Source organism: Pseudomonas frederiksbergensis (genome assembly GCF_000802155.2).
GTDB classification, from domain to species: domain Bacteria; phylum Pseudomonadota; class Gammaproteobacteria; order Pseudomonadales; family Pseudomonadaceae; genus Aquipseudomonas; species Aquipseudomonas frederiksbergensis_A.
Genome location: NZ_JQGJ02000020.1, coordinates 56,619 through 100,217 on the forward strand (window position 1 = coordinate 56,619; position 43,599 = coordinate 100,217).

Annotated in this window: 25 protein-coding genes and 2 pseudogenes (1 of these 27 cut by a window edge); 9 read left to right on the plus strand and 18 right to left on the minus strand. The window is 62.6% G+C overall.

Translation table 11 applies throughout. The features are described 5' to 3' along the window. The 13 genes from JZ00_RS25175 to JZ00_RS25235 all read right to left on the minus strand — a co-directional run. On the minus strand, nucleotides 1–2,144 hold the 5' portion of the coding sequence (locus JZ00_RS25175; protein WP_039593964.1) for a TonB-dependent siderophore receptor. 295 nt of this gene lie to the left of the window's left edge; only the first 2,144 of its 2,439 coding nucleotides appear in the window; the start codon lies at nucleotides 2,142–2,144; its stop codon lies off the left edge, out of view. Between the two features lie 98 nt (nucleotides 2,145–2,242). Then, a complete protein-coding gene (locus JZ00_RS25180; RefSeq protein ID WP_039593965.1) occupies nucleotides 2,243–3,214 on the minus strand; it encodes a FecR family protein in 972 nt (323 codons plus the stop codon). A 38-nt stretch (nucleotides 3,215–3,252) separates the two neighbouring features. Next, nucleotides 3,253–3,753 (minus strand): sigma-70 family RNA polymerase sigma factor, encoded by a 501-nt coding sequence (locus tag JZ00_RS25185; protein WP_039593966.1) that lies wholly within the window; start codon nucleotides 3,751–3,753, stop codon nucleotides 3,253–3,255. 122 nt (nucleotides 3,754–3,875) lie between these two features. Continuing rightward, complete coding sequence (locus JZ00_RS25190) at nucleotides 3,876–5,051, minus strand: baeRF3 domain-containing protein (RefSeq protein WP_039593967.1); 1,176 nt, start codon at nucleotides 5,049–5,051, stop codon at nucleotides 3,876–3,878. 11 nt (nucleotides 5,052–5,062) lie between these two features. Beyond that, nucleotides 5,063–5,485, minus strand: a complete 423-nt coding sequence (locus JZ00_RS25195; RefSeq protein WP_039593968.1) for an HPF/RaiA family ribosome-associated protein — start codon at nucleotides 5,483–5,485, stop codon at nucleotides 5,063–5,065. Nucleotides 5,486–5,701: 216 nt separating this feature from the next. Further along, on the minus strand, nucleotides 5,702–6,142 hold the full coding sequence (locus JZ00_RS25200; RefSeq protein ID WP_039593969.1) for a carboxymuconolactone decarboxylase family protein: 441 nt from the start codon (nucleotides 6,140–6,142) through the stop codon (nucleotides 5,702–5,704). A 120-nt stretch (nucleotides 6,143–6,262) separates the two neighbouring features. Continuing rightward, the gene (locus JZ00_RS25205; protein ID WP_039593970.1) at nucleotides 6,263–7,705 is read right to left on the minus strand and encodes a mechanosensitive ion channel family protein; all 1,443 of its coding nucleotides are present in this window, start codon (nucleotides 7,703–7,705) and stop codon (nucleotides 6,263–6,265) included. A gap of 104 nt (nucleotides 7,706–7,809) precedes the next feature. Next, nucleotides 7,810–8,676 carry a pirin family protein gene (locus JZ00_RS25210; protein ID WP_039593971.1) on the minus strand — a complete coding sequence of 289 codons (867 nt, stop codon included), beginning with the start codon at nucleotides 8,674–8,676 and terminating at the stop codon, nucleotides 7,810–7,812. A gap of 144 nt (nucleotides 8,677–8,820) precedes the next feature. Further along, nucleotides 8,821–9,435 carry a response regulator transcription factor gene (locus JZ00_RS25215; protein ID WP_039593993.1) on the minus strand — a complete coding sequence of 205 codons (615 nt, stop codon included), beginning with the start codon at nucleotides 9,433–9,435 and terminating at the stop codon, nucleotides 8,821–8,823. Nucleotides 9,436–9,547: 112 nt separating this feature from the next. Beyond that, on the minus strand, nucleotides 9,548–9,970 hold the full coding sequence (locus JZ00_RS25220) for an ANTAR domain-containing protein (protein ID WP_039593972.1): 423 nt from the start codon (nucleotides 9,968–9,970) through the stop codon (nucleotides 9,548–9,550). Between the two features lie 152 nt (nucleotides 9,971–10,122). Further along, the gene (locus JZ00_RS25225; protein WP_039593973.1) at nucleotides 10,123–13,383 is read right to left on the minus strand and encodes a transporter substrate-binding domain-containing protein; all 3,261 of its coding nucleotides are present in this window, start codon (nucleotides 13,381–13,383) and stop codon (nucleotides 10,123–10,125) included. Between the two features lie 187 nt (nucleotides 13,384–13,570). Continuing rightward, nucleotides 13,571–14,905, minus strand: a complete 1,335-nt coding sequence (locus tag JZ00_RS25230) for a lysine N(6)-hydroxylase/L-ornithine N(5)-oxygenase family protein (RefSeq protein ID WP_039593974.1) — start codon at nucleotides 14,903–14,905, stop codon at nucleotides 13,571–13,573. 143 nt (nucleotides 14,906–15,048) lie between these two features. Further along, nucleotides 15,049–15,531 (minus strand): sigma-70 family RNA polymerase sigma factor, encoded by a 483-nt coding sequence (locus tag JZ00_RS25235; RefSeq protein WP_039593975.1) that lies wholly within the window; start codon nucleotides 15,529–15,531, stop codon nucleotides 15,049–15,051. A gap of 318 nt (nucleotides 15,532–15,849) precedes the next feature. Here JZ00_RS25235 and JZ00_RS25240 point away from each other — a divergent pair, with 318 nt between their 5' ends. The 4 genes and pseudogenes from JZ00_RS25240 to JZ00_RS25255 all read left to right on the plus strand — a co-directional run bounded on the left by JZ00_RS25240 (nucleotide 15,850) and on the right by JZ00_RS25255 (nucleotide 21,183). Then, nucleotides 15,850–16,998 (plus strand): efflux RND transporter periplasmic adaptor subunit, encoded by a 1,149-nt coding sequence (locus JZ00_RS25240; protein ID WP_039593976.1) that lies wholly within the window; start codon nucleotides 15,850–15,852, stop codon nucleotides 16,996–16,998. Continuing rightward, a complete protein-coding gene (locus JZ00_RS25245; RefSeq protein ID WP_039593977.1) occupies nucleotides 16,999–18,960 on the plus strand; it encodes a MacB family efflux pump subunit in 1,962 nt (653 codons plus the stop codon). A gap of 10 nt (nucleotides 18,961–18,970) precedes the next feature. Continuing rightward, nucleotides 18,971–20,365 carry an efflux transporter outer membrane subunit gene (locus JZ00_RS25250; protein ID WP_039593978.1) on the plus strand — a complete coding sequence of 465 codons (1,395 nt, stop codon included), beginning with the start codon at nucleotides 18,971–18,973 and terminating at the stop codon, nucleotides 20,363–20,365. Between the two features lie 492 nt (nucleotides 20,366–20,857). Continuing rightward, a pseudogene (locus JZ00_RS25255) lies at nucleotides 20,858–21,183 on the plus strand (DUF6124 family protein). 106 nt (nucleotides 21,184–21,289) lie between these two features. Here the strand turns inward: JZ00_RS25255 and pvdP are convergent. Next, nucleotides 21,290–22,906 (minus strand): pyoverdine maturation tyrosinase PvdP, encoded by a 1,617-nt coding sequence (gene pvdP / locus JZ00_RS25260; RefSeq protein ID WP_039593979.1) that lies wholly within the window; start codon nucleotides 22,904–22,906, stop codon nucleotides 21,290–21,292. Between the two features lie 187 nt (nucleotides 22,907–23,093). Here pvdP and pvdM point away from each other — a divergent pair, with 187 nt between their 5' ends. From pvdM to JZ00_RS25285, 5 genes are all read left to right on the plus strand, one after another. Continuing rightward, nucleotides 23,094–24,464 (plus strand): pyoverdine-tailoring dipeptidase-like protein PvdM, encoded by a 1,371-nt coding sequence (gene pvdM, locus JZ00_RS25265; protein ID WP_039593980.1) that lies wholly within the window; start codon nucleotides 23,094–23,096, stop codon nucleotides 24,462–24,464. Beyond that, a complete protein-coding gene (gene pvdN / locus JZ00_RS25270; protein WP_039593981.1) occupies nucleotides 24,461–25,741 on the plus strand; it encodes a pyoverdine-tailoring periplasmic protein PvdN in 1,281 nt (426 codons plus the stop codon). Before pvdM ends, pvdN begins: the two co-directional genes overlap by 4 nt. Before the next feature lie 20 nt (nucleotides 25,742–25,761). Continuing rightward, nucleotides 25,762–26,637 (plus strand): dihydropyoverdine dehydrogenase, encoded by an 876-nt coding sequence (gene pvdO, locus JZ00_RS25275; protein WP_039593982.1) that lies wholly within the window; start codon nucleotides 25,762–25,764, stop codon nucleotides 26,635–26,637. Nucleotides 26,638–26,814: 177 nt separating this feature from the next. Continuing rightward, nucleotides 26,815–28,473, plus strand: coding sequence for a cyclic peptide export ABC transporter (locus JZ00_RS25280; RefSeq protein WP_039593983.1), 1,659 nt, complete (start codon nucleotides 26,815–26,817; stop codon nucleotides 28,471–28,473). A gap of 38 nt (nucleotides 28,474–28,511) precedes the next feature. Beyond that, a complete protein-coding gene (locus tag JZ00_RS25285) occupies nucleotides 28,512–32,642 on the plus strand; it encodes a non-ribosomal peptide synthetase (protein ID WP_039593984.1) in 4,131 nt (1,376 codons plus the stop codon). A 32-nt stretch (nucleotides 32,643–32,674) separates the two neighbouring features. Here JZ00_RS25285 and JZ00_RS25290 read toward each other — a convergent pair whose 3' ends face one another. From JZ00_RS25290 to JZ00_RS25310, 4 genes and pseudogenes are all read right to left on the minus strand, one after another. Further along, nucleotides 32,675–32,935, minus strand: a complete 261-nt coding sequence (locus JZ00_RS25290; RefSeq protein WP_039593985.1) for a DUF6124 family protein — start codon at nucleotides 32,933–32,935, stop codon at nucleotides 32,675–32,677. A 533-nt stretch (nucleotides 32,936–33,468) separates the two neighbouring features. Beyond that, the gene (locus JZ00_RS25300) at nucleotides 33,469–35,931 is read right to left on the minus strand and encodes a TonB-dependent siderophore receptor (RefSeq protein ID WP_039593987.1); all 2,463 of its coding nucleotides are present in this window, start codon (nucleotides 35,929–35,931) and stop codon (nucleotides 33,469–33,471) included. A 294-nt stretch (nucleotides 35,932–36,225) separates the two neighbouring features. Beyond that, a pseudogene (locus JZ00_RS25305) lies at nucleotides 36,226–39,429 on the minus strand (non-ribosomal peptide synthetase). Then, nucleotides 39,426–43,599: non-ribosomal peptide synthetase (locus tag JZ00_RS25310; RefSeq protein WP_039593988.1), on the minus strand; the 4,174-nt coding region annotated here is incomplete at its 5' end. The gene JZ00_RS25310 and the pseudogene JZ00_RS25305, both read right to left, overlap by 4 nt.

Below are 43,599 nucleotides of genomic sequence, written 5' to 3' on the forward strand. Positions count from 1 at the left end.
AAACCGTCAAGATTGTAGGTCCAGCGATCGACCTCGTAGCGCAGGCCCACGTTGACCACCTGACGGGAATAGAACGGAAGGTCACGGCCCTTGAAGCTTGGGATATCCCCTTCATAAGTCGCGCGGGTGTAGGTGAAACCTGCATTGGCGGTCAGGCCTTCGAGGCGCGGATCGAGCGCGGCCATGTCGTAGTGCGCCGAGGCCTCCAGCCCCTGGTGCTTGGTCGCGCCCATGTTGGTCCAGCCGACATCGTTGCTGATGTACTGCAACTCGTCGTCGAAGTCGATGTAGAACAGCGTCACTTCGCCGCCCCACACGTCATCGTTGTAGCGCGTACCGATCTCGTAGGTCTTGGCCTTTTCCGGGCTCAGGCCATTGGCGGTGTTGTTGCCAGAGCCGCCCTGGCCCAGTTGGAAATATTGCAGGCTGCCGAACGAGGTCTCGTAGTTGGCGAACAGCTTCCAGGCGTCGGACAGGTGATACATCACACTCAGGGCTGGCAGCGGTTCGTTGCTGTCGATGCTACGACGCTTTTCCTGCACGGGACGGCCGGCGGTGTCGAGTACCGGGCGGTCGTGCCATTGTGTGCTGATGCTTTCGAAGCGAATGCCTGGGGTGATGGTCCATTTGCCCACATCGATCTTGTCATCGATGTACACCGCGTGGGCTTCGGTGCCACCGGTCCGGTCCTGGTAAACGTGACCGTCGGAACCCGGACGCACCACCGGTTCGTTATTGCGCAGTGCCAGGCGGCTGGCCTCTTCGTGCATGCCTTCCTTGAGGTATCGATAACCGACGCTGGCTTCCTGGGTGGTGGATCCCAGGTCGAACACGTGGGATACCCGAGGCTCGATGCCAAAGGTGTAATAGGTGCGCGGATAGGACACGAGGTTGCGCTGGTCCCGGGACGCGATGGTGCTGCCACGGTAGCTGTCGGAGTAATAGGTCAGCACTTCCGCTTGGGTGCGATCGCTGATTTCACGGATCCACTTGAACGACACATCCTTGCGCCGACCACTGAAATTGTCCCAGTCGCGGTCGGACTGGTACGGGTCCGCGTCGTACTGGGCCTGGGTCAAGCCGCCAGGCATGTCGGCCTTGGCGTCGTAGTAATGGAAATTCAGCGAAAAGTCATCGACCTCGGTCGGAGCCCAATGGGTCTTGAGAATGACGTCGTCGATGTCGTTGTCGTTATTGCTTTTGCGATAACCGTTGCCGTTGACGCCGGAGTACAACAGCGCCACGCCCAGGCCGTTGTCAGCGGTGCCGCCGAGGAACGCCGTGTCGATGTGCTTCCAGCCGCCGCGTTGGGAAGTCTCCAGGGTGCTGCCGATTTCCCCGGTGGCTTGTTCCGGAATGGCGCGGGTGACGAAGTTGATCACCCCGCCGACGTTCTGCGGCCCGTAGCGCACCGACCCGGCACCGCGCACGACGTCGATGCTGTCCAGGTTGCCCGAGGAAATCGGCGCCATGGACAATTGCGGTTGGCCGTACGGCGCAAATGCCGCGGGTACGCCGTCGATCAATACCGTGGAGCGTGGCGACAGGCGCGAGGTGAGGCCGCGCACCCCGACGTTCAGCGAAATGTCGCTGCCGCCCGTGCCGTTGGCGTCCTGCACTTGCACACCGGGCACGCGACGCAGCACATCGCCGACGTTCATGGCGCCCTGCTCGACCATCGCTTCGCGGCGGATCACGGTCCGTGCGCCGGCGTGGTTCTGCACCACTTCGGCATTGGCATCGCCGAGCCAGTCACCGACCACCTGGATGTCGGTGGTGCCCAGTTCCAGCGGGCCGCCGGCGGACGCCGATGGGGCCGGCAGGACGGTTACCGAGTCGTCATCGATCTGGTATTGCAGACCGCTGCCCTGCAGCAACTGACCCAGGGCCGCCTCCGGGGACAAGTGGCCTTCCACCGCCGGGGCTTGCTTGCCGGCGACCAGGTCCGCGCTGAAGAACACCTGCAGTGAGGTCTGCTGGCCAAGCTGGCTCAGCGCCTGGCCCAACGGTTGCGCCTGGATATGAATGGCCGTGGCGACCTGGTCGGCGAAGGCCTGGGGCAACCCGGCGCTGACAGCCAGGGTCAGGGCCAGCGGCAGCCAGCGTGGGGAAAGGCATCTGTTGTTTTTGGCGGGAGTTTTCACGTCGAACCTTGTCCTGTCGAATCGCAAGAATACGCGTCTGTTAATGCAAACCAGTTGCAGTTGGACAAGAAGACGAAGAACTCGAAAAAAACCTGAATCTATTTCGAAATTATTTCCTGACTGCCGTCGTCCAGGGTGCGCACGGCCACCGGCAGGATATTCGGCAGCGCCTTGAGCAACGCCTCGGGATTGTCCGAGCGGAACACGCTGGTGAGGCGCAAGTTGCCCACCGCGGCATTGGCGACCCGCAGCGGTTTGTCGCGATAACGGGACACTTGCTCAGCGACGTCGCTCAACGGCGCGTTATTGAACACCAGCTTGCCGTTGCGCCAGGCAGTGAGCTCATCGGCATTGATCGCGTAGGGCGCGGCGACCTTGCCCTGGGCATCGATCCGCGTACCGAGGCCAGCGGTGAGGTTGATGGGGAAGTCGCGTCCTTGGACCTTGACGCTGCCCTCCTCCACCGCCACCCGCGTACTGTCGGCATCGCGGCGCACATCGAAGCGCGTCCCGGTCACCGTCACCTGGCCGTTGCCCGCATCGACGGTGAACGGACGACCGGCATCATGCTCGACCCGGAACAACGCTTCGCCCTCGACCAGCTCCACCCGGCGTTTGCGATGCTCGAAAACGACGCGCACATGGCTTCGGCTATTGAGGTCGACCAGCGAGCCGTCCGGCAGGGCCACGTGCCGGCGTTCACCGAGGACCGTGGCGAATTCGCCGCGGTAGTCACTCGAAGCGCCCAAGCCACTGAACAGTCCCAGCCCGACAGCCACCGCCAGCAACCCCGCGGCCACTGCGTAACGCAGCAGCGGTCGGCGTTTCGCACGCTCGGCGGGTCGCTCGCACAATGCTTGCAGGCGCTCCCTGGGCAACAGATCCGTTGCGCTCCAGATGCCTTGCAGCAATTGGATCTCGTCGCGATGGTTGGCGTGCTCGTCCAGCCAGGCCTCGAAACGCTGGCGCTCCTCGACGCTCATGACCGGGTTTTGCAAACGCACGAACCATTGCGCCGCCTCGTCGCGAACCCTGCTCTGCCCGCACGGGCATTCACGGCTATCCATCATGGAAGGGTCCTGTGGCTCAGGTGGAAGAGGACGACGGGTCATTGATCTGGCCCGTCCAGGCGATCACGCAGATGGCGCAGGGTGCGGATCATATACTTTTCCACCATGTTTTTTGACAACCCCAGGCGTTCGGCGATTTCCGCCTGGGTCAGCCCCTCGATCTTCTGCCAGACGAACACCGTGCGGCAATTGGCGGGCAATTCGGCAAGCGCCCGCTCGATGGAGTCCGCCAGTTGGATCGCGTGCATGTAGTGCTCCGGGTCGCCCGCAAGCGATTGACAGGTGTCGAACGCCACTTCCTCCAAGGCGCCTCGTCGATCTTCCCGCCGATAACCGTCCACTGCAATATTGCGCGCCGTCTGGTGCAGGTAGGCCCGTGGCTGCTCTACTTGCGCCGAATCGGATTCGAGCACCCGCACGAAGGTATCGTGGGCCAGGTCCTCGGCCTGCTGGCGATTGCGCAGGCGACGGGTCCAGGTGCCGATCAACTCTTCGTAATGCTCGAGAAAGCCGGGTCTGCGGGGCAGCTTGGGGATCATCGCGGCGCGCTGTGGAGACGGGGCGTGAATAGTAATGCTTCCTATTAATAGGAAGCAAACGTCGCCCGACCGGCTGGTACGAAATAAAAGTGTGGGAGCGAATTCGCTCCCACAGGGGACGGTCAGAAGCGGCACACCGCCGCCGCCCCGGTGTCGGTTGGCATGACATGCTCAGGCGGCACCACGACGACTTCGCCGCCTTGGCGTGTCACTGCCAGGATCAGTTCGTCCAGCACATCCGGCGCCTGTTCATCGCCGGACTCGTCGATGATCAACCGGCCTTTTTCCGGGTCTAGCTGGCCAGGCACCTGCCGTTCCGCCTCCACCAGCAACATCGCGACGCGGCCTTCCCAGGCGGCCTTGGCGATCTCGGCCAGTTTGTCCAGCGCACGCCCTTGCCCGACCGCGACGCCATAGCGGTTCAGGCTGTCGACCACCTGATCGGCGTGGCTGTGGGCCATGAGCTTGGCGCATTGGAGGCGCAACTCTTCGACACTCAGCCTCGAAGGATCGCCCTCGATACCCTGCGCCAGCAGGTGCTGGTTATGACAGACGGCACGGAACACCGCCTGATTCTCCGGCAGCGCCACCAAAATCATCGGCAGGCCTGAAGGTTGCGAATGGTATTGCAGGATGGCTTTGTCCACGGCACGGAAAAACCGCTCGCGATCCAGGTTGATTTCGTCCTGCTTACCGCCGCCAGCCGACTCGTGCATCATCGCATCGCCCCGTTCGCCGCTGCGGCTGAAACCATTGGGGAAGCCCTGTTGGTCACCCGGCGTCAGCTCATCGCCCAAGGCCTCGTTCTGGTTGCGCGGGACCTGCTCGGCCAGCTCGATTTTCTCCAACTGCTCCGAGGAGCCTTCATAAAGCCAGACTTCATTGCGCGTCAGGCACAACGCTTGATAACGCTCGGTGGACTGGACCAGGCGCAACAACGGCTTGAGATAAGGATGGCTGTTGGCGAACGCACATTCCGGCAAGCGCTGGCTCACCGAGATGACTTTGAAATAGTCGCGGGCACCGAACACCGCGATGCCGTCGCGATTGGAATTCCAGATTCCCTGGTCCTCCACCAGTGCCAGGAACGGCGCGAGCAACGGCGCACAATCCATGCCTGGGTGCTGTTGTTCCAGTTGGGTCTGCAGGTCGCGCACCAGGTTTTTATAGCGGATCGGGTCCTGGCTGCGCTCGGGGAATGTCCGGTGGGTGGGCATGTACAACGAAAGGCTCGGCTGTTCGTCGAACGCCAGGAGTTCGGCCAGCACCTGCCGGCTGAAGGGTTGATGAGCGGTCATGATCGTCTCCTTTATTCTTTGCCACGAGCCTCTTGGTTTTCGAGGAAGTCCTCCTCCAGCATGGCGTCCACCATTTGCGACGGCGCCTCATCGACCGGCGCGGTCACGCGGCCCATCGATTCGACGGCGGGGTTGAGCTTGCCGATCTGATGATCGAGAGCGTGCAGCATTTTCTCGGCAGCGCCCTCCACCGCCAGCTCCAGGCTCGGGGCCTTGTGGCTGACAGACATTGACGAAAGGCCCTGCAAACGTGCCTCGATCTGGCAGCGCTTGTCGGCGTCACCGCCCTTCTGGGCATTTTCATCGCTGACGTGAATTTCGACGCGAGACAGGTGGTCTTCGAAACGCTGCAACGCGTCCACCACCGTACTGCCGACCCATTCCTGCAGACGAGCACTGCCTTCGATATGGTTGCTGTTGACTTGAACTTGCATGATCGACTCCTTTGCAAAAGACGGCTGGCGCCGCCTGTTGTAGGTAGAAGAAGATCAAACGGGCGAAGTTCCCGGCGCGGGATGACCGGAGCCTGGACGGCTGGTAATGACTGCTGTGGGAGCCTGCTCGCGAATGCGGTGCAACAGTTCGTGCATCATCGACTGTAACGCCACTTTCGCGAGCAGGCTTGCTCCCATACGGTGTTGCCTGATCTCTCAAGCCTCCGGCATTTTCCGGAAGCCCACCGCCAAGCGATTCCAACCGTTGATGGCATTGATCGCCACGGTCAGGTCGACCATTTCCTTGGGCGTGAAGTGCTCGTTCAGCAACTCGTAATCGGCGTCGGGCGCATGGGTCTCGCTCAGGCGCGTCAGGGCTTCGGTCCAGGCCAGCGCGGCGCGCTCACGGCCGGTAAAAAAAGGCGTCTCGCGCCAGGCGGTCACGGCGTAAAGGCGTCGCTCGGTCTCGCCGTCCTTGCGCGCGTCTGCGGTGTGCATGTCGATGCAGAACGCACAGCCATTGATTTGCGAAGCACGCAACTTGACCAGCTCGATCAGGGATTTTTCCAGGCCCAGTTTCGAGACCGCGTTCTCCAGGCCCAGCATGGCTTTGTAGGCGTCAGGGGAAGCGGCATAAAAATCGATACGCGGTTGCATGATGAACTCCTGAACAATGGGTGTGGCGCTACGTTAGCCCTGCGCTGGCGCCGGGCAAATAGCCAATTGTTGGGAAGTTCGGGTGGCCAATGGAAGGCCGGGGCCTGCGGCGGAAAAGCCTCAGGCCCGGCTGCGCAGCCATTGCAAAAAGCGCTTCTTGGCGACCGGCTTGGGCAGTTCGCGGGTCAGGTTCTGGGCCAGGTGGATGCGCACGTCCAGCAGGTTTTTCATGGCCTCGCCGATGTCGCGACGAGCCTCGAGGCAAGGCTTGAGGTAGCTGTTCTCGATGCGATACAGCGTGCAGAAAGTCTTCGCGGTAAAATTCGCCAACGCCGCTTGTTCGGCGACGATCCCCGCTTCGCCGATCACCTCCCCCGGCCCCATGCGCCCGCCTTCGATGGGTTGGCCGTTACGCAGAAGACTCACGCTCACCACGCCGGATTCAATGATGAACAGATGGTCGCTGACCTCCCCGGCCGCCAGGATCACGTCGCCGGCGCGGAACGTCTGCAGCGTCATGTTCTGGCTGAAGGTGTCTTTTTCGTCCGGGCGCAGCGTGGAAAAAATGCTCGAACTTTCCAGCAACGCCCGAGGACGCGACACCGCCATCGCCGCCGCGCTTTCGCCGCTGGACAGCAAGCTCACGCCCGATGCGTGCAAATGCCGGAACGCCAGGTCGAAGAGTTGATTGCGCACCTCGCGCTTCTGCCCCATCGAGGCCACGAATCCGCTGATCTCATATTCAGCCCCGGCGCTGCCAGTGGTTTTGAGCGTGACGCTGGGGGCCGGGCTGGCGAGCAACGCACGGCAGCCGATCATCGCCCGCTCCAGTGCTTCGATCACCTTCTGCGGTCGCGCATGGGGGCTGACTTGGACGCTGATGGACAGGCCATGCATGTCGCTGGGTCGGCTGAAATTGACGATCTTGGCTTTCGCCGCCAACGAATTGGGGATTACCGCCATGCTGCCCTGGGAGGTCTGCAGTCGCGTGGCCCGCCAGTCGATGTCGGTGACCCGGCCTTCGGTGCCATCGATGGAAATCCAGTCATCGACTTGGTACGGCTTGGTGGTGTTGAGCACGATGCCGGAAAACACATCACTGAGGGTGCTCTGCAAGGCCAGGCCGACGATGATCGCCATCGCGCCGGAGGTTGCCAGCACGCCCTTGACTGGCAGGTCCAACACATACGCCAATGCCGCGATGACCGCGACCAGGAAGATCACCGCGCCCAGCAGATCCTGCAACAACCGCCCCGTATGGCCGACCCGTTGCATCATGACCGCGCCGATCATCACCGTCAGCGTACGCGCGGCAAACAACCACCAGGCAATCTGCAGGCCGGTCGCCGCCAAGTGCCGAGGCACGTCTTCAACCCACTGCGCAGTCTGCATCGGGTTCAGGCCTTCGTTGAACAGCAGCATGCTGAACAACATGAAAATGACCAGCCGCAAACCGATTTTCCAATAAGTCCGTTCGGCACTGACCAACCGCCACGCCAGCAAATCGAGCACAAGCAACGCCAGGGCACTGAGCAGCGGGTGGTCGGTGATCAGGGAGAACATCGGGGACAGCTCCGGGAAGGTCGTTGGCGTGAAGATTGGCACAGAATGATCACGCTGTAGAGATCACCGCAAGGCTCGCACAATGGATTCGCGATGCTGCTTGACTAGCCATCCATCCGCCCAAAGCGCCCGGAATGGAAATCTTCAAACGCTTGGTGGATTTCCTGCTCGCTGTTCATCACGAACGGACCATGGCCGACAATGGGCTCGTCGATGGGCTCGCCGCTGAGCAGCAACACCACGGCGTCGTTATCGGCTTGCAGATTCACCTGGTCGCCGGTCCGATCGAACAAGGCCAGTTGCCCCGCCTCGACTCGCTCGCGCCCATTGACCTGGACCGTACCCCGCAGCACCACCAGCGCCGTGTTATGGCCCTCTTGCACATCGAGGCTCAGGTCCTTGCCACCCTTCAAGCGGATATCCCAGACATTGATGGGCGTGAAGGTCTTCGCCGCGCCCCGATGCCCCTCGAAGCTGCCGGCGATCAGCCGCAGGCTGCCGGCGTCATCCTTCAAGGCGATGTCGGGGATGTCACCCTTGAGCAGGGTCTGGTAGCCGGCCGGCGCCATTTTGTCCTTCGCTGGCAGGTTGACCCACAGCTGGACCATCTCCATGAACCCGCCCTGTCGGGCGAACGCTTCGGAATGAAACTCTTCATGGATGATCCCGGAGGCAGCGGTCATCCATTGCACGTCGCCGGGGCCGATCTTGCCGCCGCTGCCGGTGGAGTCGCGATGCTCCAGTTCGCCCTGATAGACGATGGTCACGGTTTCGAACCCTCGGTGAGGATGCTCGCCGACGCCCCGGCGCTCGGTGGTCGACGAAAACTCGGTGGGCGCCGCGTGGTCCAGCAGCAGGAAGGGGCTGATGTGCTTGCCCAGGTTGTCGTAGGAAAACAGCGTACGGACCGGGAAGCCGTCGCCGACCCAATGCGGCCTTGGGCTGGTATAGAGGCCGATGATTCGTTTCAAGCTGCGTCTCCAAATCTGGTGTTGCGATTCGATGGACACAGCTTAAAACCCATACCGTTGATGCACCAGACTGCAAAAACCGACCTGAGCGTTCTATCTGCAGAACGATGAATGTCAACCTAAAGAGAAGATTGCGCCTGGAATCTAAAGCTGATTGCGCTTGGCAAACTCCGACAAGCCCACCAGGGAATTCAATCCGAGCTTTTCCAACAGGCGCGTCTTGTAAGTGCTGACGGTTTTCGGGCTCAGGAACAAAGTCTCGGCGATGTCCTTGCCGCGCATGCCCATCGACAGCATCCGCAGGATTGACAGCTCACGGGTGGAAAGACTTTCCAAAGCCTTCTGCTCGGAGCGTTGTTGCAGGTCCAGCCTGACGGATGTCTTCGGAAAATAGGAATAGCCGGACTTCAAGGCATGAATGGCCTTGATCAGCTCCTTCAGGTCACTTTTCTTGGTCACGAACCCCCTGGCTCCGGCCGAGATGCACCGGTTGCAGAAGTGCTGGGCATCTTGGGAAGTGAACACCAGCACAGCGCAATCGGGAAACTGGCCGGTGATCCAGACGAGCAAGTCCAGACCATCGAAACCGTTCATCACGAGGTCCAGGATCACCACGTCCGGTTTTTCCTGCTTGATCCATGCGCGGGCATCGGAGACGCCATGGACCTCGCTGATTTGGCTGAATCCCTCGTTCTCGCACACCAGCCGCAGCGCCCCTCTAATGACTGGGTGATCGTCCACAATTAATACTTTTTTCAAGAAAGCTCCCCAAGGCAATGCAAACGGTGCCGACGCCATGACTGCATCGACGGTGACACAGGTAAATGGCAACGCCACCTGTAAGGTCTGACAGTGCGGACCAGCGGTGCAGTCAGGTTCCGTGACGCTGTCCGACGGTGCGGGCCCAGGACGGAACCGACTCATTGGCGGCCGGGTCGATGCTTTTCATCAGGCGCTGCACCAGAACCGCATCGGGCAGCCGGGTGCTGCTCACCTGGAGAAAAGGTCGGGGCGTCGCCGGCATGCCCGGTTGGGCGTTGTAGATCAATACATGGCGAACCTGCGGGTTATCGACGAAGAATCCGGGCAGGTCCAGGGTGTCATTCGCTAGGTTGGCGTTGATGAGGATCAGGTCGAACAGCTCGCACCCGTAATCCACCAACGTGAGGAACTCATGCTCATCGCTCACGGGAGCGATGCGGAAATAGCCTTGATGATTAAACAGGCGTTCAAGTTGCATCCGATGATAATGCTCAGGATCGGCAATCATGATGCGTAGTGCTTTATTTGGCATGGCAGGCATTCCAATGGCAACGCGGCAGGGACGAACCGGCTCGGGAACGTTAAGTCGCGTCAGGCTAGAGGAAGGTCGTCAGAGGCGCTGTAGGACAATTCTCAAAAACCGAGGGAAAAAGCGCCAGTCGATCTACGGTTTTACCCATTACATTAGCGCTGATGGCTGGAAGCATCGGCGGAACCCTTTTTCCCTGCGGTGTAAAGACGCTTGCTTGCCAAGTGAGCCTCCAACCGTTCAGCCAGGTGGAGCATTGCCCGGCGCAACTCATCCACCGCGTCGGCGAGCGCTGCCACGTCACCCGCATGGCAGGCTATTTCCAAGACCTCGCAAGCGGCGATCAGCCGTCGAGCCTGGAAGATCCTCGCACCGCCCTTGATCCGATGCGCAAGGTCGGCCAACCCGGACACGTCGTGGCGCGAGAGCAATGGCTGTAACCGCGCCTTGTCCTGGGCATTGCTGGCGACCAGCTCCACCAACAGTCTCTCGATCGAAGCCCAGTCGCCGCCAGTCAACTGCTCAAGGCTGGTCAAATCGAAGTCCTCGGCAGCGGCGCCGTTAGCCGCGACCAGTGCCAGGCGCTCATCCAATTGCTTGAGGCTGAGGGGTTTGAACAGGCAATCGTCCATTCCCGCCGCAAGGCAACGGTCCTTTTCCTCGGGCTGGGCATTGGCCGTAAACCCGATGACCGTGGTCGCCGGCAAGCTGCGGACCCGCTCGTCGTCGCGAATGGCGCGGGCCAACTCGTAACCGCTCATCAGTGGCATGTTGCAGTCGGTGATGACCGCATCGAAATGTCCGGCGCGCCACGCACTCAACCCATCGGCGCCATCTTCCGCTTCCACCACCTGATGGCCCAGGTGGTTCATCTGCCGGACCAGTAACAGGCGGTTGGCCGGGTAATCATCGACCACCAGGATGTTCAACGCCCGGGCCGGCACCACCGGCCGGACCTCGCCCACCGGCACTTCGCTGCCGCCTTCAAGCAATGGCAACGCCAGCCGAATCTCAACCTGAGTGCCCTCCCCCGCCACACTGTCGAGCTGCAACGTGCCGCCCATCATTTCGCACAAGGTGCGGCTGATGACCAACCCCAACCCGGATCCGCCGCGAGCCGCCTGGGTGCTGTCGCCAACCTGGCTAAAGGGACTGAACAGGCGTTGTTGGTCATGTACCGCGATTCCGCGACCTGTGTCTTCGATCCGCAGGCGGATGGCCAGGCGCTTCCCCCCCTCGTCCGGTTCGGCTCGCAAAACCAGGCGCACCTGGCCGTGCTCGGTGAATTTGATGGCATTGCTCAACACGTTCGACAGCACTTGCTTGAAGCGCAGCGGGTCAATGGACACGTCCTGATTGCTCGCCGCATCAACATCCAGTTGCAGGCGCAACTGTTTTTGCCGGGCCAAGCCCTCGAACATCCTCGCCACGGCCTCGACCAGCGCCCGCAGATTGGCGCGCTCGGGTGCCAGCGACAGCCGTCCCGACTCGATGCGGGCAATGTCGAGGATGTCGCCGATCAGATCCAGCAAGCCGTGGGCGGCACTGGAAGCAGCTTCGAGGGCGCAGCCGTCCACGACGCCTTGCTCTGCGTTTTTTTGCGCCATTTCCAGCAGGCCGATCACGGCGTTCATCGGCGTACGGATTTCGTGGCTCATGGTCGCCAGGAACGTAGTCTTGGCACGATTGGCATCATCGGCGCTGGCCTTGGCCACGCGCAATTGCTCAAGCAACCGCCGCAAGTAGACAACCCAGCCCAATGCCAACAGCAACAGCAGCGCGGCGATGGCGAAACCTTGGACAATGGCGGTGCGGTGGCGCAGCCAATAACTGTCGTCGATCACCACTTCACTGCGCCAACGGTTGGTCAGCTCATCCATTTCCTCAGGGGAAATGCTCAGCAGCGCCTTATCCAGAATCGAATGGAGCTGCGCTGCGTCCCGGCTCGTTGCAAAAGCGGCACGCATGGGCTCCGTGCCGACGGTGCTGGTGACTTGCAGCTTCTCGCGGTACTGATGAGAGATCAGGTAGCGAGCGCTGATCAGCGAATTGATCGCGCCGTCCGCCGTGCCCGCGGCAACCATGGCCATGGCGTCGGCCATGTTTTGCGCCGGCACCAGTTGTACCGAGGGAAACTGCTCCAGCAGGTATCCGCGCAACACGCTTGCGCGCACCAGCGCCAACCGCTTGCCGGCCATCCGGTCCAAGGTCAGCGCATCCTTCGCTTTGAGCGGCACCACCAACACGAATGGATTCGTCAGGTAGGGACGCGTAAAGCGCAACTCGTCTTCAAGCTCGGCGCTGGGAATCCCGGTTGCCAGGACGTCGGCCTCGCCGCTGGCGATCCGGTTGATCAGATCATCCACCGAGTCGCCACGCTGGATGTCGAATTTCAGCCCGGTGCGCAAGCTGATCCGGGCCAGTACATCGGCCCCGATGCCACGCAAGCGGCCTTGCTCATCAAAGAACGTCAACGGCAGGAAATTTTCGCTGACGGCCACCTTGATCCGCGGATGCGCATCGAGCCAGCGCTGTTCATTGACGCTGAAATGCAGCGCTTGCTGGCCCGGCACGCTCGCACCGCCGGCGCTCCATCGTCGCAGGATGCCCATGCGCTCGCCGATGGGAATGGCCTGCAGCGCGGCATTGACGATGCGCAACAGACGTCGGTTGTCGCGACTGACCGCGAAGGCGAACGGCTGCACTTCCATGCGGGAAAAATCCACCAGCTGGATGTTGTTCAGATAATTCTTGCTGATCAGGTAATGGGCGCTGATGGAATCTCCCAGGTAGACGTCGGCCTGGCCGAACGCCACGGCGCCAATGGCGCTCAGCGTCGAGGGATACAATTGCAGGGTGGCGTCGGGATAGAACGCCTCGACCCGGTCCGGTGGCAGGTAGTGATAGAGCATCGCCACCCGCTGGCCTCCCAGTCCTGCGGGCAAGTCCTCGCTATCGTCGACGCGGGCCACCAGCATGGGCACATCATCGGCATAGGCCTGGGACATCGCCAGCGCGGGATCGCTGGCTTCGAAGCCGTTGGCGGTGCCGAGCATATCGATTTCACCACTGCGCAGTGCCTGGAGCGACGCGTCCCGCGAGGCGTACCGCCGCACCTGGATCTCGACGTTCAGCAACTGACTGAGCAACTGGGCGTAGTCGGCCGTCAGGCCTTCGTAATCGTTGCCATTGCCGGTGATGCTGAAGGGCGGGTAATCCGGTGCCGAGGCGCCCAGCAACAACGCGCCTTTGCGTCGCAGCCACGCCCCGTCAGCCTCGTCCAGGGTCACCGAATAATCGCTCACAGTGGAACGCCCGAGCACTTGCAGCGACTCGGGTGTCGCGCCCACCTGTGGCGTCACACATGATAAGCCCAGCCCTATCGCGGCCAGGCCTGCGCGCAGAAACAGCATCATTCGATCAGGTTTCGCTTGGCGAAATCGGCCCGGAACGCTATATCAGCGACCGGCTGATCGGTTCGGACTGCCAATGCGAGGGAACAGCGAACCGTCTACGTTCCTCCCGGGACAACCAGGAGGGACGTGAGATCAGTATAGGAAGCTTCTCGATAATTTCCTGTGGATACGCACGTATCGGCGAAACTTACGCCGTGGCCAGCTTCAGGTCCCGCACCGAATGCTCCTGGCCACGATGCTTTGCGTGCTCATACAGCGAGCCGGCAATCTCATCGGCGCGCACCGGCAGGATCGACAACAACGTGTCGCTCAGGCCGTGGCTGGCCTGGCAGAAGCCCTGCATATAGATCGCGGCCTTGCAGCGCTCATCGGTGATCAGCTTGTAGTTGCGGTCCACCTCGAAGTCCCCCAGGTATTGCGCCAGCGGCTCCAGCAAGGTGCGGTGCATCTGGCGTTCGTACCCCGTGGCGAGCACCACGGCGTCGTAACGACGTACCGTCAGCTCGCCAGTGGCGTTGTTGCGCACCGCCAGCTCCACGCCATCCTGCGTCGCGGTGGCTTTCTCCACCTTGGTCAGGGTGTGGAACGCATGTCGAGCGATGCCAGAGACTTTCTGGCGGTAGAAAATCCCGTAGATGCGCTCGATCAGGTCGATGTCCACCACCGAATAGTTGGTGTTGTGGTACTCGTTGACCAGCCGCTCGCGCTCGCTGTGGGGTTGTTGGAAGACGAGGTCGGTGAACTCCGGCGAGAACACTTCGTTGACGAATGGGCTGTCATCCGCGGGCTTGAGGGCCGAGCCGCGCAGGATCATGTCGACCTGCACCGATGGGAAGCTGTCGTTGAGATCGATGAAGGCCTCCGCCGCGCTCTGCCCGCCGCCGATGATGGCGATTTTCATTGGCTGGCCGCTCACGCACGGTTGGCAGGCCATTCGCTCAAGGTACTTGGAGTGATGGAACACCCGCGCATCATCCTTGAACGTCTTGAACGCCTCGGGAATGCGTGGCGTACCACCGGCACTGACCACCACCGAGCGGCTGATGCGCACCCACTCTTTACCTTCGCTGTCGAGGGAAATAACCCGCAGGGCTTCGACCTGCTGGTGATGCAGCACCGGTTCGATGCGCAGCACTTCCTCGCCGTAACGGCTCTGCCCGGCAAATTGCGCCGCCACCCAGCGCAGGTAGTCGTTGTACTCCATGCGGCACGGGTAGAAAGTCCCGAGGTTGATGAAATCCACCAGGCGGCCATGGTGCTTGAGGTAATTGACGAACGAGTAAGGGCTGGTGGGGTTGCGCAGGGTCACCAGGTCCTTGAGGAAGGAAATCTGCAGCTCGCTCTGGGTCACCAGCGTGTTGCCGTGCCAGCGATAGTCAGCCTGTTTATCGACGAACAGTACGTCCAGTTCGCCCTGCACCGGGCCACGCTCTTGCAGCGCGATGGCCAGCGCCAGGTTCGAGGGGCCGAAGCCGATGCCGATCAAGTCGTGAACGTGGGGCGCTGCAATTGCCTGAGTCATGTCCAGTGTCCTCTGGAAAAGCCCCTCAACAGGGCACGAAAGCCGGTGATCTGTTCGGCACGCGTCCAGCCGCCAGATCGTCTGTTCAGAGGAACGAGGAGAATGTCAGGAAATTTACCGCCGAGGGGTTCACGCCGGGCGGATCAGGTCGCATCCCACTGCCGTACGCGAACGCGGCAATGCTTCATGGCGTTGACGATGTGTTTTTCCACCAGGGCCCGGGAAATGCCCAGCCGCTCGGCGATCTGCGGGTGGGACAGGCCTTCGAGCTTGCGCAGCAGGAAGCTCTCGCGGCACAGCGGCGACAACTCGGCCAGGGCGCGTTGCAGCATGTCCAGGCGTTGGCCATGGTCGAGGCTGGCATGGGGCGATGGGGTGAAGAAGCGTTCTTCTGCGTCGAGCACGTCGAGAGACTCGGTTTGACGCAACGTGTTGCGTCGATGCCCGTCGATCACCAGGTTCAGTGCGGTGCGATACAAGAACGCCCGCGGCTGTTCGATGGGCGTATCGCTGGCGCGCTCCAGCACCCGCACGTAAGCGTCATGCACCACATCTTCGGCCGCCTGGCGGTTGCCTAGCCTGGCGTTCAGGAAACACACCAGTTCTCGATAGTAGTTTTCCAACATGACTCCCCTGCGCAGTGACTGCGACAGCTATCCCTGTGCCCCTCGGCATGCCAGAAACACATGGCACGATGGTGGCAGATTCAATCGCGTAATTTATAGTAATTCTCATATAGATTTAAAGCTTTGGTTTGTATCTGGGCCCAATCGTTCAGTTGATGAGGCAGCAGAACCCGCTTTTGTGGCGAGGGATCGGTGTCGTTTCAAGTGCTGCCCAGTGTTTCGCTCCTTAAATTCCCGCCCACAACGCTCGTTTACCAGAACAGCCTCCCGTCCCGCCCCTCCGTGCGACGGGCCCGACACCACCGGCCGGAACCCTGCATGAAACGTCCCCGCCTCACCCGTCCCGCCTGGCTCCTGACCTTCGCCCTGCTGCCTGCCATGGCCTTCGCCGCGTGGCAGGCAGTCGGGCCGGGCCGTGAGCCTGTCGCCACCGCCCCGGTCACCCGTGGCGATATCGAAAACAGCGTCACCGCCCTGGGCACGTTGCAGCCGCGCCGCTATGTCGACGTCGGCGCACAGGCGTCCGGACAAATCCAGAAGATTCATGTCGAGGCCGGCGACGAGGTCACGGAAGGCCAATTGCTGGTTGAAATCGACCCGTCCACGCAAAAAGCCAGGCTCGACGCTGGGCGATTTTCCATCGAGAACCTCAAGGCCCAACTCCAGGAGCAACGGGCCCAGCACGACCTGGCGCAGCAGAAATTCCGGCGCCAGCAACAACTCAAGGCCGGCGGCGCCACCCGCGAAGAAGACCTGCAGACCGCCCAGGCCGAGGTCCGGGCAACCCAAGCGCGCATCGACATGTTCCAGGCGCAGATCCGCCAGGCCCAGGCCAACCTGCGCAGCGACGAGGCCGAGTTGGGCTATACCCGCATTTATGCGCCAATGAGCGGCACGGTCGTCGCCATCGGCGCCCGGGAAGGCCAGACCCTCAACGCCCAGCAGCAGACGCCGTTGATCCTGCGCATTGCCCGGTTGTCGCCGATGACGGTCTGGGCCGAAGTCTCGGAAGCCGACATCGGCCACGTCAAGCCGGGCATGACCGCCTACTTCACCACCCTCGCCGGCGGCGGTCGGCGCTGGAGCAGCACCGTACGGCAAATCCTGCCGGTGCCGCCGCGTCCGCTGGAAGCCAGCCAGGGCGGCAGCCCCTCCGGTGGCCGCAGCGGTAGCGAGCGGGTGGTGCTCTACACCGTGCTGCTCGACGTGGACAACACTGATCGCTCGTTGATGACCGACATGACCGCCCAGGTGTTTTTTGTTGCGGCCCAAGCCAAGGACGTACTGACGGTGCCCATCGCCGCATTGCACGATGCCGGTCAGGTGCGGGTGCTGGCCGGCAACGGCGATGTGCAGATGCGCACCGTTCGCACCGGCATCAGCGACCGCCTGCGCACGCAGATCCTCGACGGCTTGAGCGAAGGCGACCGCGTACTGATCGGTCCGGTCAGCGGCAGCGGAGGCTGAATGGACACGCCCCTGATCGAACTGCGGGACATTCGCAAGGCCTACGGCGGCGGCGACAGCCCTCGGGTGGAGGTGCTGCGCGGCATCGATTTGTCCATTCATGCCGGGGAGTTCCTGGCGATTGTCGGGGCGTCCGGCTCCGGCAAATCAACCTTGATGAACATCCTCGGCTGCCTCGACCGCCCCACCAGCGGCGAATACCGCTTCGCCGGCGAAGACGTCGCCAGGTTGGCCAGCGATGAACTGGCCTGGCTGCGCCGCGAAGCGTTCGGCTTCGTGTTCCAGGGCTATCACCTGATCCCGTCCGGCACGGCCCAGGAAAATGTCGAGATGCCGGCCATCTATGCCGGCACCTCGGCCGCCGAGCGCCACGCCCGGGCCAGCACCCTGCTCGAACGCCTGGGCCTGGCGAGCCGCACCGGCAACCGGCCCCATCAACTCTCCGGCGGCCAGCAGCAGCGGGTGTCGATTGCCCGGGCCTTGATGAACGGCGGCCACATCATCCTCGCCGACGAGCCCACCGGCGCCCTCGACAGCCAGAGCGGCATCGAAGTCATGGCCTTGCTCGACGAACTGGCGAGCCAGGGCCACGTGGTGATCCTGATCACCCACGACCGCGACGTCGCGGCCCGGGCCAAGCGCATCATCGAGATCCGCGACGGATTGATCATCAGCGACAGCGCCACCGCCGCACCGCAGGCCAATGCCAAGGCGTTGCAGGCCGTGGACCTGCGCCAGCGCCTGAGTGCCGGCAGCGAACACAACGGCGCCTGGAAAGGCGAATTGGTGGACGCGGTACAGGCGGCCTGGCGGGTGATGTGGATCAATCGCTTCCGCACCGCCCTGACCCTGCTCGGCATCGTCATCGGCGTGGCCTCGGTGGTGGTGATGCTGGCCGTTGGCGAAGGCAGCAAGCGCCAAGTCATGGCCCAGATGGGCGCCTTCGGCTCGAACATCATTTACCTCAACGGCACGGCCCCCAACCCGCGGGCGACCAAGGGCATCATCCGTGAACAGGACATCGCCGCCCTCGCCGCACTGCCCGAAGTGCAACGCATCATGCCGGTCAACGGCAAGAACGCCAGCGTGCGTTTCGGCAACCTCGACCACACCAGCTATGTGGGCGGCAACGATACGAATTTCCCGACCATCTTCAATTGGCCGGTGGCCCAGGGTGCCTACTTCAGCGACGCCGACGAACGAGGCGCGGCAGCCGTGGCGGTGATCGGCCACAAGGTCAGGCACAAGCTGCTCAAGGACGTCGCCGATCCGATCGGCCGCTACATCCTGATCGAAAACGTACCGTTCCAGGTCGTCGGCGTGCTGGCGGAAAAAGGCGCCAGCTCCGGCGATTCGGACGCCGACAATCGCATCGCCGTGCCCTACTCCGCCGCCAGCGTGCGACTGTTCGGCACGCACCATCCCGAATACGTGGTGATCGCCGCTCGTGACGCGGGCAAGGTGAAAGAGGCCGAGCAGGCCGTATCCCGCACCTTGCTGCGGCTGCACAATGGCAAGCAGGATTTCGAGCTGACCAACAACGCCGCGATGATCCAGGCCGAGGCGCGTACCCAGGGCACGCTGTCGCTGATGCTCGGCGCCATTGCGGCAATTTCGCTACTGGTGGGCGGCATCGGCGTGATGAACATCATGCTGATGACCGTGCGCGAGCGGACTCGGGAAATTGGCATTCGCATGGCCACCGGTGCCCGCCAGCGCGACATCATGCGCCAGTTCCTCACCGAAGCGGTGATGCTCTCGGTGGTCGGTGGATTGGCCGGTATTGGCCTGGCCCTGCTGGTGGGCGGAGCGTTGCTGTTGGGCAAGATCGCTGTGGCCTTTGAATGGCTGGCAGTATTCGGCGCCTTCGGTTGCGCGCTGGTCACCGGCGTCGTCTTCGGTTTCATGCCCGCCCGCAAGGCCGCCCGCCTCGACCCGGTCGCGGCCCTCACCAGTGAATGAATCCCACCCTATGAAAGCGCACCTGACCCTCTTGGCCGCCAGCCTGTTGCTGGCGGCATGCGGCACGCCTTTGTCGACGCCTGACAGCGGCATCCAGCCACCTGACGCTTGGCAGAGCCTCGACACTCCCAGCGCCCGAGCGGATAACCAACAATGGTGGACACAGTTCGGCAGTCCGCAACTTGATCGCTTGATCGAACAGGCACGCCTGGGCAGTTTCGACCTCGCGGCCGCCATGGCCCGGGTCCGCCAGGCCCAGGCCAGCGCAGTGATCGCCGGCGCGCCGTTGCTGCCGGAGATCACCGCCGGGCTCAACGGCAATCGCCAGGAACTGCTACACGGCAAAGGCTACAGCCAGTTGGACGTCGATCGGAACAACCGCACCATCGATTACTACGACGCCCACCTCAGCGCCAGTTATGAACTGGATTTCTGGGGCGCAAAACGCGCGGCCCGGGACAGTGCGCTGAACACTTTATCGGCCACCCGATTTGATCGGGCGACGGTGGAACTGACCCTGCTCAGCGCCATCGCCAACAGCTACAGCCAAGCCTTGTCATTGCGCGAGCAACAGCGCATCGCTGAACTGAACCTCGCCAACGCCCGCAATGTGCTTGATTTGGTGCAAACCCGCTACGACGCCGGCAGCGCCACGGCGTTGGAACTGTCCCAACAAAAGAGCCTGGTGGCGGCCCAGGAACGCCGCCTGCCGCAAGTGCAACAACAGGGCCGCGAGGCGATGATCACCCTGGCGGCACTGTTGGGCGAACCGGTGCAGTCACTCAAGCTCGACAATGAACCCTTCGACGCATTGCGCTGGCCCGCCATCGACGCCGGGGTGCCCAGCGATCTGTTGCTGCGCCGTCCCGACATCGCCGCCGCCGAAGCACGCCTTGGTGCCGCCCAGGCCGACATCACCGTCGCCCGCGCGGCCATGCTGCCCTCGGCCACCCTGGGCCTGAGCCTGGCCACCGGCGCCGATATTGCCGACCAATTGCTGCGCAACAACGTCTACAACCTCAGCGCCGGGCTGGCCGCGCCGATCTTCAACAACGGTCGCCTGAAGGCTGAGCGAGACAGGGCCACCGCCCGCCAGGAAGAACTGCTGGAGGCCTACCGCGCCGCCATCATCAACGGCTTCGCCGACGTCGAGAAAGCCCTGAACAGCATCCACGGCCTGGACCAGCAGCGACAATGGCAGCGCGAAGAACTGAACCAGGCCCAGACCGCGTTCGACATCGCCCAGCGCCGCTACCAGGCCGGCGCCGAAGACCTGCTCACCGTGCTCGAAACCCAACGCACGCTGTACGCCGCCCAGGACATGAACGTGCAGTTGCGATTGGCGCGGGTGCAGGCGAGCGTGGCGTTGTACAAGGCGTTGGGTGGGGGTTGGCGGGTGATGTAGAGCCCAAACCCATCTTCAAAGCCAAGTCATACAGTGTGGCTAAGGCTATCCCCTGTGGCGAGGGAGCTTGCTCCCGCTGGGCTGCGCAGCAGCCCCAATAGGCAGCACCTCGGTGTGTCTGGTGTGTTGGAGGGGACTGGCTTTGGCTCTATTTATTGGGGCATGTAGGACTCCCGAGTAAGGCTACGTTGCCTTGCGTCATTGCCTACAACTACGCCAGAATCCGCCGGCTTGTGCGCTTGGTTCGTGGCTTTTACTGTTCTCGGGTCGCTGTTTCCAGCGATCGGGTTTGGTAGCCCGCGAGTCAACTAGGCGCAAGCGCCACCTCTTGCAGATGCTCCCTGGGCATCTGTTTCATGGTGGCCGTGCGCAGGGCGTCTTCGGGCGCGCCGGGTTCCTAGTGCTCCGGTCTACCAACCCGCGTACGGCCGCCACCCAATCGTTTGGTAGCGAGGGTGTCGGCTCCTGAAAATGAATACTAGGAGTTTCACCATGTTCAAGATCACCCCAATCCTCCCGACGACGATTCCAAAAAACTCGACGAAGCCGCCGACCGCGCCCTCGCCTACTACCTCGACCCCAAGCCCGAAACACCCAAGCCACCACCGGACCAGTTATTCACCGTGGCGGAAGGCGCGGACATGGAGTGTCTATTGGCCAACCTCAGCGAAACCCTCGCCTCGGTCAATGTCATGGCCAACGAACTGGCATTCGATTTGGAAGGCGCACGACGAAGCTTTGCCCTGGGGATCCAGCAGATGATCGAGCTGAGTGAGCTATTGGCAAACCGCGCCCTGGACATCGCCGCGCCGCGCTGACACCTCACAACAAATCTCAAGCCAAGTGACTTTGTGGCGAGGGGATTTATCCCCTCGCCACAAATAGGCCCCTCACCACAATGACATTCATCCCGCTAGAAAGCGGTTAAACCACCTTGGCCTTGAGATTGCGCGCATACCACGGCCGTTGCGGCACGCGGCGGAACAGTTGCGCCAGCTTGTCGTCATCGCTGCCAAACGTAATACGTAACGCCAACTTCATGGTTTCCGGGTCCATCTCCACCGAACGTCCGGCCTGCAGGCCCGGCGTGGTGCTGCAGCCATGGGTGTCCGGACCCAGCCACGGGTCGGCGATTTCGACCCAGCGGCCCGGGGCGAACCAGGGCACGCCGTTGACTTCAAGCCGACTCACTTCGCCCGGATGGAAACGTTCATGGGCCCGGAACCAGTCTTCGATGCGATCATCGATCCAGCCGTGGAAGGCCCAGAACACCGGGTTCACGTGGGAAGAAAACGGATCGCCGAGAAAGTCGTTTTCCGGCTCGAACCAGCGCTGGGCGAAGTCCGCCTGATCACGGGCGAACGGCACCGGATGGCCGTTGGACGGATCACGCGGCACCGACGCCCAGCGCATGTGCAGCCAATCATGCAGGCCCAGTTCCACTTCCGAACCGAACTGGCCCAAGGTCAGTTTCGACAGATAACGCGGATCGCGATAACGGGATTCCCAGACCTGGAAATTGCTGTGATAGGTCTCGGCGGTCTTGATGTCGCTGACCCACTGGGCGTATTGCTCGTCGCCACGGGCCAGCCAGGTCGGTGGCAGCGCCGTCCCGTCGACGTTATCGAAATACCGGGCAAAACCCAGGCGATCACGCTCCAAGTCGGGTTGTGGCAATGGAAAGCGTGACCATGACGGCAGCGGTTGGAAGGAACGTGCGGTGCCGAGCATATGCCGGTGCATGAAAAAGAAATCCACCCCCGAGCCGTTGCGATCCTTGCGCGGCCCACGGGCATCACGCTCGTTTTCCCGCGGCCCGGGTTGCCAGCCGATGCCACGCAGGGCGTCGCGTTTGTCTTCGTCGAGGGTGTGCCACTTGTCTCGCGAGGCATGCCAGAGTTGATGGAACAGCCGGTGCTGCGGCGACACCAGCCAGGCCAGCAGCCTGGGACTCAGCGGTGTCCGCTCCCGGGCTTCGGGAAACCGCTGTTTGACGGCGACGAACTGATTGTCGAGTTCCGGCAGCGCCAACGGGCGATCCAGCCGCAGTACCCGGCCACTGAGGGTGGCCGTGCCAGCGTTGCCGAAACCGGCCCAGACTTCGTCGAGGGTCATGATGAACTCGTAGTCCGGCATGCCATGCCCGGCGCCGATCAAGCGCCAGCTCAATTGCTTCGGATCGCTGCCAGCCAAGTCGCCCAGCACCCGATAACGCGGCTCATCCCCAGCACGCAGGCGTTCGGCGGTGTCGACGCAACCCACCAGGCCTCGGCCTTTGTGGGCGATGTCGAGGAACACCTCCAGGCTGTCGTCCGGCAAGCCGTCGAGGCCGGCATCGCGCCCGCTGAAACGGATCGTCCAGACGCCCCGCATCGTGTTTGCCCGACGCTGTCCGGCGACGTCCGCCACATCGAAGGAAGCCTCGCCGGGTGTGATGGTCGGGTCCGGCCGGGTCAGTTCGCGATGTCCGTAATACACCGCAGGCACGGCGGCACCGGTCAGCGCCAGGCCTGCCATGAACCATCGTCGAGAAATCGTCATTGCCTTACCTGTGTTCGCCCTGGGGTGGGCTTTATCCAAGCTAGAACGATGGCTGGGTCGAGAAATTTACAGGCCCCGCCATGGCGGTACCCAGGACACCTAAATTTCCCGCCCGATCACTCGTTCCCCCCAGATAGCAAAGGCCCCCGCGCCTGTCCTTCCAAGGCGAACCAGACTGAGATCGGCAATGACAACACCACGTTCTAGAAAGGCTCTTTTTACCGGCGTACCCCTGGCCCTGGCGCTGGTCGTCGGTGCCGGACTCGCGGCTTGGGACCATTGGTGGCGGGACAACCCCGGCTACCCCGTCAAGGTCATGGAGCAAGCTCGGCAATTGCACGAACGGCTGTTGTCCTTCGACAGCCACATCACCGTGCCGCTGGACTTCGGCACCGCCGGCAACGAAGCCGACAAGGACGGCAAGGGCCAGTTCGACCTGGTGAAAGCCAATCGCGGCCACCTCTCCGGCGCCGCGCTGACGATCTTCGGCTGGCCCGAACTGTGGAACGGCCCCAACGCGCCGCACAAGCCCACCGCAGGCTTCGTCGAGGAAGCGCGCAACCAGCAGGAGGTGCGCTACAAGATCATCACCGGCCTGGTCCGCGACTTTCCCAACCAGGTCGCCATCGCCTACACCCCAGATGATTTCCGTCGCCTGCACGGCGAAGGCAAGTTCGCAATTTTCATCAGCATGCTCAACGCCTATCCCCTCGGTCACGACCTGAGCCTGCTGGACCTGTGGACGGCGCGGGGCATGCGCATGTTCGGCTTCAGCTACATCGGCAACAACGACTGGGCCGACTCCTCGCGACCGCTGCCGTTCTTCAACGACTCGCCCGACGCCCTCGGCGGCCTGTCGGACATCGGCAAGCAAGCGGTGAAGCGCCTGAACGACCTGGGCGTGATCATCGATGTGTCGCAGATGTCGACCCAGGCCCTGGAACAAGTCGCGCAACTGAGCCGCACGCCCTTGGTGGCCTCCCATTCCGCGCCACGGGCGATGGTGGATATCCCACGCAACCTCAGCGACAAGGAAATGCAACTGATCAAGGCCAGCGGCGGCGTGGTGCAAATCGTTGGGTTCTCCCAGTACCTGCGCCCGCTGACGCAAAAGACCCAGGACAAGCTCAACGTCCTGCGCGAGCGCTTCGACCTGCCGCCGCTGCCCAACCTGGCGATGGCGCTGATGCCGGGCGACCCGATCATTGCCGCGTGGCCGGAGCAGAAATTCGGCGAATACGCCGGCCAGCTCTACGGCATTCTCGAGGAAGAACCCAAGGCCAGCCTCAAGGATCTGGGCGATGCCATCGACTACGCCGTGCGCAAGATCGGCATCGACCACGTCGGCATCAGTTCGGACTTCAACGAAGGCGGCGGCGTCAAAGGCTGGGAGAACGTCGGCGACATCCGCAACGTCACCGCCGAGCTGCTGACCCGTGGTTACTCCGAGGCCGACATCGCCAAGCTGTGGGGCGGCAATTTCCTGCGGGTCTGGGATCAGGCGCAGAAAGCCGCAAGCCCGGCCATCGCCTCGACGCACAAGGCCGTCCAGCCATGAACGAGCGCCGCGCCTTCCTCAAGCAAGCCGGGATCCTTGCCGCCGGCCTGCCATTGGCCGCGAGCCTGCCCTGCTCTGCCGCTGCCGACCCACTGCCACCGCTGTCCCGGGACAAATGGGCGCAACTGCGCTCGCTGTTCAACCAGGACCCGGACTACCTGCACTTCTCCAACTTCCTGGTCACCACCCACCCGCGCCCGGTGCGCGAGGCCATCGAACGGCACCGCGCCGCCCTGGATAAAAACCCCGGGCTGCTGATGGACTGGGACCTGGGCGTCACCGAAGAGCGCGAAGAAAACGTGCGGACCTGGGCCGGTCGTTACCTGCAAGCGAACCCGAAGCAGATCGCCCTCACCGGCAGCACCACCGAAGGGCTGGCGATGATCTATAGCGGCGTCCATGTGCGACCCGACCAGGAAATACTCACCACCGTCCACGAACATTACGCCACCCACACCATCCTCGACCTGCGCAAGCAACGGGACGGAACACGGGTACGCAAGATCAAGCTGTTCGAGAACGCCCACGAAGCCACCGAGGCTCAGATACTCACGGCCATCGAGCGCAATATCCGCCCAAAAACCCGCGTATTGGGCATGACCTGGGTGCATTCGGGCAGCGGCGTGAAGCTGCCCATCGGCAAGATCGGCGCCCTGGTGGACAAGCACAACCAGGGCCGCAGCGATGAACAGCGCATCGTTTACGTCGTGGATGGCGTGCACGGTTTCGGCGTTGAAGACCTGAGTTTCCCGGCGATGAATTGCGATTTCTTCATCGCCGGCACCCACAAATGGATGTTCGGCCCACGCGGCACCGGCGTGGTGTGCAGCCGCAGCGAAGAGGTCAAGTACGTCACGCCGATCATCCCGACCTTCTCCGAAGCCACGACGTTTTCCACCACCATGACCCCGGGCGGCTACCACGCCTTCGAGCATCGCTGGGCGGCGGACGAAGCGTTCAAGCTGCACCTGCAATTGGGCAAGGCCGAGGTCCAGGCGCGCATTCACGCGCTTAACACTTACCTGAAGAAACGCCTGCTCGCGCTGCCGCAGATCGAGCTGGTGACGCCGCTGAGCCCCGAACTGTCGGCCGGTTTTACCTTCTTCCGGGTCAAGGATCGCAAGAGCGATGAGATCGCCGCCTACCTGATGCAAAACCGCGTGGTCGCCGATGCCGTGCATCGCGATGCCGGACCGGTGGTCCGCACCGCGCCAGGGCTGCTCAACACCGAAGCCGAGATCGACCGCTTCATGGCGCTGCTGGGCAAAACACTTTGATAACTGATCGAGAGCAATCGATGAACCGTTTTTTATTGAAGACAATTCCGGCGTTGGCCCTCACTGCCCTGTTGCCCTCCAACGCCCAGGCGTCGCAGCCGGGCCAGGTGTTCCGCGACTGCAAGGACTGCCCGGAAATGGTCGTGCTGCCCACCGGCACCTTCCAGATGGGCACGCCCGAGGACGAAGTCGGCCGCGAGCCTGACGAGGGCCCTATGCACCCGGTGACGTTTGCCAAGCCGTTGGCGATCAGCCGCTTCCAGGTGCTCAAGGGCGAATGGTTCGCCTACCTGCGCGATACCGGCTACGTGATGCCCGACGGCGACAAGCGCCCCGGACGCGCGTGCCAGGCCGGGGTTCCGGAGTACCAGGGCAGCGACCCACGCAAGCAATACACCGACCGGCACCCGGCGGTGTGCATGGATTTCGAAGAAGCCAATGCCTACGTGGCATGGTTGTCGAAAAAGACCGGCAAGCCGTACCGGTTGGTCAGCGAATCCTTGCGCGAATACGCCGCGCGCGGCGGCAGCAGCGGCCCGTTCCCTTTCCCGTTCGACGAAGGCAAGGACTACAGCATCGCCCAGCACGCCAACACCTACGGCGCCGCCGATGGCTACAACTTCACCGCCCCGGCCGGCAGCTTCGCGCCCAACGCCTTTGGCGTGTACGACATGCACGGCAACGTCTACGAATGGACCGCCGATTGTTTTAACGAAAACTACACCGATGCGCCGATCGACGGCAGCGCCGCGCTGGCAGGCAACTGCAAGGTGCGGCGTATCCGTGGCAACGACTGGGGCGAAGCGCCGGTGTTTTCCCGTTCGGGCAACCGCAATGCCGTTTTTTCCGATGCCCGCGGTGACTGGCTGGGGTTCCGGGTCGCTCGGGATATGTAGATCAACCTGACCACTGAAGAGCCGCTTTTTGTGGCGAGGTTGGTGCCTCGTTAAATCCCCTTCCCCTCCAATCGTTCCATAGATGGGCGCGCCCCAACCGGCGTGCCGCTGTCCTTCAGCCCATGCGGTGAATGCCCGCGATGGTCTTCGCCTTTTTCTTCAAGCAGGGAAACCTCCATGAGCCAACCAACCCGCGGGGTGATCAGTGAACTGTTCATCCTGCTCAAACCCTTCCGGCTGATTGTCGCAGGCTCCATCCTGCTCGGCATGCTGGGTGGCCTGAGCATCACCGCCCTGCTGGCAACCATCAACGATGCGCTGAACGCCGAAGCCGGGCCGACGCCCCAGGTGTTGGCGACCTTCGCCGGCTTGTGCGTGGCGGCGCTGCTGACTTCGATCCTGTCGGACATCGGCACCAACCACGTTGGGCAGAACATCATCGCCAGCCTGCGCAAATCCCTCGGCCAGAAAGTCTTGCTGGCGCCCATCGAACAGATCGAGCGTTTCCGCAGTCATCGGCTCATTCCGATCCTGACCCACGACGTCAACATGGTCAGCAACTTCGCGTTTTCCTTCGCGCCACTGGCGATCGCCTTTACCGTCACCCTCGGTTGCCTGGGCTACCTGGCCTACCTGTCGCTGCCGATGTTTGCGCTGCTGCTGGTGGCGCTGGTGATCGGCACGGTTATCCAATACGTGGCGCGGGCCCGTGGCATTCGTGGCTTCGAAGCGGCCCGCGAGGCTGAAGACGCCCTGCAGAAGCACTACAGCGCAATAGCCGCCGGTGCCAAGGAGCTGCGCATCCACCGCCCACGCCGCCAGCGCATGTTCAGCCAGCGCATCGAAGCCACCGCCGAGCAGATCTGCGACACCAACATCCGCGCGGTCAACACCTTCGTGGTCGCGAAGACCTTCGGCTCGATGCTGTTTTTCGTGGTCATCGGCCTGGTCCTGGCCTTGCAATCGCTATGGCTGGGCACCGACAAAGCGGTGCTCAGCGGTTTCGTGCTGGTGTTGTTGTACATGAAGGGACCGCTGGAGTACCTGGTGATGACCTTGCCGGTGATCAGCCGCGCCAACATCGCGTTCAAACGCATTGCCGAACTGTCCGAGCAGTTTTCCTCCCCTGAGCCGCACCTGCTGCTCAACGATAAGAACGCCCCGAAGCCGACGATCCAACGGCTTGAATTGCGTGACGTGCACTACGCCTTCCCTGCGGTGGACGGCAGCCAGGCCTTCGCCCTCGGACCGGTCAACCTGTCCATCGCCCAGGGCGAGATCGTGTTCATCGTCGGCGAGAACGGCGGCGGCAAGACCACGTTGATCAAACTGCTGCTGGGCCTCTATGCACCCCAGGGCGGCGAAATTTTCCTGGATGGCGAGCCGGTATCGGCGGCGGGCCGTGACGATTATCGCCAGCTGTTCACCACAATCTTCGCCGACTATTACCTGTTCGATGAGTTGGTGCAGGGCGACCAGCAGGTGCCCGGGGACGCCAACCGCTACCTCGATCGCCTGGAGATCGCCCACAAGGTCAGCATTCGCGATGGGGCCTTCAGCACTACCGATCTCTCCACCGGCCAGCGCAAGCGCCTGGCCCTGCTCAACGCCTGGCTGGAAGAACGCCCGGTTCTGGTCTTTGACGAATGGGCCGCCGACCAGGACCCGGTGTTCCGGCGGGTGTTCTACACCGAGCTGCTGCCGGAGCTGAAGGCCCTGGGCAAAACCATCATCGTCATTTCCCACGACGACCGTTACTTCGACATCGCTGATCAACTGGTGCGGATGCAGGCCGGTCGGGTGGTCAGTGAAAAGGTCCCGGCAGCCTTCGCCTGAACCTGCCCGACGCCAATGCCGTTTACCGCGAGAACACCATGAACGAACTGCTAGATGATGATCTGCTGGCGCTGCTGCTCGATGAGGCCACCGACGGCCTGCACGCCCGGGCCAGTCGCCGCAGGCTGGATCGCGCGCCGCTGTCTTTCGCCCAGCAACGCCTGTGGCTGGAACAACAGCGAGATCCGACCCGCTCGGCCTACAACCTGCCCCGGGCGTTGCGCCTGACCGGCGAGCTGAATGCCGATGCCCTGGAAGACGCGCTGAATCGCGTGATCGACCGACACGACATCCTGCGCACCGCGTTCATTGAAATCGACGGCGCCGCCACCCAGGTGGTCGAGCGCAGCGCTCGCCTGATCCTACATCGCGAAGACCTCACCGGGCTCGACCAGCCGGCGCTTTCCCGGCACATCGAGCAACACGCCCGGCAACCGTTCGATCTCACCCAGGCGCCGCTGATGCGGGCTACCTTGCTCAGTTTGAGCCGTGCCGAACATGTATTGCTGCTCAATATGCATCACATCGTTTCCGATGCCTGGTCCAACACGATCCTGATGCAGGACATGACCCAGGCGTACGGCCGGGCTCTGCTGGGTGATCGGTCTGCGCTGCCACCGTTGCCAATGCAATATGCCGACTACGCAACCCACCAGCGCGGCGACTATCTGCAAAGCGCTGCCTGCCGACGCAGTGGCGAATACTGGGGCGAGTACCTGGGCCATGATTTGCCCGCCCTGGAATTGCCCCAGGACTTCTCGCGCAGTGCAACCCAACAACACAGCGCCGGTCGCGTACACGTATCGCTGGCCCCGTCGTTGGCGCAAGCGCTGGAGAATTTTTGCCAAGGCCAGGGGCTGGCGCCGTTCGTGGTGGCGCTGGGCGCCTGGCAACTGCTGCTGGCCCGCTACAGCCGCCAGGACGATTTCACCGTCGGCGTCCCCAACGCCAACCGCAACAGCCATGAAAGCCAGGACCTGGTGGGTTTTTTCGTCAACAGCCAGGTGTACCGGGCGCGAATCGACTCGACTCGCAGCGGGTTGGACTTTCTTCGGGCGCTGCGCGGGCAATCCCTCGCCGCGCTGGAGCATGCCGATTACCCGCTGGAATTGATCCTCGATCGATTGGGTGCCAACCCGTTGTTCCAAGTCCTGTTCAACTGGCGCACCGGGTCACAGGCGGCGTCGCTGCCAAGCCCGGATCAACTTACCCTGGAGTTCCTCGACACCGGTGAAGGCCAGGCCAAGTTCGATCTGTCGCTGGATGTCGACTATTCACAACAGCAAATACTCGCGACGTTCGAGTACAGCCGTGACCTGTACCGCACGACCACCATCGAGCGCATGGCCGAGCATTGGCAGAACCTGTTGCGGGGCCTGATCGAGGCGCCCGACTGCGCTGTTGGCGAGCTGCAATTGTTGAGCGCCGATGAACGCCGGTTGACCCTCAACGACTGGAACCGCCAACCCACCCAACTGTGCAGCGAAGAATGCCTGCACCGAATGATCGAAGCCCATGCCGCCCACACAGGCGAGGCGATAGCCCTGACATTCGAAGGGCAGCATCTGAGCTATGCCGAGCTCAACCGACACGCCAATCGACTGGCCCATCGCTTGATCGAGCAAGGCGTTGGTCCCGACGTGCGGGTGGGCATCGCCGTCGAGCGGACGCCGCAGATGATCATCGGCCTGCTGGCGATTCTCAAGGCCGGCGGCGCCTACGTACCGCTGGACCCGGCCTACCCGGCCGACCGACTGGCCTACATGATCCAGGACAGCGGCGTCAGGCAGATCCTGACCCAGGCCCATCTGCTTGAGTCACTGGCGTTGCCGGCTGGCATCGACTGCCTGCTGCTGGAACCGAGCGATGCCGATCACGCCTGGCCTGAGCACAATCCCGCTGTGCCCATGGATCCGGACAACCTGGCGTACGTGATCTACACCTCCGGTTCGACCGGCAAACCCAAGGGCGCATTGCTCGCGCACCACAACGTCATTCGCCTGTTCCGTGCTACCGAGCAGTGGTTCGGTTTTGACCACCGGGACGTGTGGTGCCTGTTTCATTCCTACGCCTTCGACTTTTCCGTTTGGGAGATCTTCGGTGCCCTGCTGCACGGTGGTCGACTGGTCATCGTGCCCCACGCCGTCAGCCGTTCGCCCGAGGATTTCCATGCCCTGCTCTGCCAGGAAAAGGTCACGGTGCTCAACCAGACGCCGTCGGCGTTCAAGTCATTGCTGCAAGTGGCCTGCGAACCTCGACAGCCTCTCATCCATCAATTGCGCCAGGTCATTTTTGGCGGTGAAGCGATCGATGTGCAGAGCCTGCGCCCTTGGTTCGAACGTTTCGGGGACCAGTCACCGCAATTGATCAACATGTATGGCATCACCGAAACCACCGTCCATGTCACTTGGCGGCCACTGTCGATGCAGGATTTGCATAGCCAGGCCGCCAGCCCCATCGGCGAGCCCATCGTCGACTTGTCCTGGTATCTGCTCGACGCGCACCTGAACCCGGTGCCCAAGGGGTGCATCGGTGAGCTGTATATCGGTCGCGCCGGCCTGGCCCGTGGTTATCACCAGCGTGCCGACCTCACCGCCAGCCGTTTCATTCCCGACCCGTTCGACCCGCTGCCGGGTCGACGCCTGTACCGCACCGGGGACCTGGCCCGCTACCTCAGCGACGGCAGCATCGAGTACATCGGGCGCCTGGATCACCAGGTCAAGATCCGCGGTTTCCGGATTGAACTGGGCGAGATCCAGGCGCGCCTGCAAACGCTGCCGGGCGTGCGCGAGGGTGTGGTGCTGACCCACGACGGCCCGGGCGGCCTGCAACTGATCGCCTACGTCATCCCGACGCAACCGGCCAGTGCCGAGCTGCGCGAAGACCTGCTGACTGCGCTCAAGGCGCAATTGCCGGACTACATGGTGCCCAGTCATCTGTTGTTCATCGACCACCTGCCGCTCAATGCCAACGGCAAGCTCGACCGTAAGGCCTTGCCCGAACCCGACGCCACCCTCCGGCATTCGAAGTACGTGGCGCCCCGCACGCAGTTGGAAGAAGCCTTGGCGCAACTCTGGCAGCAGTCCCTTAAGGTCGAGCGCGTGGGTATCAGCGACAGTTTCTTTGAGCTGGGTGGGCATTCGATCCTGGCGATCGAACTGATCGCCAAGCTCAAGGCGACCCTGAACATCACCGTGCGCCTGCAGGAATTACTGGCCAACCCGAGCATCGCCGAGCTGGCGCTGTTCATTTCGCAAAAACACCGCGAGCAGACGCAATGCCTCGTCGCCCTGAACAACGCGCCCGCGAGCGCACCGCAGTTGTTCTGCCTGCACCCCAGCGGCGGCATCGTGTTCTGCTACCAACCGCTGGCGCGCAAACTGCAAAACCAGGCGCGCACCGTTGGCATCATGCACCGCGGCTTCAGCGAACCCCATGCAGGGCCCGAGGCCTGGCAGCAGATGATTGCCGACTACAGCAAGGAAATCGTCAGCGCCCAACCGCAAGGCCCCTATCACTTGATGGGCTGGTCCCTGGGCGGGACGATCGCGTTCGACATCGCGGCGATGCTGGAAAGCCAGGGGCACACCGTTGGTTTTCTCGGGTTGGTGGACAGCACCATCCCGGAACATTTGTATCCCTCAGGATTGCCGCGCCATCGGTATTTGGCGGGTGGCGCAAAAGACGATGCTGCCTCCCAGGATCTGCTTGAAGCCATTGAGTATCTTGACCTGCTGTTCCCGTCACTGACGGAGCGCACGGCGGCTTATCGACGGGAACATCCTGGCAGTTCAGTCAAGGCATTCCATGAATGGGCGGCCGGCCAGATCGAGCCTGAGCGAGGCGACTTGCTGTCGATCGTGCAGAGCGTCAAGGAAGAGGTCATGAATGCCCAGGCGTTCTCCGTGCACGATCGATTGCTGGAGGCCTTCGAGGGGTTCAGCTTCAAGCCGGTTCGGGTACGGCCCAGTTGCTGGTGGACACAAGCGGAGAAAACCGCCGATGAATTGGCATTCTGCGAAGCCCTGCTGATGGAACACAGCCTGACGGGCGAGCTGCAATGCTCGGTGCATTCGCCGTTGCGCCATCGGGGCATGATCTTTGATGAGGGATTGCTTGGGGAACTGGTCGAGGCTTTTCTGGCCAGTACGGTAGAAAAGCTCTCTTAAGCAAAAAAGAAACCGTGGCGAGGGAGCTGCGGCTAGCGTGGAGGCTGGGGCAGCTCGATGTCATCCAGTGCTCGATTAGCCAGAAGTGTTCCTAGCTCGATCAATTGCTGAAGCCCCAACGCCACGTGCCGTCGCGAGCCTTCCAGATCGAAGGCCAGGTCGTTGGCCATGGCATTGGCGGAAGCTAGGGTTTCGCTGAGAGTGGTCAGTATGGATTCGGTGCTGAGGCCCTTGACTACGGTAAAGACATGGCCTTCCAAGGTATCGGGCTTGACGGCCGCATCTGGAGACAAATGAATATTCAATGCCCGGTCGGCTGCCTCGCGTTGCTCTGCCGAGTCGAAGCGTGTGTATGAGGATAGGTTTCGGCTTTTCCGGGGGGATTGGGGGTGATCTTGACCATGACGTGCAGCTCCATTCAAAAGTGGAGTTCACCATTTTCTGCGACCAAGCAGAGGGGTGGCGAACTGTACGCAGGTTGGTCGACCAGGGAATGGAACCCGGCAGGGCCGAAGCCCTCCCACGCACAGTCAGCCATAAGGCAGACAGCCACTCGCGCGGCTGAGAGTGCGCCATTCTAACCCTGGGCGACCAAACCCGGTCGCTGATTTTGTAGCGACGGACAAAGCCTATCCCCAGCGCTTGCGAACCACCAATCGACACGACTCGTCAGAAATTTCCGGCTCGCCACATTTTTTGTAGGAACACTCTTTCCCGTCGCGAGGGAGCTTGCTCCCTCGCCACGGTTTTGTGTTTTCAGCCAGATTGACCGCATAAAAAAACCGATCCGCACAAGGCGGGTCGGTTTTTCTGTCTTTGCAGGAAATCAGAACTGCGGCGTGTACTTCACGGTGAACATCAGATTACGTGGATCGCCAAAGTTGTTGTTGCCATTGAGCTGGTTGTAGGCCGGGGTGATGTAGGTCTTGTCGAACAGGTTGTTGGCATTGACCGCCAACCCGATCTCCGGCGTCAGCTGGTAGCCGACACGGGCATTCCATACGGTGTAGCCCGGTACGTCATAGTTGAGATCGTAGACCTGCGTATGGCTTTGGGTGGTGAAGCCCAGGCCGGCGCTGGCGCGGTTCCAGTCGCCGGTGAACTGGTAGTTGCCCCAGACGCGCAGCATGTGTTTCGGCGTCCAGGTACTGAAGATGCTGCCTTCATTGTTCGGATCTTCGAGGTATTTGGTGGTGTTGTAGGTATAGCCCGCGAACAGCTGCAGGTTATCGATCACCTCACCGCTGATCTCGGCCTCGATGCCCTGGCTGCGCACTTTCCCCGCCGCCTCGGAACAGTTCAACCCAACGCAGCTGGGGATGTTGACGGCACGGTTCTCATGGTCGTAGCGGAAGACCGCCAAGGACGTGTTGACCCGCCCGTCCATCAACTCACCCTTGAGGCCGACCTCATAGTTCTTGCCGACGATGGGCTTGAGTACCGAACCGTCGGGATCGACGTTGGTCTGCGGCTGGAAGACGTCGGTGTAGCTGGCGTAGACCGCCCATTCGCGGCTCAGGTCATAGACGATGCCGGCATAGGGCGTGACCACGCCGGTTTCGGTTGAGGTGCTTGGGGTGTTGGGCGTGATACCGGTTGCCCTTTCGGTCTTGGACTTGTAGCTGAAGTCGTACCAGCTGACCCGCGAGCCGAGGATCAGCGTCAAGTCGTCCACCGGCTTGACGCGCCAGGTGCCGTACACGCCTTTCTGGCGGACGTCGTATTTGCTGAGGGTGCCCATGCCACCCGGGCTATTGATCAAGCCTTCATAGCTGATGTCGGGACGGTTGTTATCAAGGTCGAAAATGAAGTCGCTGCTGTTGTTGAACGTGCGGGCGTATTTGTCATCCGTCTCCAGCTGGGAGTAGTTACCGCCGAGCATGACCTCCTGTTCCATCGACAGGGCTTCGAATTTGCCGACCAGGTTCATGTCCAGGCCCACTTTGGTGGACTGGAAGTCGGTGACGAAGTCGGCATATTGCACACGGCTGCCATCGGGCAGCAGGCCGCCCGGGCTTTGGGTGCGCTGGTTTTTCGCCTGGTTGTCCTCGGTCATGTGCACGGCGCCGACCTTGAATGCCCAGTCCTCGTTGAAGCGATGCTCCAAGTCGGTGTACAGGGTGGTGACATCGATATCGGAACGGTTCCAGCGCGCGCCGGTGTAGGTGGAGCGCGACACGTCCGGCATCGAGCCATCGGCGTAGCGTGGCAAGCCGCGGATGTTGCCGCGCGATTCGCCATTGGACTGGCTGGCCGCGAAGCCCAGGGTGGTGTCTTCACTCAGGTCGATGTCCAGCGAGCCGTACAACGAGTGGGTCTTGGTCCACGCGTGATCGACAAAGGAATTGCTCTGGTCTTCATCGGCGACGATACGGCCACGGATGTTGCCGGCGTCGTTCAGCGGGCCGCCAGCGTCCAATTGCAGGCCGTAGTGATCCCAGGACCCGGCCTTGCCGGTCAGGGTCACGGTCGGTGCATTCTGGCCACGCTTGCGCACCAGGTTGACAGCGCCACCGGGGCTGCCGGTGCCTTGCAGCAGGCCGGACGCGCCACGGAGGATTTCCAGGCGGTCGAAGAAGATCAGGTCCTGGGTCGCCCAGTTGCCCAGCGAGTAGGTGTTACGCGGGATCGGCACACCGTCGTACTGCCAGTCATCGATCTGGAAACCGCGCGACGACAGAATCATGCCCTGGCCGACGCCCTGCAGGCCGACGATGCCGGTGGTCTGGTTGACGGCATCCTTGAGGCTGACCAGGTTCTGGTCATCCATCTGCTTGCGCGTCATCACCGTGACCGACTGGGGAATTTCCTTGAGGGTGTGGGTGCCCTTGCCGATCGTCACGGCATTGCTGGTGTATGAGTTGCTGCCTTCGGTCGTCGCAGCCAGCTGTTCGGCGTTGATGGTCGTTGCGCCCAGTTCCAGGCCTGCGGCAGAGCCCTTCACCAACATCAAGGTGTTGCCCTCGAGGCTGTGGCGCACGCCCGTGCCCTTGAGCAGTTCGGTGATGGCCGCCTGCGGGCTCATCTTGCCGCTGACGCGATTGCTTTTCAGGCCGGCCAATTCGTCGGCGTTGTAGATCACTTGCTGGTTGGTCTGCTGGCCGAACGCTTGCAGCGCCTGCGGCAGCGGTTGCGCAGGGATGTTGATGTTGACGTCTTGCGCCATCACCTGGGTGCTCAGCGGCAACACACAGACCAGACCCAGGCCCGTCAACACCCGGCGCGAACGCAGGCCGCGGGACATGACCAGTGCCTTGAACAACGGTTTCAACTCATGAATTGCCGACATCGTGCTCTCTATTATTGGTAGAAGTGAAAAGTCCATGGGGGCCGAATGGCCTGCCGTTCGCCAGCACGGTGCAACTGCTGACCGCCCCCTCCCCGGGACAGTCATCCGCCTGGACGACAGCGAAATTTTTTCCTGGACACAACCGGCGCCTGGGCTGCCCTGCCCGAGCCGATTGGCCGCATACCTTAGTAAGACGCAGCACGTGGAAGAAACCGGAATGAGTTTATTTATCATTCGCGAAAAATATAAAAAAAAGCCGACGCTTGAAGGCGTCGGCCTTTTGTTCATGCCCTGTCAACTACCTTGCGCGGCCTTGGCGGCTTGCAGTTGCCGAGCCTGTTCGGTCAGCCGAGCCTTTTCCTCTGGGCTCATCGCCTCCATGCGCAGGCGTGCCTGGGCGATCTTCTCCAGTTGCCCGGGGCTGTTCTCGTGGGCCCGCAAGGCCGTCGCCAGCGACGCCACGGTCGGATGATCGAAGACCAATCCCGGATGGATGTCGCACTGCAACAGCTTGCGAATGCCGGCCACCAGCTTGATCACCAGCAGCGAATGACCGCCGGCAGCAAAGAAGTCGCGATCGATGCCCAGTCGCTCAAGGCCAAGCAACTGCGCCATGCGCGCAGCGAGCAATTGTTCGAGTCCATCACGGGGTGCGACGCCCTCTTCATCGCCCGTTGCGGCCGCCAACTGCTGCAACGCCTGGCGATCGATCTTGCCGTTGGCCAGCCGTGGGAAGCGTTCGATCAGGTGCCAATGCTGCGGCACCATCACGCTGGGCAAGCGTGCGTTCAGTTGTGCCCGCGCGGCGTTCAGCACATCAGAAGGCAAGCCTTGCGGTGCCACGATAAAGGCCTGCAAGCCCTGCTCGCCCGGCAACACCAGCGCTTCGGCCACCTGCGGCACGCCCAGCAACTCGGCCTCGATCTCCGCCAGTTCGATACGGAACCCGCGCACCTTGACCTGCTGGTCGCGCCGCCCGTGCAACTGAACCCCGCCTTCCGGGCGGTAACGCGCCAGGTCGCCGGTGCGGTACAGGCGCTGCGCAGGATCGAACGGACTCTGGATGAACATCTGTCCGTCGGCCTCGGCATTCAGATAGCCCCGGCACAGTTGCGCGCCGCCCAGGTACAACTCGCCCAGCACGCCCACCGGCACCAGCCGCCGCTCAGCATCGAGGATGTAGGCCTGATTGTTGCCCAGCACCTGGGTCAACGCCGAACAGTCCTCGGCAGCGCCCTCCAGCGACACCGGATGAATCATCACCCCGACCGTGGCTTCCGTCGGCCCATAGTGGTTGAACACCTGGCAATCGCTGCGCAACCGGGCGATGCGTTCGATCAACGTCGGCGCAATCGGCTCGCCGCCGAGCACCAGGGTGCGCGGCAATGCCGCCTGCTCGCTGTCAAGCAACGCCGCGAGGTGCGACGGCACGATCTTCAGGCAATCGATTTAATGCTGCCGGATGAACGTGGCAAACAGCGCGCCGTCCTGCATCTGCTCGTCACTGGCGACATGCAGCGTTGCGCCATTGAACAGCGCGCCAAACAACGCCGTGTTGCCCAGGTCCGCCGCCACGGTGGAGCTGAAGGCCAAGTGTTTGCATTGATCCAGCGCCAAGGCCTGGCTGGCCTGGGCGGTGTAATTGAGCAACTGCCGATGCTCGATCACCACGCCTTTGGGCGCACCGGTGGAGCCGGACGTGAACAACACATAGGCGATGTCGTTGCCCTTGGTCGCCAGTGCCGGCAACGTCGCGTTCGCTGGGCTGAGTCCGTCCAATGCCAGCGCCTTGTGCGACTGGTCCTGCCAAGCCGGCAGGTGCGCCGCGCCGGTGAGCACTAACGCGGCGCCCGCTTGTTCCACCATCAATGCCTGGCGAGCCTGGGGCCATTGGGTGTCCAGTGGCAGATACGCCGCACCGATGCGCCAGCTCGCCAGCATGGCGACCACCAGCTCCGCCGAGCGCGGCAAGGCCAGGGCAACGATCGAACCCTCGCCCAGGCCTTGGTCCTGGAGGCCGAGGGCCACGCGTTCGATCTGTGCGTTTAGCTGACCGTAGCTCCAGGACTGATGGGCGTCGGTCAGCGCGATGGTGTCCGGCGCATGGAGCGCCAGGTCGGCAATGCGCCGGGGAAGATAGCGGTTATCGGCCAGCGCCTGCATCGGCGGGTTGATCGCGCGCAGGCGTGATTCCTCGTTGCGCCCCAGTAGGTTGAGCTGCGCCAGCGGCGTCTGCGCGGCCGCCAGGATCGAGGCCAGCAGCACGTCGTATTGTTCCAGCACAGCGGTGGCGGCGGCTTGCGAATAACGAGCGTCGGCATATTGCAGGTCGATCGCGGCAAGCCGCTGGGCATCGTCCAATTGAACCTGCAGCAGCAGCTCAAGCGGATCAGCCTGCACAGGCGACGATCCCGTCCACTCCAGGCTGTTGTCGCCGTGGACGAAACTTGCCGCAGCGACCGCGAAACCATAGGCGGGATGCGCCGCGTCCGGCGCCAGTTCCGGCGTCCAGTATTCCTGCCAGGTGCGATGGGCTTCGAGCCGCATCGCCAACTCTTCCAGCCACTCACTGAACGGCGCGCTGGCCGGTAATGGTATGCAAAGCGGCAGGGTTTTCTCGAACATGCCGATGGCATGGGCGAAGTAATCGTAGTCGCTGCGGCTGTCATGACGAACGCCCACCAATGCCTGGTCGGAGCCGCTCAAGCGCCCCAACAGCAGCCACCACGCACCTTGCAATAGGGTCGTCAGCGGTTGCCCCAGCTCGTCGGCCAAGCGCTGCAAAGCATCGCGCCGGGCCGGTTCCAACGCCAACGACACACGCGCATCGGCGGTCCCGCTGCCGGCGCGGCGTGCCGCCAGCCATGGCGTGTCGATCTGCGCCTGCAAACCTTGCAGATGTTGCTGCCAATAGGTCCGCGCGGTGGCGGCATCTTCATCGAGCACCACTTCGCTGCGCCATTGCAGGTACTGGCCGAACTCGCCTGGTGCTTCGTCTTCCGACACCTGGCCCGCGTAAGCCTGGCGTACCTGTCCAAGCAGCAAGTTCATCGATGGCGCATCGGCACTGTAACGGGCGATGCCCAGCAGCAGTCGCCATTGCCGTGGCGCCAAACGATAAAGCACGGCTTGGACACCGGCCGATTCGCCGATAACAAAAGCCTGGCCGAGGATTTCGTTGATCTGCGCCTGGACTTCTTCAGCGGATTGTTCGCTTGGGCTTATCTTCAGCGCAAAGCGCCCGGCATGGGCTACCTGGCGCAGGCCGTGGAAACCGGCGACCTTGACCAGCCGCGCCAGCAACATCGGCTGCTGCGCCGCCAGTGTGTCGAAGGCGTCCTGCAATCGCTGCGGATCAAGATCGCCATCGATGACCACGCTCACCCAGCGCAAGGCCTCGCCACGAGTCGTCGTGCCCGACAGTTGCTCAAGCGCCCATTGCTGCTCGGGCGACAGGGCGAAACCCGCTTCCTGCGTGTCCATCATCACCTCGTTCATGCTCCGGTTTCCTCGGTATTGAATGCGCCCCGGGCGGATTGCCCAACGGTCGATGGCCGTTGCAGGCTGGCGTGGTCGTACATATCGCCCATGGCGACGACGATCTTGCGTGGTCCTTCGAACGGGTCGCGGGCGTGGGCCACCAGCATGTTGTCCAGCAGGATCACATCGCCTTTGTGCCAGTCGAAACGCACCGCGCAGGCTTCGTACAACTCACCGATACGGGCCATCACCTCGTCTTCGATCGGTGTGCCGTCGCCGTAATAGACGTGCCGGGGCATGCGCTCCAGGCCGTACATCGACAACAAATCCTGGCGCACGTCCGGCTCCAGCCAGTAGATGTGATGCAGTTGTACCTGGTTGAAGAAGGATTTTTCCCCGGTGATCGGGTGCGTGATGATCGCCGGCCCTGGCGTGCGGGTCTGCAACTCGTCGTTGTCGAGCCAGCGCCACTGGATGCCGCCTGCCCGGCAACGGGCCTCCACTTCGAGGCGATCCTCGGTCTTGAAGAAGTGCTGCCACGACACGTCGAGCTTGTCGGTGAAGGTGCGCACGTACAGCAGCCCCTTGTCCTCGAACTTTTCGCGAAGGTCCGCCGGCAGCTTTTCATACATCAGGCGGCAGTCCACCACCGGGGTCGCGCCGCCGACGGGCGCGGCCTGCTCGCAGTAGAACATCTGCTTGCGCGGCCAGCGGTCCTGGTGGGAGCTCTCGTTGTGGAACAAGATCATCTTGCGTTCCGGGTACGGGGTGGAGCGGTAGGTGTTCTTGCCCCCTTCCTTCTTCGGCAAGTCGCCGTACTGGCCGTACAGCCCCGGTTGGATCGCTTCGGCGAACGCTTCGAAGCCCTGGATGCCATCCAGCGCGAAACCACGGAACAGGATGCCGGCGTGTTCGGCCAGTTTCTGCTCGATCGATGGTCGGTTCTGCCGGATCCACTCGATGACGTCCAGGTGCGGCTCGCCGGGCTCCAGCATCAGAGGGAAACGCTGAGGCGCCGCCACCAGCGATTCACGCACCAACGCTGGACGCGGCCGCGCGGCCGGGGTTGCCGAGCGCTTGAGGAACTTGCCCAGTTTGTCGGCCTTGGGCCCCGGGGCGTTGGTTGGCGCGGCGGCTGTCGCCACGTTGTCGACTGGCATGCTGATAGCTCCCAATTGAATGTCCTGATCAGCGACGATCTGTTCCAACAGGGTCGTCCAGGCCCGGATCAGGTACTGGATGCGCTCATGTCCGAACAAGGCTGTGGCGAATTGCCAATTACCGCGCAATTGCCCTTCTTCTTCGTCAACGAACAATGCCATGTCGAATTTAGAATGGTTCTGCAGCGCCGGCAGGAACTCCACGCTCAAGCCCGCCATGGAGCGTGTGCGCACCGGCACGTTGTTCATCACGAACAACACCTGGAGCAACGGGTTCATGCCCTTGTGACGAGGCACGCCGCAGGCGTCGACGATCTGGTCGAACGGCAAGTCCTGATGCTCCAGCGCGCCGAGCAGATCGTCCTGGGCCTGGGCCAGGAATCGGCTGAAGGTCACGCCCGCATCGAAGCGCGAACGCAGCGGCAGGACATTGACGAAAAAGCCGATCAAGCGCTCCAACTCAGGTTGTTCACGCCCGGCCACGTCAGCGCCCACCACCAGGTCCTGCGTAGCGCAGTGGCGATGCAACAACACTTGGAACGAGGCCAGCAGCGTGCTGTACAGCGTGACGCTGGCCTCGCTCGACAGCCGCCGCAATGCTGCGCTGAGGTCGACAGGAAGTTCGAACTGCAACGCATCGCCCTCATACGACGCCGTCTGCCCACGAGGATTGTCCAGCGGCAAGTCGAGACGCCCGTTGTAACCGTCGAGTCGTTGCTTCCAATAGTCGGCCTGGCGCGCCAGCACGCCCTGGTCTTCCAACGCCTGCTGCCACAGGGCGAAGTCATGGTATTGGACCTCCAGTGGCGCCAGCGGCATCGGTTCATGCCGTGAAGCGGCTTCGTAGATCTGCACCAGCTCGTTGATCAACAACCCCATGGACCAGCCATCGGAAATGATGTGGTGCATGGCGTACAACAACACATGCTCGGTCGGGCCCAGGCGCAGGATCCGCCCGCGCAGCAGCGGCGCCTGTTCCAGGTCGATCGGAATGCGGGCATTGTCCAGCGTCGCCTGGGCCACGCGTTCCTGCCGTGCACCGGGCGAAAGCTCGGACAGATCGACCAGCGGGAAATCCAGCTCGACTTCGTCGGCAATCAACGCCAGTGGATCGCCTTCGTCGTCCTGGACATACGCGGTGCGCAGCACGGCGTGACGGCGCGTCACTTCGGCAAAGCTGCTCATCAGCCGCTCGACCGACAACTCGCCGCACAGGCGCAGCGCCATGGGCATGCCATACGCCGAAGTACCGCCGGACAGTTGCTCGGCGATCCACAACCGCCGTTGCACCAAAGACAACGGTGCCGATTGCCTTGGCCCATGGGCCTTGAGCCGAACCTTGCTGGAGTCGCCTGCGCGCACGGTTGCGTCACCGGTCTCGCTCATCAGCGCCGCCAGTGCGCTGAGCCGTGGATGATCGAACAGGTCACGCAAGCTCAGCGGATTACCCGTGAGTTTGCGCAGCCGGGAGATCGCCTGGGTCGCCAGCAATGAGTGACCGCCGCGCTCGAAGAAATGATCGTTGCGCCCAACCTGCTCCACTTCCAGCACTTGCTGCCAGATGTCGGCGATCCGTTGCTCCAGTTCGCTGGCGGGGGGCGCGTAACCGTTTTGCGTCACCCCGGCCTCCACGCCCGGCAACGCCTTGCGATCAAGCTTGCCGTTGGGGGTCAGCGGCAACTGGTCGAGGAACAGCCAGTGGGCCGGGATCATGTAGTCCGGCAGATGCTCCTTGAGTCGGGCCTTGAGTGGATCGCGCAGTGTGTCGGCGTCCGTCGAGGTCACCACGTAGGCCACCAGTTGCTGGCCGCCCGGCCCTTCCTGGGCGAGCACGGCGACTTCGTTGACCTCGGGCTGTTGCAGCAGCCGCGCCTCGATCTCCCCCAGCTCGATGCGGAAGCCGCGGATCTTCACCTGATGGTCGATGCGACCCTGGTATTCGAGCACGCCGTCGGCGCGATAACGGCACAGGTCGCCGGTGCGGTACAGGCGCTCGCCCGTGGTGGAGAACGGGTTGGGCACGTACTTCTCGGCGGTCATCGCCGCTCGCCCGAGGTAGCCCCGGGTTAGGCCGGCGCCGCTCAGGTACAGCTCGGCCGAGACGCCCTGGGGCACCGGTTGCAGGTTGGCGTCGAGGAGGTAGCTGGCGGTGTGCTTGAGTGGGCGGCCGATGTTGGCCGTGCCGCCTTGGGTACGGCGGGTCCAGGTTGAGTAGGTGGTGTCTTCGGAGGGACCATAAAGGTCATAGACATGCTCGATTCCCTGTGGGTAAAGGGCATCCACCAGGCTCTGCTTCAGTGGCTCACCGGCCAGGTTGATGATGCGCACGCTGTGCGGAATCTCCCCATTGCGCTGCAACGCGGCGATCGCCGAGGGCACGGTGTTGATCAGGCGCACCTGGTCGCGGGCCGGCAGGTGCGGCAGTTCCAGGGCGTTGCGGGCGATGATCAGCGAACCGCCGTTGGCCAGGGTGACGAACAGCTCCCACACCGACAGATCAAAGCAAACCGAGGTTGAGGCGAGTACGCCTTGGATATCGTCGCGGCTGTAGACGGATTTGGACCAGTCGATCAATGCCAGGACGTTGCGGTGGGCGATGGCCACGCCCTTGGGTTTGCCGGTGGAGCCGGAGGTGTAGATGACGTAGGCGAGGTTGTCCGGTGTGACCGTTGTGACCGGTGCGGTGAAGGGATATGAGGTCAACTCGATCCGATCCAGCATCAGCACTTCAGTCTCGGCCGGAACCGTCAACGTCAAGGCCACCGACTGCTCGGTCAACAACACCCGCGCCCGACTGTCATCAAGCATGTAGGCCACGCGTTCGGCCGGGTAATCCGGGTCCAGCGGCACGTAGGCGCCGCCCGCCTTGAGCACTGCCAGCAAGGCGATCAGCAACTGCTCGGAACGCGGCATCGCCACGCCCACCCGCACTTCCGGGCCGACGCCCAGTTCGATGAGCTGGTGGGCCAGGCGATTGGCGCGGCCGTCGAGCTCGCTGTAGCTCAGGCGCGTGTTGGCGAAAGTAACC

Excerpts from the sequence above, each read along its gene's own strand:
- pvdP (WP_039593979.1), bottom strand. The coding sequence starts at position 22,906 with ATGACGATTTCTCGACGATGGTTCATGGCAGGCCTGGCGCTGACCGGT.
- JZ00_RS25285 (WP_039593984.1), top strand. The coding sequence starts at position 28,512 with ATGAACGAACTGCTAGATGATGATCTGCTGGCGCTGCTGCTCGATGAG.
- JZ00_RS25245 (WP_039593977.1), top strand. The coding sequence starts at position 16,999 with ATGGACACGCCCCTGATCGAACTGCGGGACATTCGCAAGGCCTACGGC.
- JZ00_RS25220 (WP_039593972.1), bottom strand. The coding sequence starts at position 9,970 with ATGCCAAATAAAGCACTACGCATCATGATTGCCGATCCTGAGCATTAT.
- pvdO (WP_039593982.1), top strand. The coding sequence starts at position 25,762 with ATGAACCGTTTTTTATTGAAGACAATTCCGGCGTTGGCCCTCACTGCC.
- JZ00_RS25240 (WP_039593976.1), top strand. The coding sequence starts at position 15,850 with ATGAAACGTCCCCGCCTCACCCGTCCCGCCTGGCTCCTGACCTTCGCC.
- pvdN (WP_039593981.1), top strand. The coding sequence starts at position 24,461 with ATGAACGAGCGCCGCGCCTTCCTCAAGCAAGCCGGGATCCTTGCCGCC.
- JZ00_RS25180 (WP_039593965.1), bottom strand. The coding sequence starts at position 3,214 with ATGATGGATAGCCGTGAATGCCCGTGCGGGCAGAGCAGGGTTCGCGAC.
- JZ00_RS25225 (WP_039593973.1), bottom strand. The coding sequence starts at position 13,383 with ATGATGCTGTTTCTGCGCGCAGGCCTGGCCGCGATAGGGCTGGGCTTA.
- JZ00_RS25280 (WP_039593983.1), top strand. The coding sequence starts at position 26,815 with ATGAGCCAACCAACCCGCGGGGTGATCAGTGAACTGTTCATCCTGCTC.
- JZ00_RS25250 (WP_039593978.1), top strand. The coding sequence starts at position 18,971 with ATGAAAGCGCACCTGACCCTCTTGGCCGCCAGCCTGTTGCTGGCGGCA.
- JZ00_RS25200 (WP_039593969.1), bottom strand. The coding sequence starts at position 6,142 with ATGCAACCGCGTATCGATTTTTATGCCGCTTCCCCTGACGCCTACAAA.
- JZ00_RS25185 (WP_039593966.1), bottom strand. The coding sequence starts at position 3,753 with ATGATCCCCAAGCTGCCCCGCAGACCCGGCTTTCTCGAGCATTACGAA.
- JZ00_RS25205 (WP_039593970.1), bottom strand. The coding sequence starts at position 7,705 with ATGTTCTCCCTGATCACCGACCACCCGCTGCTCAGTGCCCTGGCGTTG.
- JZ00_RS25190 (WP_039593967.1), bottom strand. The coding sequence starts at position 5,051 with ATGACCGCTCATCAACCCTTCAGCCGGCAGGTGCTGGCCGAACTCCTG.
- JZ00_RS25235 (WP_039593975.1), bottom strand. The coding sequence starts at position 15,531 with ATGTTGGAAAACTACTATCGAGAACTGGTGTGTTTCCTGAACGCCAGG.
- JZ00_RS25230 (WP_039593974.1), bottom strand. The coding sequence starts at position 14,905 with ATGACTCAGGCAATTGCAGCGCCCCACGTTCACGACTTGATCGGCATC.
- JZ00_RS25300 (WP_039593987.1), bottom strand. The coding sequence starts at position 35,931 with ATGTCGGCAATTCATGAGTTGAAACCGTTGTTCAAGGCACTGGTCATG.
- pvdM (WP_039593980.1), top strand. The coding sequence starts at position 23,094 with ATGACAACACCACGTTCTAGAAAGGCTCTTTTTACCGGCGTACCCCTG.
- JZ00_RS25195 (WP_039593968.1), bottom strand. The coding sequence starts at position 5,485 with ATGCAAGTTCAAGTCAACAGCAACCATATCGAAGGCAGTGCTCGTCTG.